Annotated in this window: 62 protein-coding genes (2 of these 62 only partly in view); 44 read left to right on the top strand and 18 right to left on the bottom strand. The window is 75.0% G+C overall.

Annotated elements, in window-relative coordinates:
- Positions 1-808, top strand: partial view of a formate dehydrogenase accessory sulfurtransferase FdhD gene (gene fdhD, locus BLS21_RS02655; RefSeq protein ID WP_091213376.1) — the 3' portion only. It extends 23 nt beyond the left edge of the window; the window shows 808 of its 831 coding nt (coding positions 24-831); the start codon falls outside the window, past its left edge; it ends in the stop codon at positions 806-808.
- A gap of 150 nt (positions 809-958) precedes the next feature.
- Here the strand turns inward: fdhD and BLS21_RS02650 are convergent, their stop codons facing one another.
- From BLS21_RS02650 to moeA, 3 genes are all read right to left on the bottom strand, one after another.
- Complete coding sequence (locus BLS21_RS02650) at positions 959-1450, bottom strand: MogA/MoaB family molybdenum cofactor biosynthesis protein (protein WP_091213374.1); 492 nt, start codon at positions 1448-1450, stop codon at positions 959-961.
- Between the two features lie 73 nt (positions 1451-1523).
- Positions 1524-2000: a cyclic pyranopterin monophosphate synthase MoaC gene (gene moaC, locus BLS21_RS02645; protein WP_091213372.1), complete on the bottom strand. Its 477-nt coding sequence runs from the start codon at positions 1998-2000 to the stop codon at positions 1524-1526.
- Positions 1997-3199, bottom strand: coding sequence for a molybdopterin molybdotransferase MoeA (gene moeA, locus BLS21_RS02640; RefSeq protein ID WP_245699969.1), 1203 nt, complete (start codon positions 3197-3199; stop codon positions 1997-1999). The genes moaC and moeA overlap by 4 nt, the downstream gene beginning before the upstream one ends.
- A 58-nt stretch (positions 3200-3257) precedes the next feature.
- On the opposite strand from moeA, the gene BLS21_RS02635 reads away from it, so the two are divergent.
- The 16 genes from BLS21_RS02635 to tsaD all read left to right on the top strand — a co-directional run bounded on the left by BLS21_RS02635 (position 3258) and on the right by tsaD (position 17398).
- Positions 3258-4238, top strand: coding sequence for a PfkB family carbohydrate kinase (locus BLS21_RS02635; RefSeq protein ID WP_091213818.1), 981 nt, complete (start codon positions 3258-3260; stop codon positions 4236-4238).
- Between the two features lie 54 nt (positions 4239-4292).
- Positions 4293-4841: a beta-class carbonic anhydrase gene (locus BLS21_RS02630; RefSeq protein ID WP_091213815.1), complete on the top strand. Its 549-nt coding sequence runs from the start codon at positions 4293-4295 to the stop codon at positions 4839-4841.
- A 130-nt stretch (positions 4842-4971) separates the two neighbouring features.
- Positions 4972-5415 carry a 50S ribosomal protein L13 gene (rplM, locus tag BLS21_RS02625; protein WP_091213369.1) on the top strand — a complete coding sequence of 148 codons (444 nt, stop codon included), beginning with the start codon at positions 4972-4974 and terminating at the stop codon, positions 5413-5415.
- Complete coding sequence (rpsI, locus tag BLS21_RS02620; RefSeq protein ID WP_091213367.1) at positions 5412-5831, top strand: 30S ribosomal protein S9; 420 nt, start codon at positions 5412-5414, stop codon at positions 5829-5831. Before rplM ends, rpsI begins: the two co-directional genes overlap by 4 nt.
- 11 nt (positions 5832-5842) lie before the next feature.
- Positions 5843-7186: a phosphoglucosamine mutase gene (glmM, locus tag BLS21_RS02615; protein WP_091213366.1), complete on the top strand. Its 1344-nt coding sequence runs from the start codon at positions 5843-5845 to the stop codon at positions 7184-7186.
- Between the two features lie 74 nt (positions 7187-7260).
- On the top strand, positions 7261-9123 hold the full coding sequence (gene glmS / locus BLS21_RS02610; RefSeq protein WP_091213364.1) for a glutamine--fructose-6-phosphate transaminase (isomerizing): 1863 nt from the start codon (positions 7261-7263) through the stop codon (positions 9121-9123).
- A 143-nt stretch (positions 9124-9266) separates the two neighbouring features.
- Positions 9267-9659, top strand: a complete 393-nt coding sequence (locus tag BLS21_RS02605) for a holo-ACP synthase (RefSeq protein ID WP_091213362.1) — start codon at positions 9267-9269, stop codon at positions 9657-9659.
- Positions 9660-9759: 100 nt separating this feature from the next.
- Positions 9760-11217, top strand: coding sequence for an NAD(P)H-hydrate dehydratase (locus BLS21_RS02600; protein WP_091213361.1), 1458 nt, complete (start codon positions 9760-9762; stop codon positions 11215-11217).
- A complete protein-coding gene (gene alr, locus BLS21_RS02595) occupies positions 11214-12350 on the top strand; it encodes an alanine racemase (protein ID WP_091213359.1) in 1137 nt (378 codons plus the stop codon). The genes BLS21_RS02600 and alr overlap by 4 nt, the downstream gene beginning before the upstream one ends.
- Positions 12350-13555, top strand: coding sequence for an alpha/beta fold hydrolase (locus tag BLS21_RS02590; RefSeq protein WP_091213357.1), 1206 nt, complete (start codon positions 12350-12352; stop codon positions 13553-13555). Before alr ends, BLS21_RS02590 begins: the two co-directional genes overlap by 1 nt.
- The gene (locus BLS21_RS02585) at positions 13552-14175 is read left to right on the top strand and encodes a uracil-DNA glycosylase (RefSeq protein ID WP_091213355.1); all 624 of its coding nucleotides are present in this window, start codon (positions 13552-13554) and stop codon (positions 14173-14175) included. Before BLS21_RS02590 ends, BLS21_RS02585 begins: the two co-directional genes overlap by 4 nt.
- Entirely contained in the window at positions 14172-14627 is a 456-nt protein-coding gene (gene tsaE / locus BLS21_RS02580) for a tRNA (adenosine(37)-N6)-threonylcarbamoyltransferase complex ATPase subunit type 1 TsaE (protein WP_091213353.1), read from the top strand. The genes BLS21_RS02585 and tsaE overlap by 4 nt, the downstream gene beginning before the upstream one ends.
- Complete coding sequence (locus tag BLS21_RS02575; protein ID WP_217635942.1) at positions 14624-15043, top strand: NUDIX domain-containing protein; 420 nt, start codon at positions 14624-14626, stop codon at positions 15041-15043. The genes tsaE and BLS21_RS02575 overlap by 4 nt, the downstream gene beginning before the upstream one ends.
- Before the next feature lie 114 nt (positions 15044-15157).
- Positions 15158-15919, top strand: coding sequence for a tRNA (adenosine(37)-N6)-threonylcarbamoyltransferase complex dimerization subunit type 1 TsaB (gene tsaB / locus BLS21_RS02565; RefSeq protein ID WP_245699966.1), 762 nt, complete (start codon positions 15158-15160; stop codon positions 15917-15919).
- Positions 15916-16368: a ribosomal protein S18-alanine N-acetyltransferase gene (gene rimI / locus BLS21_RS02560; RefSeq protein WP_091213352.1), complete on the top strand. Its 453-nt coding sequence runs from the start codon at positions 15916-15918 to the stop codon at positions 16366-16368. The genes tsaB and rimI overlap by 4 nt, the downstream gene beginning before the upstream one ends.
- The gene (gene tsaD / locus BLS21_RS02555; protein WP_091213349.1) at positions 16361-17398 is read left to right on the top strand and encodes a tRNA (adenosine(37)-N6)-threonylcarbamoyltransferase complex transferase subunit TsaD; all 1038 of its coding nucleotides are present in this window, start codon (positions 16361-16363) and stop codon (positions 17396-17398) included. Before rimI ends, tsaD begins: the two co-directional genes overlap by 8 nt.
- Before the next feature lie 25 nt (positions 17399-17423).
- Here the strand turns inward: tsaD and BLS21_RS02550 are convergent, their stop codons facing one another.
- Complete coding sequence (locus BLS21_RS02550) at positions 17424-17837, bottom strand: DUF1761 domain-containing protein (RefSeq protein WP_175479371.1); 414 nt, start codon at positions 17835-17837, stop codon at positions 17424-17426.
- 56 nt (positions 17838-17893) lie between these two features.
- Positions 17894-19111 carry a class I SAM-dependent methyltransferase gene (locus tag BLS21_RS02545; RefSeq protein ID WP_175479370.1) on the bottom strand — a complete coding sequence of 406 codons (1218 nt, stop codon included), beginning with the start codon at positions 19109-19111 and terminating at the stop codon, positions 17894-17896.
- A 190-nt stretch (positions 19112-19301) separates the two neighbouring features.
- Here BLS21_RS02545 and groES point away from each other — a divergent pair, with 190 nt between their 5' ends.
- Together groES and groL are read left to right on the top strand one after the other, a co-directional pair.
- Positions 19302-19610: a co-chaperone GroES gene (gene groES / locus BLS21_RS02540; RefSeq protein WP_012950428.1), complete on the top strand. Its 309-nt coding sequence runs from the start codon at positions 19302-19304 to the stop codon at positions 19608-19610.
- A 191-nt stretch (positions 19611-19801) separates the two neighbouring features.
- A complete protein-coding gene (gene groL / locus BLS21_RS02535) occupies positions 19802-21442 on the top strand; it encodes a chaperonin GroEL (RefSeq protein ID WP_091213345.1) in 1641 nt (546 codons plus the stop codon).
- 168 nt (positions 21443-21610) lie between these two features.
- On the opposite strand, the gene BLS21_RS02530 is transcribed toward groL, so the two are convergent.
- Positions 21611-21910, bottom strand: a complete 300-nt coding sequence (locus BLS21_RS02530) for a WhiB family transcriptional regulator (protein WP_091213342.1) — start codon at positions 21908-21910, stop codon at positions 21611-21613.
- Between the two features lie 342 nt (positions 21911-22252).
- Between BLS21_RS02530 and BLS21_RS02525 the strand changes: the two genes are divergently transcribed.
- Positions 22253-23014, top strand: a complete 762-nt coding sequence (locus BLS21_RS02525; protein ID WP_091213339.1) for a response regulator transcription factor — start codon at positions 22253-22255, stop codon at positions 23012-23014.
- A 77-nt stretch (positions 23015-23091) separates the two neighbouring features.
- Here the strand turns inward: BLS21_RS02525 and BLS21_RS02520 are convergent, their stop codons facing one another.
- Complete coding sequence (locus BLS21_RS02520; protein WP_091213337.1) at positions 23092-23493, bottom strand: DUF5319 family protein; 402 nt, start codon at positions 23491-23493, stop codon at positions 23092-23094.
- Positions 23494-23615: 122 nt separating this feature from the next.
- Between BLS21_RS02520 and guaB the strand changes: the two genes are divergently transcribed.
- From guaB to BLS21_RS02490, 7 genes are all read left to right on the top strand, one after another.
- On the top strand, positions 23616-25121 hold the full coding sequence (gene guaB, locus BLS21_RS02515; protein WP_091213334.1) for an IMP dehydrogenase: 1506 nt from the start codon (positions 23616-23618) through the stop codon (positions 25119-25121).
- Positions 25122-25123: 2 nt separating this feature from the next.
- A complete protein-coding gene (locus BLS21_RS02510) occupies positions 25124-26305 on the top strand; it encodes a GuaB3 family IMP dehydrogenase-related protein (RefSeq protein WP_091213331.1) in 1182 nt (393 codons plus the stop codon).
- The gene (guaA, locus tag BLS21_RS02505; protein ID WP_091213328.1) at positions 26305-27867 is read left to right on the top strand and encodes a glutamine-hydrolyzing GMP synthase; all 1563 of its coding nucleotides are present in this window, start codon (positions 26305-26307) and stop codon (positions 27865-27867) included. The genes BLS21_RS02510 and guaA overlap by 1 nt, the downstream gene beginning before the upstream one ends.
- Positions 27868-27963: 96 nt before the next feature.
- Complete coding sequence (locus tag BLS21_RS25490; RefSeq protein ID WP_217635941.1) at positions 27964-28341, top strand: GNAT family N-acetyltransferase; 378 nt, start codon at positions 27964-27966, stop codon at positions 28339-28341.
- Positions 28338-28478 (top strand): hypothetical protein, encoded by a 141-nt coding sequence (locus BLS21_RS25485; protein ID WP_245699964.1) that lies wholly within the window; start codon positions 28338-28340, stop codon positions 28476-28478. Before BLS21_RS25490 ends, BLS21_RS25485 begins: the two co-directional genes overlap by 4 nt.
- A gap of 59 nt (positions 28479-28537) precedes the next feature.
- The gene (locus BLS21_RS02495) at positions 28538-28834 is read left to right on the top strand and encodes a transcriptional regulator (RefSeq protein WP_091213325.1); all 297 of its coding nucleotides are present in this window, start codon (positions 28538-28540) and stop codon (positions 28832-28834) included.
- Complete coding sequence (locus BLS21_RS02490) at positions 28831-29280, top strand: type II toxin-antitoxin system VapC family toxin (RefSeq protein ID WP_091213322.1); 450 nt, start codon at positions 28831-28833, stop codon at positions 29278-29280. The genes BLS21_RS02495 and BLS21_RS02490 overlap by 4 nt, the downstream gene beginning before the upstream one ends.
- A gap of 98 nt (positions 29281-29378) precedes the next feature.
- On the opposite strand, the gene BLS21_RS02485 is transcribed toward BLS21_RS02490, so the two are convergent.
- Positions 29379-29678 (bottom strand): hypothetical protein, encoded by a 300-nt coding sequence (locus BLS21_RS02485; RefSeq protein WP_091213319.1) that lies wholly within the window; start codon positions 29676-29678, stop codon positions 29379-29381.
- Positions 29671-30591, bottom strand: a complete 921-nt coding sequence (locus BLS21_RS02480) for a PspC domain-containing protein (protein WP_091213315.1) — start codon at positions 30589-30591, stop codon at positions 29671-29673. The genes BLS21_RS02485 and BLS21_RS02480 overlap by 8 nt, the downstream gene beginning before the upstream one ends.
- 124 nt (positions 30592-30715) lie before the next feature.
- Here BLS21_RS02480 and BLS21_RS02475 point away from each other — a divergent pair, with 124 nt between their 5' ends.
- Positions 30716-31900 carry an ATP-binding protein gene (locus BLS21_RS02475; protein WP_091213805.1) on the top strand — a complete coding sequence of 395 codons (1185 nt, stop codon included), beginning with the start codon at positions 30716-30718 and terminating at the stop codon, positions 31898-31900.
- On the top strand, positions 31897-32553 hold the full coding sequence (locus BLS21_RS02470; RefSeq protein WP_091213312.1) for a response regulator: 657 nt from the start codon (positions 31897-31899) through the stop codon (positions 32551-32553). Before BLS21_RS02475 ends, BLS21_RS02470 begins: the two co-directional genes overlap by 4 nt.
- Before the next feature lie 93 nt (positions 32554-32646).
- Here the strand turns inward: BLS21_RS02470 and BLS21_RS02465 are convergent, their stop codons facing one another.
- From BLS21_RS02465 to BLS21_RS02455, 3 genes are all read right to left on the bottom strand, one after another.
- Positions 32647-33381, bottom strand: a complete 735-nt coding sequence (locus BLS21_RS02465) for a PIG-L deacetylase family protein (RefSeq protein ID WP_091213308.1) — start codon at positions 33379-33381, stop codon at positions 32647-32649.
- Positions 33382-33457: 76 nt separating this feature from the next.
- Positions 33458-34378 (bottom strand): RNA polymerase sigma factor SigJ, encoded by a 921-nt coding sequence (sigJ, locus tag BLS21_RS02460; protein WP_091213306.1) that lies wholly within the window; start codon positions 34376-34378, stop codon positions 33458-33460.
- Positions 34375-34929: a carboxymuconolactone decarboxylase family protein gene (locus BLS21_RS02455; RefSeq protein ID WP_091213303.1), complete on the bottom strand. Its 555-nt coding sequence runs from the start codon at positions 34927-34929 to the stop codon at positions 34375-34377. The genes sigJ and BLS21_RS02455 overlap by 4 nt, the downstream gene beginning before the upstream one ends.
- A 154-nt stretch (positions 34930-35083) precedes the next feature.
- Here BLS21_RS02455 and BLS21_RS24475 point away from each other — a divergent pair, with 154 nt between their 5' ends.
- Positions 35084-35491, top strand: a complete 408-nt coding sequence (locus BLS21_RS24475) for a YybH family protein (protein ID WP_175479369.1) — start codon at positions 35084-35086, stop codon at positions 35489-35491.
- Between the two features lie 59 nt (positions 35492-35550).
- On the opposite strand, the gene BLS21_RS02445 is transcribed toward BLS21_RS24475, so the two are convergent.
- Positions 35551-35823 carry a chorismate mutase gene (locus BLS21_RS02445; protein WP_091213300.1) on the bottom strand — a complete coding sequence of 91 codons (273 nt, stop codon included), beginning with the start codon at positions 35821-35823 and terminating at the stop codon, positions 35551-35553.
- A 326-nt stretch (positions 35824-36149) separates the two neighbouring features.
- On the opposite strand from BLS21_RS02445, the gene pcrA reads away from it, so the two are divergent.
- Entirely contained in the window at positions 36150-38444 is a 2295-nt protein-coding gene (gene pcrA, locus BLS21_RS02440) for a DNA helicase PcrA (RefSeq protein ID WP_091213298.1), read from the top strand.
- A gap of 133 nt (positions 38445-38577) precedes the next feature.
- Here pcrA and BLS21_RS26125 read toward each other — a convergent pair whose 3' ends face one another.
- Both BLS21_RS26125 and BLS21_RS02430 read right to left on the bottom strand, forming a co-directional pair.
- Positions 38578-39408, bottom strand: a complete 831-nt coding sequence (locus tag BLS21_RS26125) for a M23 family metallopeptidase (protein ID WP_091213295.1) — start codon at positions 39406-39408, stop codon at positions 38578-38580.
- A 366-nt stretch (positions 39409-39774) separates the two neighbouring features.
- Positions 39775-40671 carry an esterase/lipase family protein gene (locus BLS21_RS02430; protein ID WP_091213294.1) on the bottom strand — a complete coding sequence of 299 codons (897 nt, stop codon included), beginning with the start codon at positions 40669-40671 and terminating at the stop codon, positions 39775-39777.
- A gap of 274 nt (positions 40672-40945) precedes the next feature.
- Between BLS21_RS02430 and BLS21_RS02425 the strand changes: the two genes are divergently transcribed.
- The 9 genes from BLS21_RS02425 (at position 40946) to BLS21_RS02385 (ending at position 50118) form a co-directional block, all read left to right on the top strand.
- Positions 40946-41875 carry a hypothetical protein gene (locus tag BLS21_RS02425; protein WP_139176995.1) on the top strand — a complete coding sequence of 310 codons (930 nt, stop codon included), beginning with the start codon at positions 40946-40948 and terminating at the stop codon, positions 41873-41875.
- Positions 41872-42498, top strand: coding sequence for a hypothetical protein (locus BLS21_RS25480; protein WP_139176994.1), 627 nt, complete (start codon positions 41872-41874; stop codon positions 42496-42498). The genes BLS21_RS02425 and BLS21_RS25480 overlap by 4 nt, the downstream gene beginning before the upstream one ends.
- Entirely contained in the window at positions 42470-43630 is a 1161-nt protein-coding gene (sucC, locus tag BLS21_RS02415) for an ADP-forming succinate--CoA ligase subunit beta (protein ID WP_091213286.1), read from the top strand. The genes BLS21_RS25480 and sucC overlap by 29 nt, the downstream gene beginning before the upstream one ends.
- 28 nt (positions 43631-43658) lie before the next feature.
- A complete protein-coding gene (sucD, locus tag BLS21_RS02410) occupies positions 43659-44537 on the top strand; it encodes a succinate--CoA ligase subunit alpha (RefSeq protein WP_091213284.1) in 879 nt (292 codons plus the stop codon).
- Positions 44538-44836: 299 nt separating this feature from the next.
- Positions 44837-45889 (top strand): hypothetical protein, encoded by a 1053-nt coding sequence (locus BLS21_RS25475; protein WP_217635939.1) that lies wholly within the window; start codon positions 44837-44839, stop codon positions 45887-45889.
- Positions 45890-45965: 76 nt separating this feature from the next.
- A complete protein-coding gene (locus BLS21_RS02400) occupies positions 45966-47162 on the top strand; it encodes a cell division protein PerM (protein WP_091213282.1) in 1197 nt (398 codons plus the stop codon).
- A gap of 99 nt (positions 47163-47261) precedes the next feature.
- Positions 47262-47879 (top strand): phosphoribosylglycinamide formyltransferase, encoded by a 618-nt coding sequence (purN, locus tag BLS21_RS02395; RefSeq protein WP_091213279.1) that lies wholly within the window; start codon positions 47262-47264, stop codon positions 47877-47879.
- Complete coding sequence (gene purH / locus BLS21_RS02390; protein ID WP_091213276.1) at positions 47876-49426, top strand: bifunctional phosphoribosylaminoimidazolecarboxamide formyltransferase/IMP cyclohydrolase; 1551 nt, start codon at positions 47876-47878, stop codon at positions 49424-49426. The genes purN and purH overlap by 4 nt, the downstream gene beginning before the upstream one ends.
- A gap of 11 nt (positions 49427-49437) precedes the next feature.
- On the top strand, positions 49438-50118 hold the full coding sequence (locus tag BLS21_RS02385; RefSeq protein ID WP_091213273.1) for a pentapeptide repeat-containing protein: 681 nt from the start codon (positions 49438-49440) through the stop codon (positions 50116-50118).
- Between the two features lie 153 nt (positions 50119-50271).
- On the opposite strand, the gene BLS21_RS02380 is transcribed toward BLS21_RS02385, so the two are convergent.
- Complete coding sequence (locus BLS21_RS02380) at positions 50272-50907, bottom strand: hypothetical protein (protein ID WP_091213270.1); 636 nt, start codon at positions 50905-50907, stop codon at positions 50272-50274.
- A 99-nt stretch (positions 50908-51006) separates the two neighbouring features.
- On the opposite strand from BLS21_RS02380, the gene BLS21_RS02375 reads away from it, so the two are divergent.
- On the top strand, positions 51007-51879 hold the full coding sequence (locus BLS21_RS02375) for a bifunctional methylenetetrahydrofolate dehydrogenase/methenyltetrahydrofolate cyclohydrolase (RefSeq protein ID WP_091213267.1): 873 nt from the start codon (positions 51007-51009) through the stop codon (positions 51877-51879).
- Positions 51880-51952: 73 nt separating this feature from the next.
- A complete protein-coding gene (locus BLS21_RS02370; RefSeq protein ID WP_091213264.1) occupies positions 51953-52252 on the top strand; it encodes a DUF3017 domain-containing protein in 300 nt (99 codons plus the stop codon).
- Positions 52253-52272: 20 nt separating this feature from the next.
- Here the strand turns inward: BLS21_RS02370 and BLS21_RS02365 are convergent, their stop codons facing one another.
- A complete protein-coding gene (locus tag BLS21_RS02365) occupies positions 52273-52941 on the bottom strand; it encodes a hypothetical protein (protein WP_139176993.1) in 669 nt (222 codons plus the stop codon).
- A gap of 134 nt (positions 52942-53075) precedes the next feature.
- Positions 53076-53729: a hypothetical protein gene (locus BLS21_RS24465; protein ID WP_139176992.1), complete on the bottom strand. Its 654-nt coding sequence runs from the start codon at positions 53727-53729 to the stop codon at positions 53076-53078.
- A gap of 238 nt (positions 53730-53967) precedes the next feature.
- Here BLS21_RS24465 and mdh point away from each other — a divergent pair, with 238 nt between their 5' ends.
- Positions 53968-54921, top strand: a complete 954-nt coding sequence (mdh, locus tag BLS21_RS02355; RefSeq protein ID WP_091213256.1) for a malate dehydrogenase — start codon at positions 53968-53970, stop codon at positions 54919-54921.
- Between the two features lie 38 nt (positions 54922-54959).
- Positions 54960-55431, top strand: the 5' portion of a protein-coding gene (locus tag BLS21_RS02350; RefSeq protein WP_091213253.1) for an NADP-dependent isocitrate dehydrogenase. 743 nt of this gene lie beyond the right edge of the window; only the first 472 of its 1215 coding nucleotides appear in the window; its start codon is at positions 54960-54962; the stop codon falls past the right edge of the window.

Below are 55431 nucleotides of genomic sequence, written 5' to 3'. Positions count from 1 at the left end.
ACCGGTGCTGCGGATCCGCGGCGCGGCGCACAGCACCCGCCCGGACACCGTGGCGGCCGAGGAGCCGCTGGAGATCCGCCTGGCCGGGACGCCGCTGGCGGTCACGATGCGCACGCCGGGTGACGACTTCGACCTGGTGCACGGGTTCCTCACCACCGAGGCGGTGATCGGGTCGGCGGACGACGTCGCCGGGCTGCGATACTGCAACTCCGTCGACGAGGACGGCCGCAACACCTACAACGTCGTCGACGTCGACCTCGCGCCCGGTGTGGAGCCCCCGGACACCGCGCTGGACCGGAACTTCTACACCTCCAGCTCCTGCGGCGTGTGCGGCAAGGCGAGCATCGACGCGATCCGGACGAGGACGCGGCACGACGTCGCGGGGGACGACGTCCGGCTGCCCCTGGCGACGCTGCTCGCCCTGCCCGACCGGCTGCGCGCGGCCCAGCAGGTGTTCGACAAGACCGGCGGGCTGCACGCCGCGGGGCTGTTCACCGCGGACGGCGAGCTGGTGGCCCTGCGGGAGGACGTCGGCCGGCACAACGCCGTCGACAAGGTGGTCGGCGACGCGGTGCGCGAGGGGCGGCTGCCGCTGGCCGGGCACGTGCTCATGGTCAGCGGGCGGGCGAGCTTCGAGCTGACCCAGAAGGCCGCGATGGCCGGCATCCCGGTGCTGGCCGCGGTGTCGGCGCCGTCGTCCCTGGCGGTGGAGCTCGCCGCCGACGTCGGCATCACCCTGGTCGGTTTCCTCCGCGGCGACGGCTGCAACGTCTACACCCGCCCCGAGCGGGTCGTCCTGCCCGACTGAGGCACCGCTGGGGTGCACCCGGGTGAGGTCGCCCTGCTGGGCGGGCCGAGAAGCGGGGGCCGGAGGCTCCCGCGACGAGGACCGGGACGGGCTCGACGCAGGTCGGGACCGCCCGTGACCGCGGTGCCGGCCGGTGGGCCGGCGATGCGCTCAGTGGTCGCCGCCCCTGAGCTGGCTGACGACGTGGGGGAGGAGGGGGCCCAGGACGGCGAGGCCGTCCTGCACCCCGCCGGTGGAGCCGGGCAGGTTCACGACGAGGGTGCGCCCGGCGGTCCCGGCGATCCCGCGGGAGAGCACCGAGGTCGGCACCTTCGACTCCCCGTACCGCCGCACGGCCTCGGCGATGCCGGGCGCCTCGCGCTCGAGCACCCGCCGGGTGGCCTCGGGGGTGACGTCGGTGGGGGAGAGCCCGGTGCCACCGGTGGTGAGGACGACGTCCGCCCCGGACCCGATGGCCGCCAGCAGCACCATCTCCAGCTCGGCGGCGTCGTCGGGGCGCACGTGCGGCCCCTCGACGGTGAACCCCATCGCGCGCAGCCCCTCGGCGAGGGCCTGCCCGCTGCGGTCCTCGTAGACGCCGGCGGAGGCGCGGTTGGAGGCGGTGACGACGACGGCGCGGGCGTCGGCGGGCAGGCCGCTCACGTGGTCCTCCTCGCTGCGCTCGCCGGACGCGCTCGCGCAGCTGCTGCGTCCCTGGACGAGCTCGCGCGCCCGCTCATCTCCGCCACTCCCCGCTCTTGCCGCCGGACTTGGCCAGCAGCCGGACGTCGGTGATGGCCGCGCGCGGGTCGACGGCCTTGACCATGTCGATGACGGTCAGCCCAGCGACGGCGACCGAGGTGAGCGCCTCCATCTCCACGCCGGTGCGGTCGGCGGTGCGGGCGGTGGCGACGACCTCGACGGCGTCGTCGGCCACGGTCACGTCCACGGTGACGCCGTGCAGGGCGATCGGGTGGCACAGCGGCACGAGGTCCGGCGTCCGCTTGGCCCCGGCGATGCCGGCGATCCGGGCGACGGCGACGGCGTCCCCCTTGGGCACGCCCTCGCCGCGCAGCAGGGCGACCACCTCGGGGCTGACCAGCACCCGGCCGGCCGCGGTGGCCTCGCGGGCGGTGACCGGTTTGGCGGAGACGTCGACCATGCGGGCGGCGCCGGCCTCGTCGACGTGCGTCAGACGCGGTTCGGAGTTCACTGCAGCGCTCCTTCGATCAGCACGACGTCCACCGGGGCGCCGGCGGGCAGTTCGGTGACGTCCTCGGGGACGACGACCAGGCAGTTGGCGCGGGCCAGGTGGGCGACCAGGTGCGAGCCGGGCCCGCCGACCTGCGAGACCGTGCCCGCGTCGTAGCGGCCGCGCAGGAACTGGCGGCGCCCGGCGGGGGAGCGCAGCGCGGCGGTGAGCGTCGCCGGGGCGCGCAGCCGGCCGGGGTCGGCGTGGCCGAGGGCCCGGCGCAGCGCCGGGCGGACGAAGACCTCGAAGGAGACGAACGAGCTCACCGGGTTGCCGGGCAGGGTGACCACCGGGACGCCGTCCACCGTGCCGGCCCCCTGCGGGCCGCCGGGCTGCATCGCGACCTTGACGAACTCGACGGTGCCCAGGGTGCGGAAGGCGTCCTTCACCACCTCGTAGGCGCCGGCGCTGACCCCGCCGCTGGTGATCAGCAGGTCGGCGCTCGCGAGCTCGGCGCGGACCGTGGCGAGGAACTGGTCGACGTCGTCGGGCACGAAGTGCAGCCGCCGCGCCGTCCCCCCGGCGTCCTCGACGGCGGCGACCAGCAGCGCGGAGTTGGACTCGTAGATCTGCCCGGGCAGCAGCGGCTCGCCGGGCTCGACCAGCTCGCTGCCGGTGGAGAGCACCAGCACCCGCGGCCTGCGGCGCACCCACAGCGTCCGCACGCCGACGGCGGCGGCCAGGCCCAGCTGCGCGGCGCCGAGCGGGGTGCCGACGGTGAGGGCGACCGTGCCGGCGGTGATGTCCTCGCCGGCCCGCCGCACGTGGGTGCCGGGGGTGGGCGCGTCGCGGATCTCCACGACGTCGGTGGCGCCGTCGGTCAGCTCGACCGGGACGACGACCTCCGCACCCTCGGGGAGCGGTGCGCCGGTCATGATCCGCTGCACCGTGCCGGGCTCGAGCGGGCGGACGTCGGTGCGCCCGGCCGGGACGTCGTCGGCGACCGGCAGCCGGACGGGCAGGTCGGCGACGTCGGCCGCGCGCGTGGCGTAGCCGTCCATCGCGGAGTTGTCGAAGCCGGGCAGCGACACCTGCGCGGTCACGTCACGGGCGAGCACCCGGTTGTGCGCGGCCGCCAGCGGCACCTCCTCCTCGCCCAGCGGGGCGAGCAGCGCCGTGACGACCGCCTGGTGTTCCTCGACCGTGCGCACGGGGCACATCCTGACCGATGTGCGGGGGGCACACGGGTGGCGGGGACACCGGGGAGGGCGAGCAGTGATGGCCGACGTCGTGGTCCTGGGCCAGGTGGGCCGCGACCTCGTGCTCCGCACCCCCGCCCTGCCCGGGCCCGGCGGCGCGGTGCGGGTCGCCGAGCGCCGCGAGCTGGTCGGCGGCAAGGGCGCCGACCAGGCGGTGGCGCTGGCGCAGCTCGGCGTGCCGGTCGCGCTGGTCGGCGTCGTGGGCGACGACCCCGCGGGCACCCAGGCGGTCGCGCAGGCCGCGGCCGACGGCATCGACGTCTCCGCCGTGGTCCGTCGCCGCGGCGCCGCCACCGCGCTGCTGGTCGACCTGGTGGAGGACGGCGGGGTGCGCCGGCTGCTCGAGGACGTGCCCGACGCCGTCCTGCTCACCCCGGACGACGTCGCCGCGGCCACCGACCAGATCGCCGCCGCGCAGGTGGTGAGCCTGCAGCTGGAGCAGCCGGGGGCCGCCGTGGTCGCCGCGCTGCAGCGGGTGCCCGAGGGCGCGGTAGTCGCCGTCGACGGTGCGCCGGAGGACGACGCCACCCGCGACGCGGTGCTCGCCCGGGCCGACGTGGTGTGCGCCGACGCCACCGAGGCGCGGCAGCTCGCCGGCCGGGACCTGTCCGGGGTGGACGACGCCCGGGACGCGGCGGCCGAGCTGCTCACCGCCGGGGCGCGGGTGGTCGCGCTGCGCGTGGGGGAGGAGGGCGACCTGGTCGCGTGGCGGGCCGGGCCGCGGTTCGGCGTCGCCGCGGAGGAGCTGGAGGTCGACCCCGGCTGGGCCGACGGCGAGGTCCTGGTCCCCCTGCTCGGCGAGGAGCCCGTGGACCCGACCGGGCGTGGGGACGCCTACGTCGCCACGCTCGTCGCGACGCTGCTGGGCGGTGCGCCCCCGGAGGACGCCGCCTGGGCCGCGTCGGCCGCCGCCGCCCTGACCGCGGCGCACGCCGGCGGCCGCCCGCAGCTGGACCCCGGCGCACTGGGGGACGTCGTGCGCCGGGTACGGAGGCGCTGAGCTCCCGGTTAGGGTCCCTGCGGTACCGACGGACGGGTGGACCGAGGGGTGGGCATGAGCGAGATCGACCGGATGCTGGCGGCCAACGCCGAGTGGGCGGAGCGGTTCCCCGGCTCGAAGGACGTACGTCCGGCCCGCCGCGTCGCCGTGGTGGCGTGCATGGACTCCCGGATGCCCCTGTTCCAGATGCTCGGCCTCGAGGTCGGCGACGCGCACGTCATCCGCAACGCCGGCGGCGTCATCACCGAGGACGTCGTCCGCTCGCTCACCGTCTCCCAGCACGTGCTGGGCACCCGCGAGATCCTGCTGGTGCACCACACCCAGTGCGGTCTGCAGGCCACCGACGACAACTCCTTCGCCGACCTGGTGGAGCAGGCCACCGGGCGCCGCCCACCGTGGGCGGTGCGCGCCTTCCGCGACGCCGAGGACGACGTGCGCGAGTCGATGCGGCTGATCCGCGAGAGCCCCTATCTGCTCTCCCGCGAGGTCCGGGGCACCGTCTACGACGTCGACACCGGGGTGCTCCGCGAGATAGAGGACCCCGCTGCCCCCCACCACTCGCAGGCCGGCGGTGGGCCCCTGCAGCGGGGCCAGGACCGATAGGCCCCTGCGGCGCTGGTATCGTGGTCGGCTGGTGCGCGCGGCCGGCTGGTGTCCGCGTGCCGCACCGTCTCCCGTGCTCGGTGAGGCGATCCCACCAGCCGATCCGACGACGACGGAGGACACGAGCGCCGTGCGCACGTACACCCCGAAGCCCGGCGACGTCAGCCGGGCCTGGCACGTCATCGACGCCACCGACGTGGTGCTCGGTCGACTGGCCAGCCAGACCGCGGTCCTGCTCCGCGGCAAGCACAAGCCCCAGTACGCCCCGCACGTGGACGTCGGCGACTTCGTCGTCATCGTCAACGCCGGCAAGGTGGCCCTGACCGGCTCCAAGCGGGACGAGAAGATCGCCTACCGCCACTCCGGCTACCCGGGTGGCCTCAAGCGGATCCCCGTCGGCGACCAGCTGCGCACGCACCCCGACCGCGTCATCGAGCGCGCCATCAAGGGCATGCTGCCGCACAACAGCCTGGGCCGTCAGATGCTCAAGAAGCTGAAGGTGTACGCCGGGCCCGAGCACCCGCACGCCGCTCAGCAGCCCCAGCCCTTCGAGATCAAGCAGGTGGCCCAGTGACGACCGCCCTCTCCGTGACCGACGCCGAGGGGCGTCCGGTGCAGACCGTCGGCCGCCGCAAGGAGGCCGTCGTCCGCGTGCGACTGCTGCCGGGCACCGGCCAGTTCCGCCTCAACGGCCGGACCATCGAGCAGTACTTCCCGAACAAGGTGCACCAGCAGCTCATCCGTGAGCCGCTCGTGACCGTCGAGCGGGCCGAGCAGTACGACGTCGTCGGCATCCTCCGGGGTGGCGGCGTCAGCGGTCAGGCCGGCGCCCTGCGCCTGGCGATCGCCCGCGCCCTGGTCGAGGTCGACGCCGAGGACCGTCCGGCCCTCAAGAAGGCCGGCTTCCTCACCCGCGACGCCCGCGTCACGGAGCGCAAGAAGTACGGGCTCAAGAAGGCCCGCAAGGCGCCTCAGTACTCCAAGCGCTGACCGGTACGCCCGTGGGTCGCCTCTTCGGGACCGACGGCGTCCGGGGTCGGGCCAACGCCGACCTCACGCCGGAGTTGGCCCTCTCGGTGGCACGTGCTGCCGCCGGCGTGCTCGCCGACCGCGACGGGACCCGGCGTCCCGTCGCGGTCGTCGGCCGTGACCCCCGCGCCAGCGGGGAGATGCTCGAGGCCGCCGTGGTGGCGGGCCTCGCCAGCGCCGGTGCGCAGGTGCTGCGGGCCGGGGTGCTGCCGACCCCGGCGATCGCGCACCTCACCGCGCACACCGGCGCGGACCTCGGCGTGATGATCTCCGCCAGTCACAACCCGATGCCCGACAACGGCATCAAGCTCTTCAGCCGGGGCGGCCACAAGCTGCCCGACGCGGTCGAGGCCGCCATCGAGCAGGCCGTGACCGCCGGCGAGAGCGACGGCCCGCGCCCCACCGGCGCGGAGATCGGCCGGGTCTCCGACCTCACCGACGCCGGCGCGGTCTACGTCGAGCACCTGCTCTCGACCGTCGAGCGGCCGCTGTCCGGCCTCACCCTCGTCGTCGACTGCGCCCACGGCGCCGCGTCTGTGTGCGCGCCCGAGGTCTACCGGCGCGCCGGGGCCACCGTGCACGTCATCGGTGGCGAGCCCGACGGCTGGAACATCAACGACGGCATCGGCTCCACGCACCTCGGCCCGCTGACCGAGGCCGTGCGGGCGCACGGCGCCGACCTCGGCATCGCGCACGACGGCGACGCCGACCGCTGCCTGGCCGTCACCGCCGAGGGCGACGTCGTCGACGGCGACGCGATCCTCGCCATCTGCGCGCTCGGGCTGCACGAGCACGGCCGGCTCACCGGCGACACCGTCGTGGCCACGGTCATGAGCAACCTCGGCTTCCACCACACCATGCGCGACGCCGGCATCGCCGTGCACACCACCGCCGTCGGCGACCGGTACGTGCTCGAGGCGCTGCGGGCGCAGGGGCTGAGCCTGGGTGGCGAACAGAGCGGCCACCTGGTCTTCCTCGACCACGCGACGACCGGCGACGGGCTGCTCACCGGCCTGTCGCTGCTGTCCCGGATGGCCGAGACCGGCTCGTCGCTGGCCGAGCTGGCCTCGGTGGTCCACCGGCTGCCGCAGACCCTGGTCAACGTGCCGGTGCGCGACCGGCTGGCGGTCGTGGAGAGCGACGAGGTGGCCGCCGCGGTCAACCTGTGCGAGGCCGAGCTGGGGGGCGACGGCCGGGTGCTGCTGCGCCCCTCGGGCACCGAGCAGCTGGTGCGCGTGATGGTCGAGGCGCCCACCCAGGAGCGCGCCGACGCCATCGCCAGGCGCCTCGCCGACATCGTCGCCGCCGTGGACTGACACACCCGTCACATCTGTCCTTCCCACTCGTGTGAGGGACGGACGGGTCCGGTCCCGCCGGTAACCTCCTTGGAATGTGCGGCATCGTGGGATACGTCGGCCCGCAGAACGCCCTGGACGTCGTCCTGGAGGGTCTGCGCCGGCTGGAGTACCGGGGGTACGACTCGGCGGGCGTCGCCGTCCTCGCTGACGGTCGGCAGGCGACGGCGAAGAAGGCCGGCAAGCTGGCCAACCTGGAGAAGGTCCTCGCCGACCAGCCCCTGCCCGAGTCGACGATCGGCATCGGGCACACCCGCTGGGCGACGCACGGCGGGCCGACCGACCGCAACGCCCACCCGCACCTGTCCGCGGACGGCAGGGTCGCGGTCATCCACAACGGGATCATCGAGAACTTCGCCGCGCTGCGCGCCGAGTGCGAGTCGGCCGGCGTCGAGTTCTCCTCCGAGACCGACACCGAGGCCGCCGCGCACCTCCTGGCGACGACCTACGCCGGGACGCCGGAGGGCCCCGGCCGCCTGGCCGAGGCGATGCGCGCCGTCAGCCGCCGTCTCGAGGGCGCCTTCACCCTGGTCGCCTCGCACGCCGACGAGCCCGACACGCTGGTCGCCTCCCGTCGCAACAGCCCGCTGGTCGTGGGCGTCGGCGACGGCGAGTACTTCCTCGGCTCCGACGTCGCCGCCTTCATCGCGCACACCCGCGAGGCCCGCGAGCTGGGCCAGGACCAGGTCGTGGAGATCCACCGGGAGCGCGGGGTCACCGTCACCGACTTCGACGGCACGGTCGTCGAGCCCACGGCCTACACCGTCGACTGGGACGCCGCGGCCGCCGAGAAGGGCGGTCACGACTGGTTCATGCTCAAGGAGATCGCCGAGCAGCCGCAGGCGGTCGCCGACACCCTGCTGGGCCGGCTCGGCGAGGACGGGCGGCTGGTGCTCGACGAGGTCCGCCTGCCCGACCAGGACCTGCGCGACATCGACAAGGTCTTCGTCGTCTCCTGCGGGACCTCGTACCACGCCGGCCTGATCGCCAAGTACGCCATCGAGCACTGGACCCGCATCCCGGTCGAGGTCGAGGTGGCCAGCGAGTTCCGCTACCGCGACCCGGTGCTCGACCGCTCCACGCTGGTCGTCGTCATCAGCCAGTCCGGCGAGACGATGGACACCCTCATGGCCCTGCGCCACGCCCGCGACCAGAAGGCCCGCACGCTGGCCATCTGCAACGTCAACGGCTCGACCATCCCGCGCGAGTCCGACGCCGTCCTCTACACCCACGCCGGCCCCGAGATCGCCGTCGCGTCGACCAAGAGCTTCCTGGCGCAGATCGTCGCCTGCTACCTGGTCGGCCTCTTCCTCGCGCAGATCCGCGGCATCAAGTACGCCGACGAGGTCGCCGCGATCGTCGAGGACATCCGCGGCCTGCCGCAGGCCGTCGAGCAGGTGCTCGCGCAGATGGAGCCGGTGCGCGCGCTGGGCCGGACGCTGGCCGACGCCGACACGATCCTGTTCCTCGGCCGGCACGTGGGCTTCCCCGTGGCGCTGGAGGGCGCGCTCAAGCTCAAGGAGCTCGCCTACATCCACGCCGAGGGCTTCGCCGCCGGTGAGCTCAAGCACGGGCCGATCGCGCTGATCGACGAGGGCACGCCGGTCGTGGTCGTCGTCCCGTCGCCGCGCTCGCGGGAGTCGGTGCACGGCAAGGTCGTGTCCAACATCCAGGAGGTGCGGGCCCGTGGGGCGCGCACCATCGTGATCGCCGAGGAGGGGGACGACGACGTCCTGCCCTACGCCGACCACGTCATCCGGGTGCCCCGCACGCCGACGCTGCTGGCGCCGATCGTGACGACGGTGCCGCTGCAGGTGCTCGCCTGCGAGATCGCCGACTGCCGCGGCTACGACGTCGACCAGCCGCGCAACCTGGCCAAGAGCGTCACCGTCGAGTAGGAGGACCCCGCGTCCCCCCATCCCTCGCACGCTCGGGCGGGGCCCTGACGCGGGGCCGTTCCAGCACGTCACCACGCCCGGGCCGCCTGCCCAGGGCCTCCCGCCGGACGGCGCGGCAGACGGCGGCACGGCAGACTGACCCGGTGATCATCGGGGTCGGGGTCGACGTGGTGCCGGTCGACCGCTTCGCCGAGTCCCTGACCCGCACCCCGGGCCTGCGGGACCGGCTGTTCACCGCCGCGGAGCAGCAGACCCCGCGAGGCGCGCCGCGCAGCGGTGAGTCGCTGGCCGCCCGGTTCGCCGCCAAGGAGGCCGTCGCCAAGGCCCTCGGCGCGCCCGGCGACCTGCACTGGCACGACGTCGAGGTGTGCGTCGGCGACCACGGCCGGCCGTACCTGACGGTCCGCGGGACGGTGGCCGGCCGCGCGGCGCAGCTCGGCGTCACCTCCTGGCACGTCTCGCTCAGCCACGACGGCGGCATCGCATCGGCGGTGGTGGTCGCCGAGGGCGTGCTGCGGGGGGAGGAGGACACGTGACCGAGCTGGCGAGGTCACGCGAGGACACGGCATCGCTGCCGCTCACGCGGCCGACGGGCCGGGGGCGCCTCCCGCTTGCGGGGGACGGCGGGGAGGGCGCGTGATCGGGCTCTACACGGCCGCCGAGGTGCGCGCGGCCGAGGAACTCCTCCTGGCCGCCACCCCGGAGGGCACGTTGATGCAGCGGGCCGCGACCGGCCTGGCCACCGTCTGCCTGGGGCTGCTCGGCCGCGTGCACGGCACCCGCGTCACCGTCCTCGCCGGCGCCGGCAACAACGGCGGGGACGCCCTCTTCGCCGGCGCCCACCTGGCCCGCCGCGGCGCCCGGGTGACCGCCGTCCTGCTCGACCCGGAGCGGGCGCACGCCGCCGGCCTGGCCGCACTGCGGACCGCGGGCGGGTGGGTCACCGGCCCCGACGGGCCGACGGGCCTCGAGCGCGCCGACCTCGTCCTCGACGGGATCGTCGGCATCGGCGGTCGCGGGGGCCTGCGTCCGCCGGCAGCCGCGGTGGTCGAGCGGGCTGCCACGGGGCCGGGGCTGATGGTCGCCGTCGACGTCCCCAGCGGGGTGGACGCCGACACCGGCGCGGTGCCCGGGGCGGCGTTCCCGGCGCAGCACACGGTCACGTTCGGCGCGCTCAAGACCGGGCTGGTCGTGGGGGAGGGCCGCGGGTACGCCGGCCGGGTGCACCTGGTCGACATCGGGCTGGCCCTGCCGCCGGCCGGGGTGCACCAGCTGACCGACGCCGACGTCGCGGCCCGCGTCCGCCCGCCGCACCCCGGCGACGACAAGTACACGCAGGGCGTGGTCGGGGTCGTCGCCGGCTCCTCGACCTACCCGGGCGCCGCCGTGCTGTGCACGGGCGCGGCGCTGCGCGCCCGCCCGGGGCTGGTCCGCTACGCCGGGACGGCGGCCGCCGGCGTGCGGGCCGCCTGGCCGGAGACGATCGTCACGGACGGCCGGCCCTCCGACGCGGGACGGGTGCAGGCGTGGGTGGTCGGCCCCGGCATGGGCACCGACGACGACGCCCGCAGCGTGCTGGCCGAGGTGCTGGCCACGGACCTGCCGGTGCTCGTGGACGCGGACGCGCTGACGATGGCCGCGCAGCAGCCGGACCTGGTGCGACGGCGGGAGGCGCCGACCGTGCTGACCCCGCACGACCGCGAGTACGCACGGTTCGGGGCCGAGGTGGGCGAGGACCGGGTCGGCGCGGCCCGCCGGCTGGCCGCCGACCTGGGCGCCGTCGTCCTGCTCAAGGGCGACGCGACCGTCGTGGCCGCGCCGGACGGCGCCGCGTACGTCAACGGCACCGGCACGCCGTGGCTGGCCACGGCCGGCACCGGCGACGTCCTCTCCGGGCTCACCGGCGCGCTGCTGGCCACCGGCCTGCCGGCCGTCGAGGCCGCGGCGGCCGGCGCGCACGTGCACGGGCGGGCGGGGCAGCTGGCGGCGGAGGAGGGGCCGCTGATCGCGAGCGACCTGGTCCGCTGCCTGCCGGCCACGCTGGCCCGCCTGCGGCGGGCGCCCGCGGACCGGCTGGGAGACTCGGGCGTGTGAACGGTGGAGCCCGGGCCGAGGTGGTCGTCGACCTCGACGCCATCGCCGCGAACACCGCGGCGCTGCGCGAGCGCGTCGGCCGCCCGCTGATGGCGGTGGTGAAGGCCGACGGCTACGGCCACGGCCTGGTCCCGGCCGCGCGCGCGGCGCTGGCCGGGGGAGCCGACGCGCTGGGCGTCGCGGTGCTGGAGGAGGCGCTGGCGCTGCGCGCGGCCGGCGTTCCCGCTCCGCTGCTGGCCTGGCTGCACACCCCCGGCACCGACTACGCCGCGGCGCTCACCGCCGACGTCGAGGTGTCGGTCAACGCCGAGTGGGCCCTGGCCGAGGTGGTCGCTGCCGCCCGCGCCACGGGGCGCACCGCGGCGGTGCACCTGTTCGCCGACACCGGGCTCTCCCGCGAGGGCGCCACCGAGGCCGAGTGGCCCGGCCTGGTCGCCGCAGCGGCGCGGGCGCAGGCCGACGGCGACGTGGCCGTGGTGGGCCTGTGGAGCCACATGGCCTACGCCGACGCGCCGACCCACCCGACGATCGGCGCGCAGGTGCGGGCGTTCGAGGAGGCGGTGGCGCTCGCCCGGGCTGCGGGGCTGAGGGAGGCCCGGCTGCACCTGGCCAACTCCGCGGCGACGGTCGCGCTGCCCGACACCTGGTACGACATGGTGCGCCCGGGGATCGCCGTCTACGGGCTGGACCCGCTCGGCGGGGACCCGGCCGCGCACGGACTGCGGCCGGCGATGACGGTGCGGGCCCGCGCCGCGCTGACCAAGCGCGTGCCCGCCGGCGTCGGCGTCTCCTACGGCCACACCTACTTCCCCGAGAGGGAGACGACGCTGCTGCTGGTGCCGGTCGGCTACGCCGACGGCGTGCCGCGCGCGGCGGGCAACCGGGCGCCGGTCCTGGCCGCCGGGGTGCACCGGACGATCGCCGGGCGCGTCTGCATGGACCAGTTCGTGCTGGACGTCGGCGACGCCGAGGTGCACGCGGGTGACGAGGTCGTGCTGTGGGGGCCGGGGGACGGCGGTGAGCCGACGGCGCAGGACTGGGCCGACGCGGTCGACACCATCCACTACGAGCTCGTCACCCGGATCGGCGGCCGCTTCACCCGCCGCTACGTCGGCTCGGCGGGGGCGGTCTGATGGCGGCGAAGCGGCACCCGAGGCCGCGCCGGCAGGCTCCACCGCGGTCGCACTCCCGCGCCGGGGTCCTCGGTGCCGTCCTCGGCCTGGCGGCGGCCGGCACCGCCGTCGGCGTCGCGGTCAGCCGGGCCGCCGCCCGGCGGGTGGGCGCCGAGCGGCTGGGCTCGGCGGCCGGCCTGTCGCCGGGGGCGACGGACGCCGAGCTGCGCGAGGACGACCCGCTCGGCCCGGCGTCCCGGCGCGCCGACCGCACGGCGCTGGTCACCGCCGACGACGGCGTGCTGCTGGCGGTGGACGAGGTCGGGCCGACCGACGCCCCGCTGACCGTGGTCTTCTGCCACGGCTACTCGCTGTCGATGGCCTCGTGGACCTTCCAGCGGCGGGCGCTGGGAGCGGCGCTGGCCACCGCCAACGGCTCCCGCCCGACGGCGCGGCTGGTCTTCTACGACCAGCGCGGGCACGGCGCCTCCGGCCGCGGGCCGGCCGAGCACTCGACGATGGAACAGCTGGGCCGCGACCTGGACGCGGTGCTGCGCGCGCGGGTGCCCCACGGGCCGGTGGTGCTCGTCGGGCACTCCATGGGCGGGATGACCGTGATGGCGCTGGCCGAGGTGCGCCCGGAGCTGTTCGGGACGCGGGTGGTCGGGGCGGCGCTGATGAGCACCTCCAGCGGCAACCTCACCGACCTCGACTTCGGCATGCCGGAGCTGCTCACCCGGCTGCGGGCGGCGGTGCTGCCGATCGCGGCGTTCACCATGCGCCGCCGTCCCGGCTTCGCCGAGCGCACCCGCCGGCTGGCCGCCGACCTCATCTCGCACGTCACCTGGTCGCTGTCGTTCGCGTCCAAGGACGTCGACCCGGCGCTCGGCCGCTACGTCGACTCGATGATCGCGGGCACCCCGGTCGAGGTGATCGCGGAGTTCTACCCGGCGCTGGCCGGCCTGGACGAGACGGCGGCACTGGAGCCGCTGCGCGCGGTGCCCGTGCTGGTGCTGACCGGCGACAGGGACACGCTGATCCCGCCGGAGCACAGCGACACGATCGTGGAGCTGCTCGGCGGGCCCGGTGCGCCGGACCTCGAGTACGTCGTCGTCCACGAGGCGGGCCACATGGTGCCGCTGGAGAAGCCCGACGAGGTGACCGCAGCGCTGTCGGCGCTGCTGCGCCGGGTCGCCGCCGACCTCCCGACGGGAGCGGGACGGTGACCCGGCCGCCCCGCTTCGACGCCGCCGCCGAGGAGGTCGCCCGTGTCGCCGCGGCCGCGCCCGACTGGGAAGCGCTGGCCGCCGCGGCCCGGCCCTGCGTGGCCTGCCCCGAGCTGGCCGCCACCCGGCAGCACGTGGTCGTGGGCGACGCCCCGGCCGGCGGGCACCCGCGCCTCGCGCTGGTCGGCGAGGCACCCGGGGCGAACGAGGACGAGACCGGTCGGCCGTTCGTGGGGAAGTCCGGCCAGCTGCTCGACCAGCTGCTGGCCGAGGCCGGGCTGGACCGCGCCGAGGCCGCCGTGCTCAACGTCGTGAAGTGCCGCCCGCCGGGCAACCGCACGCCGAGGGCCTCGGAGGTGGCCCGCTGCAGCGGCTGGCTGCGGCGCCAGCTGGAACTGCTGGACCCGCCGGTCGTCGTCGCGCTGGGGCTCTCGTCGGCCAAGTGGTTCCTCGGCCCGCGCACCGTGCTGGCCGATGTCCGCGGCCGGGCGCACGTCGTCGACGGGCGGTCGGTCTGGGCCACCTACCACCCGTCGGCGGCGATCCGGTTCGGCCCGAACGGGGCGCCGCGGGCCGGGCTGCTCGCCGACCTCACCGCGGTCGCGGGGAGCCTGGCGTGAGACGCGAGCACCTGCTGCCGACCCCGGACGACACCCGCGCGCTCGGCGCTGCGCTGGCCGGGCTGGTGCGCGCCGGCGACCTGGTGGTGCTGGTCGGCCCGCTGGGCGCGGGCAAGACGGCGCTGACCCAGGGCATGGGCGAGGCGCTCGGCGTGCGCGAGCCGGTCACCTCCCCGACGTTCGTCATCTCCCGCGTGCACCGCGGCGGCCGCCTGCCGCTGGTGCACGTCGACGCCTACCGCCTCGGCGGGGTCGCCGACGTCGACGACCTCGACCTCGACGCGTCCACCGAGGAGTCGGTGACCGTCGTCGAGTGGGGGCAGGGGCTGGTCGAGCAGCTGACCGACGAGCACCTCGAGGTGCGGCTGGACCGCCGCGACGACGACGTCCGGACGGCGCTGCTCGTGCCGCACGGCCCCGGCTGGGAGCAGCGGCTCGACGGCGCCGCGTGACGCGCGGGCGGCACTACGTCGTCGCCGGGGTCCTCGTCCGGGGGGCCGCGGTGCTGATGGGCCACCGGTCGCCGGACCGGCGCTGGTACCCCGACGTGTGGGACCTCCCGGGCGGCCATGTCGAGCCGGGGGAGGACGAGCCGGCCGCGCTGACCCGGGAGCTGCGCGAGGAGGTCGGCGTCGTCCCCCGGGGTCCGGTGCTGCTGACCCGGCTCGAGGACGGCGAGCTGCGCCTGTCCCTCTGGCTGGTCCGCGCGTGGGACGGCGACCCGCGCAACCTGCAGCCGCACGAGCACGACGAGCTGCGCTGGGTGAGGGCCGCGGACCTGCCGGGGCTGCGCCTGGCCCACCCGGCCTACGTCGACGTGGTCTGCCGGCTGGTCGAGCCCGGGAGCACCGCGCCCTCCGGCGAGTGAGGTCCTCGACCACGGGGCCGTGAGCAGTCCGACGTCCCGGTGGCCGGCCAGGGCGGCCAGCCCCGCGTCGAAGGTGACCATGCCGACGCCGTGCCGGCGGGCCGGCGTCACCAGGTGGGCGTCGGTGACCTGGCGGTGCCCGGGGACCGGGGGCACGTCGCCGTCGACCACCGAGCCGAGCGAGCGACGCTGTTCCGCGGCCAGCTCCCGAGCGGCCCGGGACTAACCTGGGCGGTCGTGCTCGTCCTCGCGCTCGACACCGCCACGCCGACGCTGGTCGCCGGCCTCGCCCGGTGGTCCCCGGACGGCGCCGCCGAGGTGCTCGCCGACCGGGCGACCCCCTCGGGCAACCGGCACGCCGAGCTGCTCACCGTCGCGGTCACCGAGGTGCTGCGCGACGCCGGTCTCGCGCTCGGCGACGTCGAGGCGGTCGTGACCGGGCTGGGCCCCGGACCGTTCACCGGGCTGCGGGTCGGGGTGGTCACCGCCGCGGCGATCGGCGACGCCCGCGGCCTGCCCGTGGTGGGGGTCTGCTCGCTGGACGCGGTCGGCTCCGGCGCCCGCACCGTGGTCACCGACGCCCGCCGCAAGGAGGTCTACTGGGCCGCCTACGCAGCCGACGGCTCGCGCACCGGCGGACCGGGTGTGGCCCGCCCGGAGGAGCTGGCGGTCGCCGGCCCCGTCGTCGGCGACGCCCGGTTCGCCGAGCGGCTGGGCGTCGAGGTCGCCCCGGCCGAGGTGACGACGGCGGGGCTGGTCCGGGCCGCGGCGCCGCAGCTGGCCGACCCGTCGTCCGCCGGCCCGCTCGTCCCGCTGTACCTGCGCCGTCCGGACGCCGTCCCGCCGACGTCGTTCAAGCCGGTGACCACCGCATGAGCGCGCGGCTGCGGCCGATGCGGCTGGCCGACCTGGACGCCGTCCTGGAGCTGGAGGAGCAGCTGTTCGCCCCGGACACCTGGACCCGGGCGATGTACCGCGACGAGCTCTCCCGCACCGACAGCCGCTCCTACCTGGTGGCCGAGGACGGCGATCGGGTCGTGGGCTACGCCGGGCTGATCGCCTACGACGACGAGGCGCACGTGGCCACCATCGGCGTCGCGCAGGACCGGCAGGGCGAGGGGATCGGCGCCGCGCTGCTCGACGCGCTGCTGGCCGAGGCCGACCGGCGCAGCCCCGTGGTGCTGCTGGAGGTGCGGGCCGACAACGAGGTGGCGCAGGGGCTGTACCGGCGGCGCGGGTTCACCGAGATCGGCCGGCGGCCGCGCTACTACCAGCCGAGCGGCACGGACGCCGTCGTGATGAAGCGGGAGGTGCTGCGTGGCTGACGAGCCGCTGGTGCTCGGGTTCGAGACCTCGTGCGACGAGACCGGCGTCGGCCTGGTCCGCGGGCGGACGCTGCTGTCGGACGCCCTGGCCACCTCCGTGGCCGAACACGAGCGCTTCGGCGGGGTCGTGCCGGAGATCGCCTCGCGGGCGCACCTGGAGGCGATGGTGCCGACCGTGCACCGGGCGCTGGCCGAGGCCGGGGTGAGCGCCTCGGACGTCGACGCGGTGGCGGTGACCGCCGGTCCGGGGCTGACCGGGGCACTGCTGGTCGGGTTGGCCGCGGCCAAGGCCTACGCGCTGGCGCTGGACAAGCCGCTGTACGGCGTCAACCACCTGGCCGCGCACGTCGCGGTCGACGAGCTGCAGCACGGCAGGCTGGCCGAGCCGTCGTTGGCGCTGCTGGTCTCCGGCGGGCACAGCTCGCTGCTGCTGGTGCCCGACCTCGCCCGCGAGGTGCAGTCGCTGGGCCGCACCATCGACGACGCGGCGGGGGAGGCCTTCGACAAGGTGGCCCGCGTGCTCGGCCTGCCGTTCCCGGGCGGCCCGCCGATCGACCGGGCCGCGCGCGAGGGGGACCCGGCGGCGATCGGCTTCCCGCGCGGGCTCACCGGACCCCGCGACGCCCCCTACGACTTCTCGTTCTCCGGCCTGAAGACCGCCGTCGCCCGGTGGGTCGAGGCGCGGCAGCGGGCGGGTGAGCCGGTGCCGGTGGCCGACGTCGCGGCGTCGTTCCAGGAGGCGGTCGCCGACGTGCTGACCGCCAAGGCGGTGCGGGCGTGCCGCGACCACGGCGTCGACCACCTGGTGCTCGGCGGCGGGGTGGCGGCGAACTCGCGGCTGCGCGCGCTGGCCGAGGAGCGCTGCGCCGCGGCCGGGATCGTGCTGCGGGTGCCCAGCCCGCGGCTGTGCACCGACAACGGCGCGATGGTCGCGGCCCTGGGCTCGCGGCTGGTCGGGGCGGGGGTGGCGCCGTCCGCCCCGGACGTCGGCGCCGACAGCTCGCTGCCGATCGACGTCGTGACCCGGTGAGCGGCGCCTCCGCGCGCGTGGTGGGTCATCGCCGCCCCGGCCCGCGGCCGACCGTGACGGAGACCAGCAGGAGCTTGACCAGCCAGTCGCCGGCGTGGATGGCGGCCAGCTGCCAGGGCACCTTCTCGTGCACCACCGAGCCGGTGAGCAGGACGACGGGGAACGCTCCCCAGAGGCCCAGCCCCAGGCGTGCCGCGCCGCCCCGGTCCCGCGCTCCGGTGGACCCGGCGAGGAGGGCCACGGCGGTGGCCACCGCCCCGCTGCGGGCGAGCTCCACCGGCAGCACCCAGGCCGCGGGTGGTCCGCCGTCGGCGTAGGCCTCGTCCAGCTCCGCGAGCCGGTCGCCCCAGGCCGAGTACCAGGCGACGCTGGCCAGCACGGATCCGCCGGCCGCGAGGCCGATCCTCCGCAGGTCGACGTGCGTGTCCGGTCCGGCCATGCGTCCTCCTCGGATCCCGGGTCCCCGGAGGTGTGGACCCGGGCGGCCGTGCGGACTCATCGGTCGGAGAGGTCGCACACCAGGGCGGTGGGGGCGCCGGCGACGCGGGTGACGACGACGGTCGCCGTCCCCGCGCCCGCGCCGCGCAGCTGGCGGGCGACGGTCTCCGGTTCGATCGCCGAGCCGCGCTTCTTGACCACCACCCGGCCGACGCCGCGCGTCCGCAGCAGGGCCTTCAGCTTCCTGAGGTTGAACGGCAGCACCTCGTCGACCCGGTACGAGGACACCCACGGGGAGCCGGTCGGCCCGTCGGAGGTCAGGTAGGCGATCGTCGGGTCGACCAGCGTCGCGCCGAGGTCGGTGGCGACCAGCGACACCAGGCCCGAGCGGATCACCGCCGGGTCCGGCTCGTGCAGCCAGCCCCGCACCGGTCCGGACGGCGCGGGCCCGGGGTCGGCGTCGGCGGTCAGTTCCAGGACGGCGTCGCCGCGGACCAGCGACGCGCGCCGCCAGACCGTCGACACCGTGCGGCCCCACAGCAGCGCCTCGACGATCGACCCGCCGGCCGACACCCACTCCGCCTCGACGCCGTGGGGCACCCGCTCGTGGTCCAGGCCCGGCGCCACCTTGACCACCGCGCGCGGCACCCGGTCCAGCAGCGCCGCCACCGTCGCCCAGGGCGGCGACCACCGGTCCGGGTCCAGCTGCCGTCGTCCGCCGGCCCGCCGCGCCGGGTCCAGGACGGCGGTGCCGCAGCCGGCCACCTCGCCGCCGCGGGCCGCGTCGACGAGCTCGACGGCGTCGCCGGCGACCACCCACACCCGGTCGGCCACCCCGAGGGCCTCGGCGTTGGCGGCGGTCAGCTCGCGGGCCAGCGGGTCGAGGTCGACGGCGAGCACGCTGGCCCCCGCCCGCGCGAGCGCCACCGTGTCGGTACCGGAGGCGCAGCCGAGGTCGGCGGCCGAGTCGGCGTCGTCGGCGCGCAGGCGCCGCGCCCGTCGGGCGGCGAGCGCGGGCCGGCCGGCCTGCTCGAGGGTGTCGGCGGTGAGGAAGAGGACGTCGGCGTCGGCGCCGAACACCGGCCGCGCCCGCGCGCGCAGCCGCGCCAGCTCCCAGGCCGGGCCGGCGTGTCCCGCACCGACCTGCGCCCGCAGCCGGGCCAGGGCGGGCAGCACGTCGAGGCCCTGCTCCACCAGCTCGGCGGCGAGCGCGGTGGCCGCCGCCCCCTCGGGCGTGCGCAGCCAGCGGAGCTGCTCGAGCGCGTCGTCGGGCACGCAGCACAGCGTGGCGCACGGGTGCCTCGCCCCCGCGGGGGCCCGGTTGAGCGGCTGGCACTCTCCTGGGTAGAGTGCCAATCGACACGGGCACGGGCGCCTGACCCCCGCGACGGCAGGCACCGGCACCGTGCCACAGCATCAGAGCAGAACCCACCAGCCGTCCGATCCCGAAGGGGGCGTCGCTGACGTGACGACCGCTACCAAGGTCAACATCAAGCCGCTGGAGGACCGCGTCGTGGTCCAGGCCAACGAGGCCGAGACCACCACCGCCTCCGGTCTGGTCATCCCGGACACCGCCAAGGAGAAGCCGCAGGAGGGCACGGTCGTGGCCGTGGGCCCCGGCCGCGTCGACGACAACGGCAACCGCGTCCCGCTCGACGTCAACGTCGGCGACGTGGTCATCTACTCGAAGTACGGCGGCACCGAGGTGAAGTACGCCGGCGAGGAGTACCTGGTGCTCTCCGCCCGCGACCTGCTCGCCGTCGTGGAGAAGTAGAAGGACCCCGTCCTCCTCATCCCTCGCGAGCTCGGGACGAGCCTCGGGACGGGGCCAGCGTCTGGTTCCGTCCCGAGGGCGACCCGCCTGTGCATCGACCGCCCCGGCGACCCGAACTGACCGGGTCCCGGGGCGGTCGTCGTCCGAGCTCACCCCCGCTCGTCCCACCCGCACCCTGATCGGAAGGGCCCATGGCCAAGATCATCAAGTTCAACGAGGACGCCCGCCGCGCGCTCGAGCGCGGGGTGGACAAGCTCGCCGACGCGGTCAAGGTGACCCTCGGCCCGCGCGGGCGCAACGTCGTCCTCGACAAGAAGTTCGGCGCCCCGACCATCACCAACGACGGCGTGACCATCGCCCGTGAGGTCGAGCTCGAGGACCCGTACGAGAACCTCGGCGCCCAGCTGGCCAAGAACGTCGCGACCAAGACCAACGACGTCGCCGGCGACGGCACCACCACCGCCACCGTGCTGGCCCAGGCCCTGGTGCACGAGGGCATGCGCAACGTCGCCGCCGGCGCCAGCCCCACGGCCCTCGGCGCCGGCATGCGGGCCGCCGCGGACGCCGTCTCCACGGCCCTCGACGAGGTCGCCATCCCGGTCTCCGACCAGGCGGCCATCGCCGGCGTCGCGACCGTCTCCGCCCAGGACGCCGAGGTCGGCGAGCTGATCGGCCAGGCCATGGAGAAGGTCGGCAAGGACGGCGTCATCACGGTCGAGGAGAGCACCACCCTCTCCACCGAGCTCGACGTGACCGAGGGCGTGCAGTTCGACAAGGGCTACCTCTCGCCCTACTTCGTCACCGACCAGGAGGCGATGGAGGCCGTCCTCGAGGACGCCCTCGTGCTGCTCGTCCAGGGCAAGATCAGCGCGCTGGCCGACCTGCTCCCGCTGCTGGAGAAGGTGCTCTCCACCGGCGGCCGTCCGCTGCTGATCGTCGCCGAGGACGTCGAGGGCGAGGCGCTGTCCACCCTCGTCGTCAACTCGATCCGCAAGACCATCAAGGTCGTCGCGGTGAAGTCGCCGTACTTCGGCGACCGCCGCAAGGCGTTCATGACCGACCTCGCCGTCGTCACCGGCGGCCAGGTGGTCAGCGAGGACGTCGGCCTCAAGCTCGACCAGGTCGGCCTCGAGGTTCTCGGCACCGCGCGCCGGGTCACCGTCACCAAGGACGAGACGACGATCGTCGACGGCGGTGGCACCGGTGAGGCCATCGGCGACCGGGTCGCGCAGATCCGCCGCGAGATCGAGGCGACCGACTCCGACTGGGACCGCGAGAAGCTGCAGGAGCGGCTGGCCAAGCTCGCCGGCGGCATCGGCGTCATCCGCGTCGGCGCGGCCACCGAGGTCGAGATGAAGGAGAAGAAGCACCGGATCGAGGACGCCATCGCCGCCACCCGCGCCGCGGTGGAGGAGGGCGTCGTCCCCGGTGGTGGCTCGGCGCTGGTCCACGCGGCCGCGGCGGTCGACTCCCTCGACCTCTCCGGTGACGAGCTGACCGGTGCCCGCGTGGTCCGGCGGGCGCTGGACGCCCCGCTGGTCCGGATCGCCGGCAACGCCGGGTTCGAGGGCCAGGTCGTGGTGGCCAAGGTCCGCGAGGCCGGGGTCGGTCAGGGCTTCAACGCCGCGACCGGCGAGTACGGCGACCTGGCCGCCCAGGGCGTCATCGACCCGGTCAAGGTCACCAAGGCCGCGCTGAGCAACGCCGTCTCCATCGCGGCGATGGTGCTGACCACCGACTCCGCCGTCGTCGAGGCGCCGGAGGAGGAGGAGCCGGCCGGGGCCGGGCACCACACCCACGGCCACTCGCACGGCCACGGGCACAGCCACTGAGCTGACCCACTCGACGATCAGCTGAGCTGATCACCGCGGCTCCTGGCTCACCACTGGTCGTGAGCCAGGAGCCGCGACCGTGAGCCAGGACGCCGTCCACCCGCCCCGCACACGCGAGAGGGCCGGTCCAGCAGCTGCTGGACCGGCCCTCTCGCGTGTGCGGGGTCTTCAGACTCCCGCGGCGACGGCGGCGGGCTCCGCGGCGATCAGCCGGGCGCGCTCCTCCTCGCTCATGCCGCCCCAGACCCCGTAGGGCTCGCGGACCGACAGGGCGTGCTTCAGGCAGGACTCGATGACCGGGCAGCGGGCGCAGACCGCCTTGGCGGCCGTCTGACGGCGGGCCCGGGCCGGGCCGCGCTCGCCGTCCGGGTGGAAGAAGAGAGCCGTGCTCTCCCCGCGGCAGGCGCCGTGCAGCTGCCAGTCCCAGACCTCGGCGACGGGGGTGGGCAGGCGGCGGATGTCGGCCATTCGTCCTCCTCGGCTCGGTGCGAGCCGGAGGGGGCGGTCCGGCTGCATGGGGCCCGGTGCCCGAGGCCTCTGCGGGTCAAACCCACGGCGACCCTGCATTTTCTCCGCTCCGCTCTCCCCCCGCTGGGTGAGAGCGGGTGTTGCCGCCTCCCGGAGTCGATCAAGGTGGCTGCAGGCCGTGCCGAACACCGCCACGGGACACCCGTCGGCGGTGCCGGTCCCGGCCGCAGCGACGACGACGGGTCCCCGGACGGGACCGCACGTCCGAGCGACACCCGGCCGGGGGATCCGGGCGGTGGGACCCCGGCCGAGGGACGTGTGGCCGGCGAGCGAGGAGCAAGCGTGATCGACGACAGGATGCGCGGACCCGGCCACGGCACGACGTGCGTGTGGGTCTACGACGAGCGCCGGCGGGTCCGCGACGACATCGCGGGCCGACTGGTGGCGCTGCCGTCCGTGGGACGGGTGGAGGTCGTCGGCGACGCCGCCGCCCTCATGGCCCGGCTGGCCACGCGCCAGCCCGACGTCCTGCTCATCGGGACCCAGCGCGCCACGGACTCCGGCCTCACCGTCGCCACGCAGGCGCTGCGGGCCCACCCGCGGCTGTCGGTGCTGGTCCTCGGCGCCCCCGACGACGGCGAGACCGTCCGGGCGGCGGTCGCGGCCGGCGCTCGCGGCTACCTGCGCTGGGACGCGACCGCGATGGAGATGGGCCTGGGCCTGTCGCGGGTCGGCCTGCGGGTCGACGGCCGCGGCCCGGTGCCGTCCGTCCCGTCGCAGCCGGTGCCGCTGGCTTCCGTCGGTGCGCACGCCGGTCACGGCACGGGGACGCCGGCCTGGAACGGTGCCACCCCGCTGGCCGGCGCCGCGCCCACGACGGTCCGCTCGACCGTCCGCGAGCCCGCGCCGGTCAGCCTCTCGATGCGCGAGATGCAGGTGCTGACCGGCATGAGCCAGGGCAAGAGCAACGCCCAGATCGGCCGCGAGCTCTACCTGTCCGAGGACACCATCAAGACCCACGCCCGGCGGCTGTTCCGCAAGCTGGGCGCCAAGGACCGCGCCGAGGCGGTGGCCACCGGTTTCCGCCGCGGCATGATGAGCTAGCCGGTCCCGACGATCATGGCGCCGTGACCACTCCCCGGGTTCCCGGGGTGGTCCGGCGCCATGATCGCGCCGGGGCCTCAGTCGTCGCGGGCGTGCCTGCCGGCGCGGCCCTCGCCGCCGGGCTCCTCGCGCTCGGCCATCGCGGCGATCCCGTCGGCGTAACCGCTGGCGTAGTCCCAGCTGACGTAGTCGTCGGGATCGGGGTCGAACGGCGGCTCGTGCCGGCCGGTCTGGCCCTCCTCGAGCAACTGGCGGAGGTTGGCCTGCATCAGGGCCCAGTCGACGTGGTGCTCCTCGTCGCAGTCCGGGCAGTCGACGACGATGCCCTTGATGCCGGTCGGCTCCAGCAGCGTCCGGAACACCTCCAGTTCGGCGAGGTCGTCCAGGACGCCGGCCCGCTCCTCCATGGTCAGCGGCGGCGGACCTGGCTGGTCGGCGGACCCGAAGTCGGGCCCGGAAGCGTCGTCCCAAGAACTCACGGGTGCCACGGTAGTGGCCGGACGGACATCACACAGAGCCCCGCGGGGTGCCGCCTACGATCGAGGGCGGCTCCCCGCGCGCCCACGAGGGTGCCGGCCGACCGGAGGGGTGGCGGCAACCGATGCAGCCCGATGAGTTCGTCCCCGAGCTGCCGGCGAAGTTCGCGCCGCTCGGCCTGACCTACGACGACGTCCTGCTCATCCCCGGCGCGTCCGACGTCGTGCCGGCCGAGGTGGACACCAGCAGCCGGCTGACCCGGGGCATCCGGCTGGCGGTGCCGCTGCTCTCCAGCGCGATGGACACCGTCACCGAGGCCCGCATGGCGATCGCGATGGCGCGCGTCGGCGGTGCCGGCGTCCTGCACCGCAACCTCGCCGCCGAGGAGCAGGCCGGCCAGGCGGACCTGGTCAAGCGCTCGGAGGCCGGCATGGTCACCAACCCGGTGACCGCCTCCCCGGACAACACCCTGGCCGAGCTGGACGCGCTCTCGGCCCGCTACCGCATCTCCGGCGCTCCCGTGGTCGACGACGAGGGCGTGCTGGTCGGCATCTGCACCAACCGGGACATGCGGTTCGAGACCGACAAGAACCGCCTCGTCCGCGACGTCATGACGCCGATGCCGCTGATCACCGCGCCGGTCGGCGTGGACGCCGACACCGCGCTGCAGCTGTTGAGCCGGCACAAGGTCGAGAAGCTGCCGCTGGTGGACGACGCCGGGCGGCTGCGCGGCCTGATCACCGTCAAGGACTTCGTCAAGCGGGACCAGTTCCCGAACGCCACCAAGGACGCCGACGGCCGCCTCGTGGTGGCCGCCGCCGTGGGGGTCGGCGAGGACGCCTACAAGCGGGCCGGCCTGCTCGTCGACGCCGGCGTGGACGTGCTCGTCGTCGACACCGCGCACGGTCACCAGCGGGCCGTGCTGGAGATGGTGGCGCGGGTCAAGGCCGACTTCGGCGTGCAGGTCGTCGGCGGCAACGTCGCCACCCGCGCCGGCGCCCAGGCGCTGGTCGACGCCGGGGTGGACGCCGTGAAGGTCGGCGTCGGCCCGGGGTCGATCTGCACCACCCGCGTGGTCGCCGGCGTCGGCGTCCCGCAGGTCACCGCGGTCTACGAGGCGGCGCTGGCGGCCAGGCCGGCCGGCGTCCCGGTGATCGCCGACGGTGGGCTGCAGTACTCCGGCGACATCGCCAAGGCGCTGGTCGCCGGCGCCGACACGGTGATGATCGGCGGGTTGTTCGCCGGCGTCGAGGAGGCACCGGGCGAGCTGGTCTTCGTCAACGGCAAGCAGTACAAGACCTACCGCGGCATGGGGTCGCTGGGCGCGATGCAGAAGCGCGGCAACCAGTCCTTCAGCCGCGACCGCTACTTCGCCGACGACGTCCTCTCCGACGACAAGCTCGTCCCCGAGGGCATCGAGGGCCAGGTGCCCTACCGCGGTCCGCTGGCCGGTGTCGCGCACCAGCTCGTCGGTGGGCTGCGCGCCTCGATGGGCTACGCGGGCGCGCAGACCATCGCCGAGCTGCAGGAGCGCGGTCAGCTGACCCGGATCACCTCGGCCGGCCTGGTGGAGAGCCACCCGCACGACATCCAGATGACCGTCGAAGCTCCGAACTACCGGGGGCGCTGACCGTGACCACGCGTGACACCGTCGAGATCGGCCTCAACCGCTTCGCCCGCCGGGGGTACGACCTCGACGAGGTCTCGATCGTCCCCTCCCGGCGCACCCGGGACATGGACGACGTCTCGACCGCCTGGCAGATCGACGCCTTCCGGTTCGACATCCCGCTGGTCACCAGCCCGTCGGACGCCGTCGTCAGCCCGGCCACCGCGATCGCCGTCGGCCAGGCCGGCGGCCTCGGCGTGCTCAACGCCGAGGGGCTGTGGACCCGCTACGACGACCCGGCGCCGGTCTACCGCCGGCTGCGCGAGGCCGCGGGGGAGGGGGCGCCACCGGTCGCCCTCCTGCAGGACGTCTACTCCCGACCGGTCGAGCCCGACCGGGTCACCGCCCGCATCAAGGAGATGCGCGACGCCGGCGTGACCACCGCCGTCCGCGTCTCGCCGCAGCACACGCTGCAGCTGGCGCCGGCCGCGCTCGCCGCGGGCGTGGACCTGCTGGTCATCCAGGGCACGATCGTCTCGGCCGAGCACGTCACCACCCAGGGCGACGCGCTCAACCTCAAGGAGTTCATCGCCGACCTCGACGTCCCGGTGATCGTGGGCGGCGCGGCGAACTACCAGACCGCGCTGCACCTGATGCGCACCGGCGCGGCGGGCGTGATCGTCGGCGTCGGCGCCGACAGCTTCTCGACCACCGACGCCGTCATGGGCATCCGGGTGCCGCTGGCCAGCGCGATCGCCGATGCCGCGGCCGCCCGCCGCGACTACCTCGACGAGACCGGCGGCCGCTACGTGCACGTCATCGCCAACGGCCGGATCGAGACCAGCGGCGCCATCGCCCGCGCGCTGGCCTGCGGTGCGGACGCCGTCCAGCTCGGCGAGCCGCTGCGCGCCGCGGCCGAGGCCCCGGGCGGGGGCGTCTGGTGGGACTCCGTGGCCGCCCACCCCCGGCTGCCCCGCGGCGGGACGTCGGCCCCGATCGCCCCCGCCGGCTCGCTGCACGACGTCCTCCTGGGCGAGGCGCGCGCCGCCGACGGCCGCACCAACCTCTTCGGGGCGCTGCGCCGGACGATGGCGAAGACCGGGTACCGCGACCTCAAGGAGTTCCAGCGGGTCGACCTCGTGACAGGGGGAGGGACCCCCGGGGAGGGGACCCCCGGGCAGCAGGGCATCGGCGGTCGGGGCGACTGATGGACTTCCCGACCGTCCTCGTCGTCGACTTCGGCGCGCAGTACGCCCAGCTCATCGCGCGGCGGATCCGCGAGGCCGGCGTCTACTCCGAGATCGTCTCCTCCGAGGTCCCGGCCGAGGAGATCGTCGCGCGCAAGCCGGCGGCGATCGTCCTCTCCGGCGGCCCGTCGAGCGTGTACGCCGAGGACGCCCCGCAGGTCGACCCGACGCTGTTCGAGGCCGGCGTCCCGGCGTTCGGCATCTGCTACGGCTTCCAGGCGATGGCCGCCTCGCTCGGCGGCACGGTGGCGCGCACCGGCGACCGCGAGTACGGCGGCACGCCGCTGACGGTCACCACCGAGGGACGGCTGTTCGGCGCCTTGCCGGTCGAGCAGTCGGTGTGGATGAGCCACGGGGACGCCGTCAGCGCCGCCCCGCCCGGGTTCACCGTCACCGCCACCTCGACCGGGGCGCCGGTCGCCGCCTTCGAGGACGTCGACCGCAAGCTCGCCGGCGTGCAGTTCCACCCCGAGGTGCGGCACACCGCGCACGGGCAGACGGTGCTCGAGCACTTCCTGTTCGACATCGCCGGCCTCGAGCCGACCTGGACGATGGCCAACGTCGTCGAGGAGCAGGTCGAGCGGATCCGCGCCCAGGTGGGCGACCGGCGGGCGCTGTGCGCGCTGTCCGGCGGGGTCGACTCCGCGGTCGCGGCCGCGCTGGTGCAGCGCGCCATCGGTGACCGGCTGACCTGCGTCTACGTCGACCACGGGCTCATGCGCGAGGGCGAGACCGAGCAGATCGAGCGGGACTTCGTCGCCGTCACCGGCGCCGACCTGCGGGTGGTCGACGCCCGCGAGCAGTTCCTCGGCGCGCTGGCCGGGGTCAGCGACCCGGAGCAGAAGCGCAAGACCATCGGCCGGGAGTTCATCCGCGTCTTCGAGCAGGCGGCGCTCGACGTCGTCGCCGACGCCCAGGCGCACGGTGAGACCGTCGACTTCCTCGTGCAGGGCACGCTCTACCCGGACGTCGTCGAGTCCGGCGGCGGCACCGGGACGGCGAACATCAAGAGCCACCACAACGTCGGGGGGCTGCCCGAGGACCTCACCTTCACCCTCGTCGAGCCGCTGCGGACCCTGTTCAAGGACGAGGTGCGCGAGGTCGGCCTGCAGCTGGGCCTGCCCGAGTCGCTGGTGTGGCGGCAGCCGTTCCCGGGCCCGGGGCTGGGCATCCGGATCATCGGCGAGGTCACCCAGGAGCGGCTCGACGTCCTGCGCAGGGCCGACGCGATCGCGCGGGCCGAGCTCAGCGCCGCCGGCCTGGACCGCGAGATCTGGCAGTGCCCGGTGGTGCTGCTGGCCGACGTCCGCTCGGTCGGCGTCCAGGGCGACGGGCGCACCTACGGCCACCCGGTCGTGCTGCGCCCGGTGTCCAGCGAGGACGCGATGACCGCGGACTGGACCCGGCTGCCCTACGACGTCCTGGCCCGCATCTCCACCCGGATCACCAACGAGGTGGAAGAGGTCAACCGGGTGGTCCTCGACGTGACCAGCAAGCCGCCGGGCACCATCGAGTGGGAGTGAGGGCCCTCCTGCCCCCCACCCCTCGCTGACGCTCGGGTCGGGCCCCTGCAGGAGGGCCGTTCCAGCACGTCACCGGCTCGTGGTGTCATCCGTGGCGTGGACGTCGGGATCCGGCCGCTGACCGACGCCGACGTCGACGCCGTCGTCGCGTTCTCCCTCGATGCGTGGGCGCCGGTGTTCGCCGGCTTCGAGCGGGTCATGGGTCCGCGGGCGTACCGCTTCGTGTACCCGGACTGGCGGACGGCGCAGGCCGCGGCGGTGGCCGAGGTGTGCCGGTCGCTCGATGCGTGGGTCGCGGACGTCGACGGCGCACCGGTCGGCTTCGTCGCCGTCCGGTGGACCGAGGAGGGCGCCACCCCTGTCGGGGAGGTCGAGATGATCGCCGTCGCCCCGTCGCCCCGTCGCCCCGTCGCCCCGTCGCCCCGGCGCACCAGCGGGCGGGCATCGCGGGCCGGTTGCTGGAGCGGGCGGTGACCGAGATGCGGGCGCGGGGGGTGCCCTTCGCCGTCATCGGCACCGGCGGGGACGACGGTCACGCGCCGGCCCGTGCTCTCTACGAGCGGCACGGGTTCACCGGCCTGCCGCTGGTGCGCTACTACCGAACGCTCTGACCTCCGTGCCGGTGCCTCGGTGCAGGCATGCATGCATGCATGCCTGCTAACGTGGAGGCGTGGCCCAGTTGACCATCCGGACAACCGACGAGCTCGTCGATCGGGTGCGCACGGCTGCCAACCGGCTCGGGCGGAGCATGAACGAGTACGTGGTGGCGGTCCTCGGCGCGGCGACCGATCCCGACCTGGCAGGAGACGACGCCGAGCGGATCCGTGAGCGACTGGCCCGCGCCGGGCTGCTGGCCTCGACCGGAGAGACGCGTCGGCGCCCGGACGCGGACGCCGTGGCAGAGGCACGAGCGGCTGCCGGTCGGGGCACCCTGCTGTCCGACATCGTCACGTCCGACCGGACGTGACGGCCTTCGCCGACTCCAGCGCGCTGGTCAAGCTCTATGCCGACGAGTCCGGACACGAGACCGTCCGCGGACTGTCCGGCCTCGTCGTCTCTCAACTGGCGCGCGTCGAGGTGCCCTCGGCCATCTGGCGGAAGCAGCGCATCGGAGACCTGCACGCTGACGCGGCGCGTCTGCTGACGTCGGCCTTCGAGGCCGACTGGTCCGGCACCGGGGCGGACCCGCCGAGGTTCTCGGCCGTGACTGCGACGGTCACCGTCCTCGAGCGGGCAGCTCGCCTGTGCGCGGTGCACGGACTGCGTGCCTACGACGCCGTGCAGCTGGCCTGTGCTCTGGCGGCACGGGACGCCGTCCCGGAGTGTCGGACGTTCGCGGCCTTCGACCGGCAGCTGAGGGCAGCTGCCGCCGCAGAGGGGTTCGCCCTGGTGCCTTCCGTCCTCCAGGAGTGACCCGGCTCCTTCGACCGGCGCGCCGCCCGTCGATCGATGCGGACCCGCACGAGGGCCCGGGAGCCGATCGGCTCCCGGGCCCTCGCCTTTCCAGTGGGTCAGCGCCTGCGGCGCGCCCTGCGCAGTTCGCTCACCAGCAGGGCGATGCCGCCGCCGATGAGGACCAGCCACAGCAGGCCGCCCTCGGTCACCAGTCCTATCGGCAGCACCGCGCCGGCCATCAGCACGATCGCCAGGACGACGAACACCAGGCCCGGCACGAGGGCGGTGAGGTCGACGCCGCGGCGCTCGGGCCGGGGCGGGTCCTCGGTCGACAGCGGGGTCACGATCTGCCAGTCCCTCAGCTGCTGTTCCTGCCAGGCGGTCGGGGTCGTCGGGAACTCGCTGTAGTCAGGCACGGCGCACCTCCACGTCACCGACACCGGCGTCGATGGTCAGTTCGATCTCGGGGTCCTCGTCACCGGTCCAGGACGCGGAGCCGGTGCCGGGGGAGTAGCCGCCGTCGGATCCGAGGCCGAGGACGTCGACGTTGCCGATGCCGCCGTCCACGTCGACCCGGACGTCGGCCGAGCGGGGCACGAGCACCTCGACGTTGCCCACGCCGCCGTCCACCCTCGTGACGATCGGACCGTCGAGACGGGACAGGTCGATGCGGGAGAGGTCGAGCGTCGCGTCGCCGATCCCCTGGTCGTAGACCGGCTGGACGGCGGCCGCGTCGGCCGGGCGGTAGGTGCGGTCGCCCATGCCGTCCTCGACGCCCCGCCACGGCTCGGCGGCGACCACCACCAGCGCGAGGGACAGGACGATGCCGAGCGTGATCAGCCCGCCCTTGGCCGTGCGTCCGCCGGAGAAGGCGGCGGCGACCAGGCCGAGCCCGACGACCAGCAGCCCGGTGCCGAGCACTATGCGCGGGCCCACGTCCCAGTCGGTGAAGCGGCTGAGCAGGACGAGCGAGCCGACGACGATGAGCAGCCCGGCGAGGGTCAGCCCCGGCACCGGCGAGCGGGGCCCGGCGATGCGGGGGGCGCGGCTGGCCCCGGCGTCGTCGGACGCCGGACCAGCCGGCATGAGCAGCCACAGCAGCAGGTAGACCGGGACGCCGGGGCCGGCCAGCGCCAGGGCGACGAAGCCGACCCGCCACAGCAGCGCGTCGATGCCGCTGTACTCGGCCAGGCCGCCGGAGACGCCGCCGATGACCTTGTCGCTGCGGCTGCGCCGCAGCGGCGGCCGCACCGGTGGGCCGGGCGGCGGGGTGTACGCGGCCGCCGGCGGGTCCGCCGACGGGGGAGCGGGAGGCGGTGCGGATGTCATGGCACAGACCCTCCTCACGCCGGACGGCGCGGTCCATCGGGGAACGCCCCCATCCGACCCTGGTCCGCGACGTGGGGTGCTCCCCGGTGCCGCGGAACGCCGTCCCAGTGCGACGATCGGCACCGTGACCACGACCCTGCCCGTGCCCGTGCGGCCGCCGCTGGTGCGCCCGCGCTCCGGGCGCCTGCTGGCGGGCGTCGCCGCGGGGACGGCGGTGCACCTGCGGGCCGACCCGCTCGTCGTCCGCGTCGCCTTCGTCGTGCTCGCCGCCGCCGGCATCGGCGTGGTGGCCTACGCGCTGCTGTGGTTCTTCATGCCGGTCGCCGAGGTCGACGCCGCTCCGGTCGAGGAGGAGGCCGCCGAGGAGCCCAGCCGCCGGCAGGCCCTGGGCCTGGGTCTGCTGGGCCTCGGCGCGCTCATCCTGGTGACCCAGCTCGGGACCTGGGGCGGCGGCAACCTCGTCCTGCCGCTGCTGCTGGTCGGGGTCGGGCTGACCGTCATCTGGCGCCAGCTGGACACCGACCGCTCGCTCGCCCGCCCCGGCGTGCGGTGGCTGCTCGCCGGCGGGGTGCTCCTCGGCATCACGGGCGTGGTGCTGCTGCTGGTCACGACCGGGCAGCTGGACGACGCCCGCAACGGCTTCGCCGCGACCCTGGTCATCCTGGTCGGCGTGGCGCTGGCCACCGCGCCGCTGTGGCGCCGGCTGCTGGCCTCGCGCGAGGCCGAGCGCACCGCCCGGATCCGGTCCGAGGAGCGGGCCGCGGTCGCCGCCCACCTGCACGACTCGGTGCTGCAGACCCTCGCCCTCATCCAGCGGCACGCCGACGACGCCACCGCGGTCTCCCGGCTGGCCCGCAGCCAGGAACGCGAGCTGCGCACCTGGCTCTACGAGCCGGCGGCGGCCGTGGGCGGCGGCACCTGGGCGGCGCTGGTGTCCGGCGTGGTGGCCGATGTGGAGGCCGACCACGCGCTGACCGTCGAGTCGGTGGTCGTCGGCGACGCACCCCTGGACGACGCCCTCACCGCCCTCGGCGCGGCCACCCGCGAGGCGCTGGTCAACGCCGCCAAGCACTCCGGGGCGGCCGTCGCGGACCTGTACACCGAGGTCTCGCCGCAACGGGTCGCGGTCTTCGTCCGCGACCGCGGTGCCGGATTCGACCCGGCCGCGGTGCCGGGCGACCGGCGGGGGCTGCGGGACTCGGTGACCGGCCGGCTGACGCGCCTGGGCGGGACGGCGACGGTGCGCTCGGCACCGGGCGAGGGCACCGAGGTGGAGCTGTGCCTGCCCCGCCAGGAGGCGGCCGCGTGAGCACCCGCGTCTATCTCGTCGACGACCACGCCATGGTGCGCTCGGGTGTGCGCGCGGAGCTCGGCGGTGCGGTGGACGTCGTCGGTGAGGCCGCCGACGTCGAGGGTGCCGTGGAGGGCATCCGGGCGACCGTGCCCGACGTCGTCCTCCTCGACGTGCACCTGCCCGGCGGCGGCGGGCGGGCGGTGCTCGAGACGCTGCGGGCCGAGCTGCCGTCGGTGCGCTGGCTGGCGCTGTCGGTGTCCGACGCGGCCGAGGACGTCATCGCCGTCATCCGCGCCGGCGCCCGCGGCTACGTCACCAAGACCATCTCCGGGCCGGACCTGCGCGACGCCGTCGCCCGCGTGGCCGACGGGGACGTGGTGTTCAGCCCGCGGCTGGCCGGGTTCGTGCTCGACGCCTTCGCCGCGACGACGCCGTCCGCCCCGCAACGCGAGGACCCGGCCACCGACCCCGGCCTGGACCTGCTCAGCGCCCGCGAGCGGGAGGTCATGCAGCTGCTGGCCCGCGGCTACACCTACCGGGAGATCGGCTCGCGGCTGTTCATCTCGGTGAAGACGGTGGAGTCCCACGCGTCGAACGTGCTGCGCAAGCTGCAGTTGTCCAACCGCAACGAGCTCACCCGCTGGGCGGCGACCAACAGGTTGTTGTGAGTCCGGCGAGATCTGCACACCGGCGCCCATCAGGCCCCCGATGGCGACCAGTGTGCAGATCTCGCGGACAGCTCAGCCGGTACCGGCGATCGCTCAGGCCGTGTGCACGACCTGGAAGCTCTCGCCGAGCCGGCCCTGCGGCAGGCCCAGGCGGCGGCCGTTCTGGCGCATCCAGTCGGTGACGAAGCCCTCGAGGTCGTCGATGTGGCTGACCTGGCTGACGTGGCTCTTGAGCGCGGCGAACTTCAGCTCGACGACGTCGGTCACGTCGACGACGTGGTCGGCGCGCGGGCTGGTCGTGAGCCACACCTCGGACACCGTCCAGGCCTCCAGCCCCTCGTCGGCGAGCAGCTCGGGGAAGGCGAACGGGTTGCGGGCGTCGGGGTAGACGGCCCGCAGCGTGGACTCGCCGACCGTCATGTGGTCGGGGTGGCTGGCGCCGATCCGGTCCCACATCCGCTCGGGAGAGCTGGTCAGCACCCGCTGCGGGCGGACCTGGCGGATCACCCGGCTGATGTCGCGGCGCAGGTCGAGGGTGAGTTCCAGCCGGCCGTCGGGGTGGCCGAGGAAGCGCACGTCGGTGACGCCGACCGCCTTGGCGGCCGCCTCCTGCTCGGCCCGCCGCAGCGGCCCCATCTGGTCGCGGGGGGTGTCGTCGAACCCGCCGGCGTCGCCGTCGGTGACGATCAGGTAGGTGACCTCGGTGCCGGCCGCCGTCCAGGTCGCCACGGTGCCGGCGCTGCCGAAGTCGATGTCGTCGGGGTGGGCGAGCACGCACAGCGCGCGCTCCACGTGCTCGGCGGGCCTGCGGGTCTGCGGTGAGGTCACCCGCGCGAGCCTAGATAAGGGACCACCCTCCCCCCACGCCTCGCAAGCTCGGCGTGGGCCCCTGAAGGGTGGCCACTCAGCCCTCCCTCTGTAGGCCGGCCAGCTTCTCGGGGTTGCGCACGACCAGCACCTGCTCGACCAGTCCGTCGACCAGGACCAGCGAGATCGTCAGGTACGGCGCACCCTCGACCCACGCGACGACGCCGGGGGCACCGTTGACCTCGGCGACCTCGACGTGCAGACCGGGGATCGCCAGCCCCTGCGCGGTGGTCGCCACGAGGAAGCGGGCCGCCTTCTCCGCGCCCACGATCGGCCGCAGCGCCGCCTTCGCCCGGCCCCCGCCATCGGTCACCAGGACGACGTCCGGGGCCAGCGCGGCCAGGAGCGCCTCGACGTCGCCACCGGCGCAGGCGGCGAGGAAGCGCTCGGTCGCCAGCCGCTGCGTGGACCGGTCGGTGTCGAAGCGCGGCTGCCGGGCCCGCACGTGCTCCCGCGCACGGTGCGCCGTCTGCCGGACGGCGGCCTCGCTGCGGCCCAGGATCGCGGCCACCTCCGCCGCCGGCAGACCGAACACCTCCCGGAGGACGAACACGGCTCGCTCAGCGGGGGACAGCGTCTCGAGGACCACCAGCAGCGCGAGCGAGACCTGCTCCCCGAGCGCGGCGGCGTCGTCCGGGTCCGGTGGCGGGGCGCCGCCGGCGACCGGCGCGCCCCCGGTGAGCAGCGGCTCGGGCAGCCACGGCCCGACGTAGCTCTCCCGGCGGCTGCGCGCCGAGCCCAGCCGGTCGAGGGCCAGCCGGGACGTGATCCGCACCAGGTACGCCCGCGGGTCGGCGACGTCGGCCCGGTCGGTCGCCGACCACCGCAGCCAGGCGTCCTGCACGACGTCCTCGGCGTCGGCGACGCTGCCGAGCATCTGGTAGGCGACCGTGAACAGCAGCCGCCGGTGCTGCTCGAAGGCCGCCAGCGGGTCGGCGCCGGCGTCCGCGGCGGTCATGCCGTGGCCGGGAGCTCGCAGCGGTCCCGGAAGCCCTGGCTGGTCAGCCCGAGCGCGCTGTTGAACCGCGACCGGACGTTCTCCACGGCCACCATCATGGTGAGCTCGACCAGCTGGGCGTCGTCCAGGTCGCGCCGCAGCTCGGCCACCATCTCGTCGGTGACGGCGGGCGGGGTCGCCGTCACCGCCTCGGCGTAGGCCATCACCCGCCGCTCCAGGTCGGTGAAGACGTCGCTGTCCCGCCACCGCGGGACGGCGCGCAGCTTGGCGGGGTCCACACCCTCCTGGGTGCTGATCCAGTACCCGAAGTCGACGCACCAGGAGCAGCCGATCGCGACGGCCGAGGCCATGACGGCGAGGGCCTTCAGCGTGCGGTCGAGCCGGTCCCACCGGGCCAGCGAGGTCTCGAAGCGGACGTCGGTCAGGAGCACCCGCGGGTGGTGCCCCATGGCCGCGAGCGGGTCGGGCACCACGCCGTAGGTCCGGCGCGCGTACCACTCGGCGAGGCGGTACAGGCGGGTGCGGGGCGGGTCGAGCGGGATGCGGGCCATGGTCGTCGTCCTCTCCGTGGGTCGGTGCTCATGGAGACGGGACGGCGGCGCCGGGCGTGACGCGCCGGCGCGGGTTCCGTCCGGGCGCGGGACGCGAGGACCCTGGCTGCTGCACGGCGGACCCTGCGGTGGTCCGCCGGGGGAGGAGGCGGCCGTGGACGCCGCACTGTCCCGGGCCCTGGAGCGCGTCGCCGACGGCCTGGTGGCCATGGGAGCCGGGAACCCCGGCCCGTACGCGGCCTGCTGGGCCGACTCCGCGGACGTGACGTTGTTCGGTGCCTTCGGGCCGATCGAGAAGGGGCACCACGCCGTCACCCGGACCTTCGAGTGGGTCGGCAGCCGGTTCAGCGACGGTGAATTCGTGCCGCGGTACGAGGTGGTCGAGGCCAGCGGCGACCTCGCCTACACGGTCGGTCTCGAGCAGGGCACGGTCCGCGTCGACGGCGGGGAGCCCCAGCCGATCACCATCCGCGTCACGCACGTCTTCAGGCGCATCGAGGACGACTGGTGGCTGGTCCACCGCCACGGTGACTTCCCGCCACCCGACCAGCGCCGCGGGTGAACATCCCGCTGCGGAGCCCCGTACCGAGCCTGCGAGGGGCGGGAGGACGGGGTCCTCCTTCAGAGGCGGCCGCGGCCCTGGCGCAGCAGCATCATGCCGAGCGCGGCGCCGTCCGGGCCGAGCGCGGCCTGGAAGCGGGCGAGCACCTGCTGCTCGCGGGCCAGTGAGAGCCGGGTGCCGCCGGCGGCGCGGCGCAGCTCGCCGATCTCCCGGGACACGGCCAGCCGGCGCTGCACCAGCGCGATGATCTCGGCGTCGCAGTCGTCGATCCGTCCGCGCAGCTCGGCGATGCGCTCGTCGGCGTCGGGAGTGGTGGGGAGCGTGGCGGTCATCGGGGTCCTCCGGGGCGGGGCGGTGGCCGTCGGACCCCGAGGACGAGAAACGCCCCGGGCTCCTCGGGCCCGGGGCGTCTGTTGCGGCGGTTGCTCAGCCAGCGGTGACGGACACCGGATCCCGGTGGCCGTAGTAAAAGCTGACGGTGGCGAGCAGCACGTCGGCGAGTGTGCCACAGCGCCGACGGCGGGAGCCAGCGCGACTCCTGGTGACGGCGGTCCGCGACGGCGGGCCGTGTCCCCCGACCGAACTACAGTGGTGTGGTCATGAACCCACCCCACACAAACGCTCCGCTGGCGCTCCACGTCTCCGTGGGGACCCCGGGATGAGCGTCCAGCAGGCCCTCCCGGGCACCGCGTCCCTCCAGCGTTCGGCGTCCGGCTCGGTGGGGCGGGAGCTGGACCGCATGCTCGCCGGCCTCAACGGGCCGCAGCGGCAGGCCGTCGTCCACGAGGGCAGCCCGCTGCTCATCGTCGCCGGCGCCGGCTCGGGCAAGACCCGGGTGCTCACCCACCGGATCGCCTACCTGCTCGGCGCCCGCGGCGTGCAGCCGGGCGAGGTCCTGGCGATCACCTTCACCAACAAGGCCGCCGGGGAGATGAAGGAGCGCGTCGCCGCGCTCGTCGGCCCGCGCGCCCGGGCGATGTGGGTGTCGACGTTCCACTCGATGTGCGTGCGCATCCTGCGCGCCGAGGCCGCCAAGCTGGGCCTGAAGTCGTCGTTCACGATCTACGACCAGGGCGACTCGGTGCGGCTCATGACCATGGTCGCCCGCGACCTGGACCTCGACGCCAAGCGCTACCCCGGCCGCAGCCTGGCCGCCCAGGTGTCGAACCTGAAGAACGAGCTCATCGACGAGGAGAGCTACGTCCCGGGGACGGCGCCGGAGAAGGTGCTCGCCGAGGCCTACACGCTCTACCAGCGGCGGCTGCGCGAGGCGCACGCCATGGACTTCGACGACCTGATCATGACGACGGTCAACCTGCTGCAGGCTTTCCCGGACGTCGCGGAGCACTACCGCCGCCGCTTCCGGCACGTCCTGGTCGACGAGTACCAGGACACCAACCACGCGCAGTACGTGCTGGTCCGCGAGCTGGTCGGCACCGGGGAGGGCCCGGTCCCGCCGGCCGAGCTGTGCGTGGTCGGGGACGCCGACCAGTCGATCTACGCCTTCCGCGGCGCGACGATCCGCAACATCGACGAGTTCGAGCGCGACTACCCGCAGGCCACGACGATCCTCCTGGAGCAGAACTACCGCTCCACGCAGCGCATCCTCAAGGCCGCCAACCAGGTCATCGCCAAGAACACCGGTCGCCGCGCCAAGAACCTGTGGACCGACGCCGGCGACGGCGAGCTGATCGAGGGCTACGTCGCCGAGAACGAGCACGACGAGGCCGCCTGGGTCGCCGAGCAGATCGACGCGCTGGTCGACGAGGGGGAGGCCAAGCCGAGGGACATCGCCGTCTTCTACCGGACCAACAACGCCTCCCGTGTGTTCGAGGAGGTGTTCATCCGCGTCGGCATGCCCTACAAGGTGGTCGGCGGGGTGCGCTTCTACGAACGCAAGGAGGTCCGCGACGCGCTGGCCTACCTCAAGCTGGTCGCCAACCCGGCCGACGTCGTGAGCCTGCGCCGCATCATCAACGTGCCGAAGCGGGGGATCGGCGAGAAGGCCGAGTCCTGCATCGAGTCCTTCGCCGACCGGGAGCGGATCGCGTTCGGGTCGGCGCTGCGCCGGTGTTCGGAGGTCACCACCCTGGCGCCGCGGTCGCTCAAGGCGATCCAGGAGTTCGTCGCGCTGCTGGAGGAGTTCGAGCAGCTGGCCGAGACCGGCTCCGGCCCGGCCGCGCTGCTGGAGAGCATCCTCGACCGCACCGGCTACCTCGCCGAGCTGGAGGCCAGCACCGACCCGCAGGACGAGGGCCGCGTCGACAACCTCAACGAGCTCATCTCGGTGGCCGCGGAGTTCGAGGCGGCCAACCCGGGCGGCTCGGTTCCCGACTTCCTCGAGCAGGTGTCGCTGGTCGCCGACGCCGACCAGATCCCCGTGGCCGGCGACGAGGCCGGCGTCGTCACGCTGATGACGCTGCACACGGCCAAGGGGCTGGAGTTCCCGGTCGTCTTCCTCACCGGCATGGAGGACGGCGTCTTCCCGCACCTGCGCGCCCTCGGGGACCCGCGCGAGCTGGAGGAGGAGCGCCGCCTGGCCTACGTGGGCATCACGCGGGCGCAGCAGCGGCTGTTCATCTCGCGGGCCACGGTGCGCACCAGCTGGGGGCAGCCGGCCTACAACCCGCCGTCCCGCTTCCTCGACGAGCTGCCGCCGGACACGGTGCAGTGGTCGGGCAAGGAGCCGACGCCCGCGCCCAGCACCGGCTACCGGTCGGCGCAGCAGCGGGTGGCCGCCACCGGGCTGTCCACCGGCGGGCTGCGCGGCGGCACGGGGAACCGGGCGGTCATCTCCGTCGAGGTCGGGGACCGGGTCAGCCACGATGCGTTCGGGCTGGGCACGGTCGTCGAGGTCAACGGCGTGGGGGACAAGGCCCAGGCCACGGTCGACTTCGGCTCCGGTGGCACCAAGCGCCTGGTCCTCCGCTACGCGCCCCTCGTCAAGCTGTAGGCCCGCCCGGCACTGCCAGGGTCACCCACGGCCAGGACGGACGGTGTGCTGAGCGGGTGTTCCTCGTGGGTCACCGGTCCTACGGCACCGGCAACCCACGAGGAACACCGGCAGAGGGCGCTGGACGCAGGACTCAGATGACGACGCCGTGCTCGGCGAGCCACTCCTGCGGATCGATCGGGCGGCCGGTCATGCCGCCGCGGTGGATCTGGTAGTGCAGGTGCGGGCCGGTGGACTGGCCCTCGTTGCCGATCTCGGCGATCTGGTCACCGGCGTGCACGATGTCGCCGGCCTGGACGTCGTAGTAGCGCATGTGGCCGTAGACGTGGACGTTGCCGTCGGGGTCCTGGATGTAGACGGCGTTGCCGTAGCCGGAGGCGCGGCCGGCGCGGATGACGACGCCGTCGGTGGCCGAGTGGATCGGCGTGCCGAGCGGCCCGGCGAGGTCGATGCCGTAGTGCATCGTTCCCCAGCGCATGCAGAAGCAGGTGGTGAGCCGGCCCTGCGTGGGCAGCACGGTCTTCGGCTCCCGGGCGGCGCGGGAGGCGGCCAGCTCGCCGAGCCGGGCCTGGGCCTCGGCCTCGGTGATGCCGCGGCGCACACCGGCGTCCTCGAGGTCGCCGCTGAAGCCGACGTCGGAGGCGACGCCCAGGCCGTAGTCGGCGGCGCTGACCGACAGCCCGGCCGTGTCGCTGCCGAGGGTGCTGGGCAGGGCGGCGACGACGGCGCCGGCGACGAGCGCGGCGAGCCACACGGGGCCGCGCCGGCCCGGCGGGCGGGGCAGGCGGCGTCGCCGGCCGTCGGCGGGCTGCTCGGCGGTGTCGGGACCAGGGGCCTCGGCGGTCGGCGCCTCGGCCGTCTCGACGAGGGCGGGAACTGCGGGGACGGCGGGGATGGCGCCGGTGGCGGCCCCGTCGTCGGTGCGCGGTCGCTCCAGCAGCGCGGGGCCGGTCGAGCGGGTCACGGGGCACCTTCTTCGGGAGCGCCTCCCCGAGCGGGTGCCGCGGGGGCGACCCGTCGGGGGAGCGACGGCGGCGGGGGCGTCCGGGGACGCCTGCCGGTGGGTACCGGCTCCGTGATCGGACCGTAACGATCAGTCAGCTCCGCGAGGGGTCACCGACACCCGGTGTCGACACGGCTGCGCCGGGTGGGACGGGTGTGACGGGGGTGGCGGTGCCACAGCGCACGACCGGCCGCCACACGGGACGGGTGTGGCGGGCGGGGGGCGTGGGACGGCCCCCCTGCAGGTGGAGGGCCCCGTCCTCCCCGCCCCTCGGGAGCTCGCGGCGGTGCCCTGGACGGGGCCGGGTGGGGGCAGGAGGGGCCTTCTTCAGGCGACGGCGGCCCGTGCGGGGGCGTGGGTGCGCGGCCGACGGTGGCCGGCGAGGGTGGCGGCGACCTCGTCGAGGACGTTGCGGTGGAAGGGCAGGGACATGTGGCCGATGCCGCGCACCAGCACGTTGCGGGCCTGCAGGTCCGGGTGGTCGCACCGCCCGGCGCTGGTGGGGAGGACGACCTGGTCGAGGTCGCTGTAGATCGCGGTCACCGGCGTGCGGATGCCCGGCGCGGGCTCGGTGAGCTCCCGCAGCACCGGCGAGCCCGGCCGGAGCTGGCGCACCAGCGGGGTGGGCAGCAGGTGCGCGAGCACCGAGCCCTGGTGCGGCGTCCCCAGCGTCACCAGTGACTCGACGTGCCGGTCGCCGCCCTGGCGCTGCACGTGGTAGCGGGCGATCAGACCGCCGAGGCTGTGCCCGACGACGTGCACCCGCTCGTGCCCGGTCTGCTCGCAGACGCGCTGCAGGTGCTCGCCGAGGTCGGCGGCGCCGCGCGCCACGTCGGCGAGCAGCGGGCTGTAGTTCCAGGAGCAGACGGAGGTGAACCCGCGGCGGCGCAGGCTGCGCCGCATCACCGCGAAGATCGAGTGGTTGTCGATCAGACCGTGCACGAGGACGACGGGGACGCGCGCGGCCAGCGGGTCGGCGGCGAACAGGGCGCGCACCGCGGGCGGCTGCTCGCCGGGGCGACACCGCGGGTCGGGGCGCAGCTGCTCGGTGCGCGTGCCGAGCGGGTAGATGAGCGCGTGGGCCCCGACGAGGGCCAGCTCGGTGAGCCCGCCGGTCAGCGTGGCCAGGCTCATCAGCGACCGCACCGGGTGCCGTGGCGCTCCCGGTGCGCCGGCGTCGGTGTGCGACGCTGGATCGGACTCCGGGTCGCTGAGTGGGCGCATCGTTCCTCCCCGTCCGGGACCGCTGATCAGGCTCGTCCCGGCGGGGACGACGACCTCACCGGGATACCCCAGTTCACCTGACGGTAAAGCGGCGTTGTGGTGTTCGTCACACCGACGCCACGCGCCGAGGCCAGTTCGTGATCGAGACGAAGGGGGAACCGTGGTGGCCGGCGATGGCTCGACCCGCGACCGCTCGACCCGCCCCGAGGGGAGGACGGCCCGCCCTTCCGCCCGTCGTGCCGGACCCCGCCGCCCGCCCCAGCCCGCCGCCGCAGTGCCGGCCGACGGGCTGGTCGTCGGCGACCCGCCGGTGCTCGCTCGCGTCACCGGGGTGCTGCTCGTGCTCGCCGGCCTCGCCGGGGCGGCCGCCCTCTTCCCGACCTACCTCGTCGTCGGCGGCACCGAGGTGTCCCAGTCCGCCGGGGCGCTCAGCCTGCTCGCCGGGCTGCTGGTGCCCCTCACCGCCGCGGCGGTCGGCGGCGGCCTCGCCGCCGGCCGGGTGCCGCGCCTCGGCCTCGCCTACGCCGGGATCGGCGGCGCGCTGGCCCTGGGGCTGCTGCTGATCGAGCTCTACCGGGCCAGCACCTCCACCATCCGGCCGGGCATCGAGGTGATCGCCGGCCAGCGGGTGCTCACCAGCTCGGTCGACGTCGGGCCCGGGTGGGTGCTCGGCGTCGTCGCCCTGGGGCTCACCGTGCTGGCCGGCGTCCTGGGGGTGGCCGCCTGGGGGCGCACCGTCATGGACGACGCCGGCACCCTCGACCCCGTCCGCCCGGCGCTCGCCGGCGCCGCAGCCGTGCTGGGGGTGGGCGCCGTGCTGTGCCTGGTGCTGCCGGCCGCCGACCTCCCCGACCGCCTCGTCACCGACCCGACCACCGGCCTGCAGGTCGTCGTCGAGCAGGAGGGCCCGCAGGGGCTGCTCGAGCGTCCCGGCCTGGCGCTGCTCGGGGGCCTGCTCCTCGCCGGGACCGTCGTCCTGTGCTCGGTGCTGGCCCCCTCCCTGCGGCCTCGGCTGGCCGCGGTCGGCGGCCTGCTCGCCATCGCCGCCGTCGTCTTCGCCGCCGGGCTGGGCGGCCTGCGCGACGCCGTGGTGTCCGACGAGCTGGAGTGGACGCTGCCCGGTGCCGGGCTGCTGCTGGCCGGCGTCGGCTACGTCGTCCTCACGGTGCTGGCCTGGCGGCTGCGCCGGGCGCCGGCCCGGTGACCGCACCCGAGCCGGCCGGCGAGCAGCGCATCCGCGTCGTCGTCGCCACCTGGGGGGACGAGGACGCGGACCGCGTCATCATGAGCGTCGCCCGCGGCCTGCGCGACGCCGGGATGGAGGTGGTCCACGCCGGCCGGCTCCTCCCGGAGGCGCTCGCCGAGACCGTCGTCCAGGAGGACGCCGACGCCGTCGGCCTGCCCGTGCTCCCCGGCGACGCGCCGGTGCTGCTCGCCCGGCTGGTCGCGCTGCTCGCCGACCGCGGCGTCGACGACGTCGCCGTCTTCGCCTGCGGCCCGGACGCCGACCTGCCCGGCCGCACCCGGCTCTTCCCGCCCGGCAGCCCGCCCACGGGGATCGCCGACTGGCTGCGCCGGCAGGTCGGCGGGGAACCGGGAGCGCCGGCTCCAGCACCCCGAGGCCGCGCCCGTGGTCACCCCCGCGGTGAGCAGGGCAGTCGTCGGGACGGTGGCGGACCGGCGCACGGCCGCGGCTCTGCGCCGTCGGGGGACTCCGGTGGCCGGCGTCGTGTGATGCCGCCCACCCTCCCTGCGCCGGTGCACGGGCCGCGTCCGGCGGGGGATACGGTGCCTGTTCGTGGATCTCTTCGAGTACCAGGCCCGTGACCTGTTGGCCTCGCACGGTGTGCCCGTGCTCCCCGGCGGCGTCGCCGAGACCCCCGAGCAGGCAGAGGCGATCGCCCGCGAGATCGGCACCGCCGTCGTCGTCAAGGCGCAGGTGAAGACCGGTGGCCGCGGCAAGGCCGGCGGCGTCAAGCTCGCCGACAGCGCCGAGGACGCCCGGGCGCGCGCCCAGGACATCCTCGGCCTGGACATCAAGGGCCACATCACCCACCGCGTGATGGTCGCCCAGGCCAGTGACATCGCCGAGGAGTACTACTTCTCCTACCTGCTCGACCGCGCCAACCGCACCTTCCTGGCCATGGCCAGCGTCGAGGGCGGCATGGAGATCGAGCAGCTCGCCGTCGAGCGCCCCGAGGCCCTGGCCCGCATCCCCGTCGACGCCACGGTCGGCGTGGACACCGCCAAGGCCACCGAGATCGTCGACGCCGCGGGCTTCCCCGCCGAGGTCCGCGACCAGGTGATCGCCATCGCCGTCCAGCTGTGGGACACCTTCGCCAAGGAGGACGCCACCCTGGTCGAGGTCAACCCGCTGGCCAAGGCCCCCGACGGCACCGTGCTGGCGCTGGACGCCAAGGTGACCCTGGACGAGAACGCCGGCTTCCGGCACGCCGAGCACGCTGCGCTCGAGGACGCCGCCTCCGCCGACCCGCTGGAGGCCGCGGCCAAGGAGAAGGACCTCAACTACGTCAAGCTCGACGGCGAGGTCGGCATCATCGGCAACGGCGCCGGGCTCGTGATGAGCACGCTGGACGTCGTCGCCTACGCCGGTGAGGAGTTCGGCGGCGTCAAGCCGGCCAACTTCCTCGACATCGGTGGCGGCGCCTCGGCCGAGGTCATGGCCAACGGGCTGCACATCATCCTGTCCGACCCCGCCGTGAAGAGCGTCTTCGTCAACGTCTTCGGCGGGATCACCGCCTGCGACGCGGTCGCCAACGGCATCGTGCACGCGCTGCAGCTGCTCGGCGACGAGGCGACCAAGCCGCTGGTCGTCCGGCTCGACGGCAACAACGTGGAGGAGGGCCGGCGGATCCTCGCCGACGCCGACCACCCGCTGGTGACCCTGGAGGACACGATGGACGGCGCCGCCCGCCGGGCCGCCGAGCTCGCCGCCTAATCGCCCCCGAACGACAGGACCAACAGAGATGTCGATCTTCCTCAACGAGAACAGCAAGGTCATCGTCCAGGGCATGACCGGCTCCGAGGGGCGCAAGCACACCCAGCGCATGCTGGCCTCGGGGACGGCGGTCGTCGGCGGCGTGAACCCGAAGAAGGCCGGCCAGAGCGTCGACTTCGACGGGGCCAGCGTCCCGGTGTTCGGCGGGGTCGCCGAGGCGATGAAGGAGACCGGCGCCGACGTCAGCGTCATCTTCGTGCCGCCGGCCGGCGCGAAGAACGCCGTCATCGAGGCCGTCGACGCCCAGATCGGGCTCGCCGTCGTCATCACCGAGGGCATCCCGGTGCACGACTCGACCTACTTCTGGGCCCACGCCCAGGGCGGCTCGACCCGCATCATCGGCCCGAACTGCCCCGGGCTGATCAGCCCGGAGCGCTCCAACGCCGGCATCATCCCGGCCAACATCACCAAGCAGGGCAAGATCGGGCTGGTCAGCAAGTCCGGCACGCTGACCTACCAGATGATGTACGAGCTCCGGGACATCGGTTTCTCCACCTGCGTCGGCATCGGTGGCGACCCGGTCATCGGCACCACGCACATCGACTGCCTGCAGGCCTTCCAGGACGACCCGGAGACCGAGGCCATCGTGATGATCGGTGAGATCGGTGGCGACGCCGAGGAGCGGGCCGCGGACTTCATCCAGGCCAACGTCACCAAGCCCGTCGTCGGCTACGTCGCCGGCTTCACCGCGCCCGAGGGCAAGACGATGGGCCACGCCGGCGCGATCGTCTCGGGCTCGGCCGGTACCGCGCAGGCCAAGAAGGAGGCCCTCGAGGCCGCCGGTGTCCGCGTGGGCAAGACCCCGTCGGAGACGGCCCGCCTGATGCGCGAGATCGTCGGCGCCTGAGAGGACCACCCCCCAGGGCTCGTGGGGAGGACCCCGTCCTCCCCACCCCTCGCGCGCTCGGGCGGGACCCGGGACGGGGCCGGCGGCGAGCCTGGGACGGGGGCGGCGGGACCCTGGAGGGTGGCCGTTCCAGCACGTCATCCGCTGCCCGGTGGCCCCTCGGGGTCGCCGGGCAGCGGCGTCCCTGCGTCTCGCCCGCACCCGGACGGGGGATGATGGGCCCGCCGCGAGTGCACGGGCTGCGGGCCGGTGTCCACCATCCGCGCAGTCACCAGGCCACGACCGAGGAGCGCCCCGCGATGACCAGTCAGCCGCCGCAGCAGCCGGGCGGGTACGGGCACCAGCCGGGCGAGGGCGAGGACGCGCGGCGTCCGGACGGCGGGCAGTCCGCGCCGGAGCAGGCGCAGCCGTGGTACGGGCAGCAGCCGCCGTCCTACGGCCAGCCGGGGTACGGCCAGCAGCCCGGCTACGGCGCGGCCTACGGCCAGCCACCCTACGGACAGCCCGGCTACGGACAGCCGAGCTACGGCCAGCCCGGGTACGGCTACGGGCAGCCGGGCCACGCTGCGCAGTACCCGCAGCCCCACGGCCAGCCGCCGTACGGGCAGTCCCCGTGGGGCCAGCCGGCGTACGGCCAGCAGACGCCCTGGGGGCAGCCGTACGGGCAGCAGCTCCCGGCCCAGCAGCCGTGGGCGCCGCCGGCCCGCAGCGGACCGCAGGTCGGCCTCGACCGCAAGCGGGTGTACCGGGGCGACTGGCTGGTGGCCCTGTGCGCCGTGGCGTTCCTGTTCTCCGCGGCGCTGCCGTGGTTCACCTTCGACTTCGGGTTCGGGTTCTCCGAGTCGATCAACGGCTTCGACTTCAGCCTGGTCACCACCGCGGCCGTGCTCCTCGTCCTCGCCGCGGCGTGGTCCCTGCTGCCCGCCGTCGTGGACCTCGGCCTGCCCTTCCCGCGCGGCTTCGTCACCGTCGGCCTGACCTCGCTGGCCCTCCTATTGACCCTCGTCGGGTGGCTGAGCACCTTCGAGGGCGGGTTCAGCCCGTTCGCGCTGCTGACCTTCCTCACCGCGGCCGCCGCCGTCGTGGTCGCCGTCCTGACCCTGCTGCGCCAGCCGCACAGCCGCCCGGTGACGACCCCCGGTGGCACGTCCTGGCCCACCCAGCAGACCGGTCAGCCGTGGCAGCCGGCCCCGTACGGCCAGCAGCAGCCGCCGCACGCCGCGCCGTCCGCCCCGGAGCAGTCCCCGTCGACCCCGCCGGGCCCCGCGACACCGCCGTCCGGGGGCGACCGGGATCCCCGCAGGCCGGGCGGCTCGACCGCCTCGGGCACGGGGTCCGACCCGTCCGCGTAGCCCTCCTCACGCCGATCCTCGGATCAGCCGGGCGCGTGCTGCGGCGATCCCGGCCCGCCCTTGGGACAGTGGGGGCGTGGTCTCCCTGCTCGCCCGACTGAGCCTGCCCGGGCAGCGGGACCCGGGCACCCGCACCCCGGCGAACGCCCCCGTCCTCGCCGCCGTGGCGACCGCCGCCGTCACCGTGCTCGGCCTGCTCGGCGTGGGCCTCGCCTCGGTGGTGGTGCAGACGCTCGACCCGGCAGGTGGGATGCCGGTCGCCGGCTCCGCGCGCCTGTCCGGTCGGCTGTGGCTGCTGGCCCAGGGCGGCGGCCTGACGCTCCGGTCCGGTCCACTGGTGCTGGCGCCGCTGCTGCTCACCCTGGTCGTCGCCTGGGGCCTGTCCAGTGCCGGCCGCGGAGTGGTCCGCGCCTGCGACCTCACCGTCGGGCGGTCGCTGGCCGCGGTCGTGGCCGCGGCGGTCGGGACGCACACGCTGCTCGCCGTGCTCGTCGGGCTGCTCGTCACCACCCCGGGGGCACAGGTCGACCTGGTGCGGTCCGCGATCGGCAGCGCCGTGGTCGCCCTGCTCGCCGTCGGCTGGGGGATCGCTCGCGACTCCGGCCTGCTCGACGACCTCCTCGACTCCGCGCCGGAGCCGGTGCGGCCCCTGCTGCGCGCAGCAGCGTCCGGGCTGCTGACCGCCGTCGCCCTCGGCCTGCTCATGGTGGCGGTGGCCCTGGCCGCGGACGCCGGGGGCTACGCGGCGCTGTCGCGGTCCCTCGGCGGGTCCGGCGCCGGCGCGGTCGGGCTCCTGGTGCTCGGCGTCCTGCTGCTGCCCAACGCCGCCGCAGCCGCGATCGGCGTGGCCGCCGGCCCGGGCTTCGCCGTCGGCAGCGGCACGCTCGTCTCCGTGCACGGCGTCACCCTCGAGGCGGTGCCGGCGCTGCCCCTGCTGGCCGCGCTGCCCGACACCCAGGCGGTGCCGCTGCTGGCCTTCGCCTCCCAGGTGGTGCCGGCGCTCGCCGGCCTGGTCGCCGGCGCGACGCTCGGCCGACGCCTGGGCGACGACGACGGCGGCTCGGTCGTCGCCGGGCTGTGGGGTGTGCTGTCGGGCGTGCTGCTCGGCCTGGCCTGCGGACTGCTCGCCTGGGCCGCCGGCGGCTCGCTCGGCGACGGCGCGCTGGCCGACGTCGGCGCGCCACCGGTCGCGACCGGGCTGGCGGTGGCGCTACAGGCCGGTGTGGCCGCCGCGGTCGCGGCCGCGGTCACCCGCTGGCGGGCCCTCGGCTGAACGAGGTCCCCCGGCGCCCATCCCGCGCCGGCCCCGTCCCGGAGCTCGTCCCGAGCGTGCGAGGGATGAGGAGGACGGGGTCCTTATAGGGTCGCTGCCGTGCCCGCTCCCGAGACCTCCGCGCGGGCGCGGGTCGTCGTCCTGCTCTCGGGGACCGGGTCGCTGTGCGAGGCGCTGCTGACCGCCGCGGAGGACCCGGGGTACCCGGCCACCGTGGTCGCCGTCGGCAGCGACCGCGACGCCCCGGGGCTCGAGCACGCGCGGCGCCGCGGCATCCCCACCTTCACCTGCGCGCTGTGCGACCACCCCGACCGCGTCGCCTGGGACCGCGCGCTGGCCGCCGCCATCACCGCCCACCGGCCCGACCTGGTCGTCTCCGCCGGGTTCATGAAGATCGTCGGCCCGGCCGTGCTCGACGCCTTCGGCGGGCGGCTGCTCAACACCCACCCCGCGCTGCTGCCGGCCTTCCCCGGCGCGCACGCCGTCCGCGACGCGCTCGCTGCCGGCGTCGACGTCACCGGCAGCACCGTGCACTGGGTGGACGCCGGCGTCGACACCGGACCGGTGCTCGCCCGGCGGGAGGTGCCCGTGCTCCCCGGGGACGACGAGGCCCGGCTGCACGAACGGATCAAGGACGTGGAGCGCGAGCTCCTGGTGGAGACGGTGGCGCGCGTGGTCACCGGCCTCGGCACCGAGACCACGGAGGACCCCCGATGAGCGACCGCACCCCGATCCGCCGCGCCCTGCTCGGCGTCTACGACAAGACCGGCATCGAGGAGCTGGCCCGCGGTCTCGCCGACGCCGGCGTCGAGCTGGTGAGCACCGGCGCGACCGCCCGCCGGATCGCCGACGCCGGGGTGCCGGTCACCCCGGTCGAGCAGGTCACCGGCTTCCCCGAGTGCCTGGACGGGCGGGTCAAGACGCTGCACCCGGCCGTGCACGCCGGCATCCTGGCCGACCGTCGCAGGCCCGAGCACGTGCAGCAGCTCGGGGAGCTCGGCATCGCGCCGTTCGACCTCGTCGTCGTCAACCTCTACCCGTTCACCGAGACGGTGGCCTCCGGCGCCGGCCAGGACGAGTGCGTGGAGCAGATCGACATCGGCGGGCCGGCCATGGTCCGCGCGTCGGCCAAGAACCACCCCTCGGTGGCCGTCGTCGTCGACCCGGCCCGTTACGGCGACGTCCTCGCCGCCGTCGCCGCCGGGGGCTTCACCCTGGCCGAGCGGCAGTCGCTGGCCGCGGCGGCCTTCCGGCACACCGCCGACTACGACATCGCCGTCGCCTCCTGGCTGGGCAACGTCGTCGCCCCCGACGACGACTCGGGCTTCCCGGCCTGGGTCGCCGCCGGCTGGCAGCGCGCCGACGTGCTGCGCTACGGCGAGAACCCGCACCAGCGGGCGGCGCTCTACCGCAGCGGCCGGCCCGGGCTGGCCCACGCCGAGCAGCTGCACGGCAAGCAGATGTCCTACAACAACTACGTCGACACCGACGCCGCCTGGCGGGCCGCGCACGACCACGCCGACCCCTGCGTGGCGATCATCAAGCACGCGAACCCCTGCGGCATCGCCGTCGGCACCGACATCGCCGCGGCCCACCGCAAGGCGCACGCGTGCGACCCGGTCTCGGCCTTCGGCGGCGTGATCGCGGCCAACCGCGAGGTGGACCTCACCATGGCCGAGCAGGTGGCCGAGGTGTTCACCGAGGTCGTCGTGGCGCCGTCCTTCACCGAGGACGCGCTGCAGGTGCTCACCGCGAAGAAGAACATCCGGCTGCTGCGGCTGGGCGAGGTGGCCCCGCCGGCGACCGAGATGCGCCCGATCAGCGGCGGGCTGCTGCTCCAGAGCGTCGACCGCATCGACGCTCCCGGCGACGACCCCACGACCTGGACCCTCGCCACCGGCGAGCCGCTGGACGCCGCCGGCCTCGACGACCTGGTGTTCGCCTGGCGCGCGGTGCGCGCGGTGAAGAGCAACGCCATCCTCCTGGCCCACGACAAGGCCACGGTCGGCGTCGGCATGGGCCAGGTGAACCGGGTGGACTCCGCGCGGCTGGCCGTCGCGCGGGCGGGGGAGCGGGCCGCCGGCTCGGTCGCCGCCTCCGACGCGTTCTTCCCCTTCGCCGACGGTCTCCAGGTGCTGCTCGACGCCGGCGTCCGGGCGGTCGTGCAGCCCGGCGGGTCGGTGCGCGACGAGGAGGTCGTCGCGGCCGCGGCCGCCGCCGGCATCCCGCTCTACCTGACCGGGACCCGCCACTTCGCCCACTGAGGAAGGACCCCGTGCCCCCCACACCTCGCGAGCTCGGCGCGGGTCCCTGCACGGGGCCACGTCACACGTCCCGCCCGCACCTGACGCCGCCCGAGGCCGGCGCCGTCGTCGAGGGCGCGGACCTCGCGCGGGTCGACTGGTGGGGCACCGAGCTCGACGGCGTCACCTTCACCCGCTGCCGCTTCGAGGACGCCGGGCTGGAGGAGCTGGTCACCCGGCGGTGCGTCTTCGACTCGTGCGTGCTCACCGGGGTGCGGATGGGCGGTGCCCAGCACCTGGGGACGGCGTTCCTCTCCTGCCGCTTCGACCGCGCCCGGCTGTTCGACGTCACCTGGGACGGCTGCAAGCTCACCGGCTCGCAGTTCCCCGGCGCGCAGCTGCGCCCGATGACCACGATCGACGGCGACTGGAGCTGGACGTCGCTGCGCGGCGCCGACCTCTCCGGGCTCGTGCTGGCCGGTCAGCGGTTCCGGGAGGCCGACCTGACCGGTGCCGACCTGCGCGAGTGCGACCTCACCGGCGCCGACCTGGACCGGGCCCGGCTGCAGGGCGCGAAGCTGCGCGGGGCCGACCTGCGCGGCGCCTCGACCGACGCGGTCGACTGGCGGGCGTTCGAGCTGACCGGCGTGCGGCTCGACCTGGCGCAGGCCGTCCAGGTCGCCCGCGCCCACGGCGCCCTCGTCGTGGATTGACGCGAGCGACGCCGCGGGACGGCAGACGCCCTGCGAGGCGGCGCGAGGAGTGGCGGCCGGAGGCTCCCGCGATCGAGCGTCGGCAGGGCTCCACGCCACAGGGGGAGGGCGCCTGGCCGCGGTGCGGTCCGGTTGGACCGCAGCGTCATCCCCTCACCTCCAGCGGGGGCCGGTGAAGAGGGCCTTCAGCGCGCCGAGCAGGCCGAGCACCGGGACGGCCACGGCGAACCAGAAGCCGGTGTCGATGGTGGCGGGGTCCCAGCCCTCGGCGGCCAGCGGCACCAGGACCCCGGCTCCGGCCACCAGGCTGACCAGCAGCGCCAGCACCCCGAGGAAGCGGTGCGTGTGGGCCGGGAGGACGACGAGCAGTCCCAGCAGGAACAGCACCGCGCCACCCAGGACGACGGCCATCGGCTGCCAGAACCCGGTGCCGAACAGCGCCGCGACGCCACCGTCGGCGGCGTCGTCCCACCCGCGGCGGACCAGGTCCCAGCCGGTCAGGTCGCTCCCCGGGAGCCAGCGCAGCAGCAGGCTGACCCCCGCGGCGATGCCGGCCAGGAGCAGCAACAGGCTGGCCAGGCTGTCCGAGCGCCGCACGCGGACCGGCGTGGTCGAGTACTCCGGGGCCGGGCGCGGGGCGTACCCCGGAGGCGGCGGAGGTGGGCCGGGGGCGTAGCCGGGACCGGCCCCGATCGGGGCGGCCACGGGCTGGATGCCGGGGATCGTCTGTTCCCGCCAGTCATCGGTGCCTCGCGTCCCGGCGGCTGGGGACTGCTCGCGCTCGCTCATCTGCACTCCTCGCGCAACAGCGGGCGCGGGAGGCGCCCGCACCTGCGAGCCTAGGGCGGGGTGGCTCACGCCGGACCCCTCTCCGGCAGACTGTCGGCCGTGCAGGCGACGACTCTCGACGGCAAGGCCACCGCAGCAGCCATCCGCGCCGAGCTGACCGAGCGGGTCGCTGCCCTGACCGCGGCCGGCCACCGGCCGGGCCTGGGCACGCTGCTCGTCGGCGACGACCCCGGCAGCCGCTGGTACGTCAACGCCAAGCACGCGGACTGCGCCCAGGTCGGCATCGCGAGCATCCAGCGCGAGCTGCCCGCGACCGCGACGCAGGCCGACGTCCTCGCCGTCGTCGACGAGCTGAACGCCGACCCGGACTGCACCGGCTACATCGTCCAGCTGCCGCTGCCGCGGGGCATCGAGGAGAGCGCCGTCCTCGAGCGGATGGACCCGGCCAAGGACGCCGACGGCCTGCACCCGGTCAACCTCGGCCGGCTGGTGCTCAACGTCCCGGGCCCGCTGCCGTGCACGCCGGTCGGCATCGTCGAGCTGCTGCGCCGCCACGACGTCCCGATCGCCGGCGCCGAGGTCGTCGTCGTCGGCCGCGGCATCACCGTCGGCCGGCCGCTGGGCCTGCTGCTCACCCGCCGGACCGAGAACGCCACCGTGACGCTGTGCCACACCGGTACCCGCGACCTGGCCGCGCACCTGCGCGCCGCCGACATCGTGGTCGCCGCAGCCGGCGTCCCGGGCCTGGTCACGAAGGACGTGGTCAAGCCCGGCGCCGCAGTCCTCGACGTCGGCGTCAGCCGGGTCGACGGCAAGATCGCCGGAGACGTCGCCCCGGACGTCGTCGAGGTCGCGGGCCACGTCGCCCCGAACCCCGGCGGGGTGGGCCCGATGACCCGGGCGATGCTGTTGCGGAACGTCGTCCTGGCCGCCGAGCAGGCCGCCGCCGCGGACGTCCTCTCCGCGTCGTGACCGAGCTCGCGAGGTCACGCGGGGACGGACCGACGCGCGGAACGCGGCCGACGAGCGCCGGCGAGGAGACCGGGTGACGCGCCCGCCGCTCTACACCCGCCGGCCGTTCCTGGCCGGTCTGCTGCGGCAGCTGCCACTGCTGGCGGTGTTGCTCGCGGTGGGCGTCGGGCTGCTCATGGTCACCTTCGAGCACTGGCGGCGGGGGCTGGTCGTCGTCGGGCTGGCGCTGGTCGGCGCCGGGGTGCTGCGGCTGTCGCTCCCGCTGCGTCGGCTCGGCTTCCTGGCCGTCCGCAGCCGTCCGGTCGACGTCGTCCTGCTGGTCGGCGTCGGGATCACGCTGACCGCCTTCGCGCTGGCCATCCCGGGCGCCTGAGGCTGACCTGGTCCCGAGCCTCAGTCCGTCGGCAGGGACGAGACCCCGATGTCCCGGAGCGACCCGGTCAGGAGGTCGCCCCCCAGTACCGTCACGAAGCAGCGCGGTCCCGCGGGTCCTCGTGAACTGCCGACCTGCAACCGGCCCGTGAACCGGGTCGGTGGCGCATCCAGGTAGCGGGTCGCGAGTTCCTCGCAGTCGACTGCGTCGTCCGTCGGGGGTTCCGTGGACACCCATTCACCTGTGTGCGGGGCCGCGCACGACACGTCCTGCTGACCGGTCCGGTCGTCGATGCACGATCTCCACGCGTCGTCATCCGGTCCCTGGAGGACGCCGGCTGCGGGCAGATCGTCGGGTGCCCCCGCAGGGGGAGAGACGACGCAGGCGGCACTGCCTGAGACGTCGACACGTCGGGGCGTCGCCCTGACGATGTCAACGGTGGGGTTTCCGCCCAGGTACGTGAGGAGGGCGCTGTCGTCACAGTCATCGAGCGCGAACACCTCGTATCCGTGTTCGACGTCGCATCGCGTCATCGAGGTGAGCCCTGGATCGAGGCAGTCGCCGACCTCCAGGGCGGTGAGCGGTGCACGAGAGGCCTCGCTCTGCTGGGGGGCGGTGCTCGTCACCCCTGAGGGCGGCGTCTGAGCAGTCGTGGGGCCCTTCCCGGGGGGCCAGATCGTGAGGAACAAGGTCACGATGGTGGCGATCGCGGCCAGGACCCCGAGTACCTCGGCGATGACCTTCCACGGGGTCCTCGGACCGGCGCGGCCTGCGGAGGCGCTCTGGCGAGTCGCGGAGGGCTCACGCGCCATACGTCGTCTCCTCAGGTGACGACGAGCTTCTCGACCACCGCGGTGGCTTGGCTGCTGCTCGACCCGCAGTCCTCGTCCTCGTCGTCCAGGAAAATCCTGACGCGCAACGCGTTGACCCCCTCGATGTTCAGGTCAGAGATGGTGACGACCTCGTTGAACGGGATCTTCTGGATGTCCAGCGGCTTGTCGTTCCCCTCCACGACCACGACGAGCGTCTGATCGGAGTCCTGGGACGAGTTGGCTTGCGCGACGTTCATGCTCAGGGTCGTGAAGCGGTTCGCCAGGCGGAACTCCAGTCGGGGTGAGTAGTCCCCTTGATCTCCACAGCTCGTCACGGGCGCGCCCATGGCTCGGACGTCGGTCCGGTCGGCGACTTCGTACAGGCCCTCCTCCCATTCGGGATAGGAGGACTGTGCATCCGCGAGACCCAAGGGCTGTCCGACCCTGTCGGTCGGGACCGAGCCCGGGCTCGTCGATGCCGGAGCGCTCGACGGTGGTTCGGTGCTCGGTGAGGCGCTGCTGTCATCGGGTTGGCTGGTCGGCGCTTCGGCCGTCACGGTGACCGTCGGCGCGGTCGGTGCGGCTCCGGTCCCGCTCGCCCCGCAGCCGCTCAGTGCGATGCACAGGACGGCCGCGACGGCGAGTGAGCTGCGCTGTCGATCCACGTTTCCCCCGTCCGTGTGACTGAGCTCACGGCAGCGTAGCGCTCCGGAACCTCTCCGTGACGAACCCCGCGCATGGCAGAGCGACGTGCTGGGGCGACCCGCCGCCGTCCGGTGGACGTCGTCCTGCTGGTCGGCGCCGGGGGCACGCCGACCGCCTCCGCGCCGGCGATCCCGGGCGAGTGAGGTGGCGGATCACCCGACCGGGCGCGGGGCCCGGCCCAGCGATAGGTTGGCCGCCATGGCAGAGCAGCCCAGGAACGGCAAGGTGACCGTCGTCGGTGCCGGGTTCTACGGCTCGACCACCGCCCTCCGACTCGCGGAGTACGACGTCTTCGAGACCGTCGTGCTCACCGACATCGTCGAGGGCAAGCCCGAGGGCCTGGCCCTCGACATGAACCAGTCCCGCCCCATCGAGGGCTTCGAGACGAAGGTCGTCGGCGTCGGCGGCGGGTCCTACGAGGGCACCGAGGGCTCCGACGTCGTCGTCATCACCGCGGGCCTGCCCCGCAAGCCCGGCATGAGCCGGATGGACCTCATCGAGACCAACGCCAAGATCGTGCGTCAGGTCGCGGAGAACATCGCGCAGACCTCGCCGGACGCCGTGGTCATCGTGGTGTCCAACCCGCTGGACGAGATGACCGCCCTGGCCCAGCTGGCCACCGGCTTCCCCAAGAACCGGGTGATGGGCCAGGCCGGCATGCTCGACACCGCCCGGTTCACCAACAACGTCGCCGAGGAGCTCGGCGTCCCGGTGGGCTCGGTGCGCACCCTGACCCTCGGCTCGCACGGCGACACGATGGTGCCGGTGCCCTCGCGCTGCACCGTCGACGGCAAGCCGCTGTCCGACGTCCTGCCGGCCGACCGCATCGAGCACCTCGTGGACCGGACCCGCAACGGCGGCGCCGAGGTCGTGGCGCTGCTCAAGACCGGCTCGGCCTACTACGCCCCGTCCGCGGCCGCCGCGCGCATGGCACGTGCGGTCATGGACGACTCCGGTGCGGTCATGCCGGTGTGTGCCTGGGTCGACGGCGAGTACGGCATCTCCGGGGTCTACCTCGGGGTCGAGGCCGAGATCGGCCGCGAGGGCGTGCGCCGGGTGGTCGAGGGTGACCTGACCGAGAGCGAGCTGGCCGGGCTGCGCGAGGCGGCCGAGGCCGTGCGCGCCAAGCAGGCCGACGTAGCCGACCTCTGAGCCGAACCGGCTCGGAGCATGTAGAGAGGGACCCGCACGTGGCAAAGATCAAGGTCGAGGGAACCGTCGTCGAGCTCGACGGCGACGAGATGACCCGGATCATCTGGCAGTTCATCAAGGACCAGCTGATCCTCCCGTATCTCGACGTCAACCTCGAGTACTACGACCTGGGCATCGAGAAGCGCGACGAGACCGACGACCAGATCACCGTCGACGCCGCCAACGCGATCAAGCAGCACGGTGTCGGGGTCAAGTGCGCGACGATCACCCCGGACGAGGCCCGCGTCGAGGAGTTCGGCCTCAAGAAGATGTGGCGGTCCCCGAACGGGACGATCCGCAACATCCTCGGCGGCGTCATCTTCCGCGAGCCGATCATCATGCAGAACGTGCCGCGGCTGGTGCCGGGCTGGACCAAGCCGATCGTCGTCGGCCGTCACGCCTTCGGTGACCAGTACCGCGCCACCGACTTCCGCTTCCCCGGCGAGGGCACCCTGACGGTGACCTTCACGC

Source organism: Geodermatophilus siccatus (assembly GCF_900103785.1).
Classification (GTDB): Bacteria; Actinomycetota; Actinomycetes; order Mycobacteriales; family Geodermatophilaceae; genus Geodermatophilus; species Geodermatophilus siccatus.
The sequence above is the reverse complement of the archived record's forward strand: the minus strand, read 5'-3'. Positions and strand labels throughout refer to the sequence as shown.

Excerpts from the sequence above, each read along its gene's own strand:
- guaB (WP_091213334.1), top strand. The coding sequence starts at position 23,616 with ATGCAGCCCGATGAGTTCGTCCCCGAGCTGCCGGCGAAGTTCGCGCCG.
- BLS21_RS25475 (WP_217635939.1), top strand. The coding sequence starts at position 44,837 with ATGACCAGTCAGCCGCCGCAGCAGCCGGGCGGGTACGGGCACCAGCCG.
- BLS21_RS02455 (WP_091213303.1), bottom strand. The coding sequence starts at position 34,929 with ATGGCCCGCATCCCGCTCGACCCGCCCCGCACCCGCCTGTACCGCCTC.
- purH (WP_091213276.1), top strand. The coding sequence starts at position 47,876 with ATGAGCGACCGCACCCCGATCCGCCGCGCCCTGCTCGGCGTCTACGAC.
- BLS21_RS02430 (WP_091213294.1), bottom strand. The coding sequence starts at position 40,671 with ATGCGCCCACTCAGCGACCCGGAGTCCGATCCAGCGTCGCACACCGAC.
- pcrA (WP_091213298.1), top strand. The coding sequence starts at position 36,150 with ATGAGCGTCCAGCAGGCCCTCCCGGGCACCGCGTCCCTCCAGCGTTCG.
- BLS21_RS02530 (WP_091213342.1), bottom strand. The coding sequence starts at position 21,910 with ATGGCCGACATCCGCCGCCTGCCCACCCCCGTCGCCGAGGTCTGGGAC.
- sigJ (WP_091213306.1), bottom strand. The coding sequence starts at position 34,378 with ATGACCGCCGCGGACGCCGGCGCCGACCCGCTGGCGGCCTTCGAGCAG.
- groL (WP_091213345.1), top strand. The coding sequence starts at position 19,802 with ATGGCCAAGATCATCAAGTTCAACGAGGACGCCCGCCGCGCGCTCGAG.
- BLS21_RS02480 (WP_091213315.1), bottom strand. The coding sequence starts at position 30,591 with ATGACATCCGCACCGCCTCCCGCTCCCCCGTCGGCGGACCCGCCGGCG.
- sucD (WP_091213284.1), top strand. The coding sequence starts at position 43,659 with ATGTCGATCTTCCTCAACGAGAACAGCAAGGTCATCGTCCAGGGCATG.
- BLS21_RS02550 (WP_175479371.1), bottom strand. The coding sequence starts at position 17,837 with ATGGCCGGACCGGACACGCACGTCGACCTGCGGAGGATCGGCCTCGCG.
- BLS21_RS02630 (WP_091213815.1), top strand. The coding sequence starts at position 4,293 with ATGAGCGAGATCGACCGGATGCTGGCGGCCAACGCCGAGTGGGCGGAG.
- moeA (WP_245699969.1), bottom strand. The coding sequence starts at position 3,199 with ATGTGCCCCGTGCGCACGGTCGAGGAACACCAGGCGGTCGTCACGGCG.
- glmS (WP_091213364.1), top strand. The coding sequence starts at position 7,261 with ATGTGCGGCATCGTGGGATACGTCGGCCCGCAGAACGCCCTGGACGTC.
- BLS21_RS02445 (WP_091213300.1), bottom strand. The coding sequence starts at position 35,823 with ATGACCGCCACGCTCCCCACCACTCCCGACGCCGACGAGCGCATCGCC.
- BLS21_RS02635 (WP_091213818.1), top strand. The coding sequence starts at position 3,258 with ATGGCCGACGTCGTGGTCCTGGGCCAGGTGGGCCGCGACCTCGTGCTC.
- guaA (WP_091213328.1), top strand. The coding sequence starts at position 26,305 with ATGGACTTCCCGACCGTCCTCGTCGTCGACTTCGGCGCGCAGTACGCC.
- mdh (WP_091213256.1), top strand. The coding sequence starts at position 53,968 with ATGGCAGAGCAGCCCAGGAACGGCAAGGTGACCGTCGTCGGTGCCGGG.
- BLS21_RS02590 (WP_091213357.1), top strand. The coding sequence starts at position 12,350 with ATGGCGGCGAAGCGGCACCCGAGGCCGCGCCGGCAGGCTCCACCGCGG.
- rimI (WP_091213352.1), top strand. The coding sequence starts at position 15,916 with ATGAGCGCGCGGCTGCGGCCGATGCGGCTGGCCGACCTGGACGCCGTC.
- BLS21_RS02380 (WP_091213270.1), bottom strand. The coding sequence starts at position 50,907 with ATGAGCGAGCGCGAGCAGTCCCCAGCCGCCGGGACGCGAGGCACCGAT.